Annotated in this window: 52 protein-coding genes, 1 tRNA gene and 1 pseudogene (2 of these 54 cut by a window edge); 22 read left to right on the forward strand and 32 right to left on the reverse strand. The window is 68.2% G+C overall.

Going from position 1 to position 56,613, the window contains the following annotated elements:
• Window positions 1-932, reverse strand: partial view of an extracellular solute-binding protein gene (locus MQE23_RS28085; protein WP_243380588.1) — the 5' portion only. It extends 394 nt beyond the left edge of the window; 932 of the gene's 1,326 nt are visible here — the first part of the coding sequence; it begins with the start codon at window positions 930-932; the stop codon falls past the left edge of the window.
• Window positions 933-1,329: 397 nt separating this feature from the next.
• Between MQE23_RS28085 and MQE23_RS28090 the strand changes: the two genes are divergently transcribed.
• The gene (locus MQE23_RS28090; RefSeq protein ID WP_037673945.1) at window positions 1,330-2,385 is read left to right on the forward strand and encodes a LacI family DNA-binding transcriptional regulator; all 1,056 of its coding nucleotides are present in this window, start codon (window positions 1,330-1,332) and stop codon (window positions 2,383-2,385) included.
• Complete coding sequence (locus MQE23_RS28095) at window positions 2,382-2,708, forward strand: hypothetical protein (RefSeq protein ID WP_020277248.1); 327 nt, start codon at window positions 2,382-2,384, stop codon at window positions 2,706-2,708. Before MQE23_RS28090 ends, MQE23_RS28095 begins: the two co-directional genes overlap by 4 nt.
• Before the next feature lie 69 nt (window positions 2,709-2,777).
• On the opposite strand, the gene MQE23_RS28100 is transcribed toward MQE23_RS28095, so the two are convergent.
• The 3 genes from MQE23_RS28100 to MQE23_RS28110 form a co-directional block, all read right to left on the reverse strand.
• Window positions 2,778-3,968 (reverse strand): MFS transporter, encoded by a 1,191-nt coding sequence (locus MQE23_RS28100; RefSeq protein ID WP_037673942.1) that lies wholly within the window; start codon window positions 3,966-3,968, stop codon window positions 2,778-2,780.
• A 227-nt stretch (window positions 3,969-4,195) separates the two neighbouring features.
• Entirely contained in the window at window positions 4,196-4,408 is a 213-nt protein-coding gene (locus MQE23_RS28105; protein WP_020277246.1) for a hypothetical protein, read from the reverse strand.
• Window positions 4,405-4,815, reverse strand: a complete 411-nt coding sequence (locus tag MQE23_RS28110) for an ATP-binding protein (RefSeq protein WP_037673939.1) — start codon at window positions 4,813-4,815, stop codon at window positions 4,405-4,407. Before MQE23_RS28110 ends, MQE23_RS28105 begins: the two co-directional genes overlap by 4 nt.
• A 550-nt stretch (window positions 4,816-5,365) precedes the next feature.
• Between MQE23_RS28110 and MQE23_RS28115 the strand changes: the two genes are divergently transcribed.
• Entirely contained in the window at window positions 5,366-6,229 is an 864-nt protein-coding gene (locus MQE23_RS28115) for a hypothetical protein (RefSeq protein ID WP_342365007.1), read from the forward strand.
• Window positions 6,214-6,753, forward strand: coding sequence for a GNAT family N-acetyltransferase (locus MQE23_RS28120; RefSeq protein ID WP_020277243.1), 540 nt, complete (start codon window positions 6,214-6,216; stop codon window positions 6,751-6,753). The genes MQE23_RS28115 and MQE23_RS28120 overlap by 16 nt, the downstream gene beginning before the upstream one ends.
• 151 nt (window positions 6,754-6,904) lie before the next feature.
• Here the strand turns inward: MQE23_RS28120 and MQE23_RS28125 are convergent, their stop codons facing one another.
• The 3 genes and pseudogenes from MQE23_RS28125 to MQE23_RS28135 form a co-directional block, all read right to left on the reverse strand.
• Window positions 6,905-7,429 carry an ATP-binding protein gene (locus tag MQE23_RS28125; protein WP_037673938.1) on the reverse strand — a complete coding sequence of 175 codons (525 nt, stop codon included), beginning with the start codon at window positions 7,427-7,429 and terminating at the stop codon, window positions 6,905-6,907.
• A gap of 29 nt (window positions 7,430-7,458) precedes the next feature.
• Window positions 7,459-7,581 (reverse strand): annotated as a pseudogene (locus MQE23_RS28130) (IS5/IS1182 family transposase); the annotation flags it as partial.
• 85 nt (window positions 7,582-7,666) lie between these two features.
• On the reverse strand, window positions 7,667-8,392 hold the full coding sequence (locus MQE23_RS28135; protein ID WP_020277240.1) for a hypothetical protein: 726 nt from the start codon (window positions 8,390-8,392) through the stop codon (window positions 7,667-7,669).
• Between the two features lie 341 nt (window positions 8,393-8,733).
• On the opposite strand from MQE23_RS28135, the gene MQE23_RS28140 reads away from it, so the two are divergent.
• The gene (locus MQE23_RS28140; RefSeq protein WP_243380589.1) at window positions 8,734-9,177 is read left to right on the forward strand and encodes a DUF6221 family protein; all 444 of its coding nucleotides are present in this window, start codon (window positions 8,734-8,736) and stop codon (window positions 9,175-9,177) included.
• Between the two features lie 265 nt (window positions 9,178-9,442).
• Here the strand turns inward: MQE23_RS28140 and MQE23_RS28145 are convergent.
• The 4 genes from MQE23_RS28145 to MQE23_RS28160 all read right to left on the reverse strand — a co-directional run bounded on the left by MQE23_RS28145 (window position 9,443) and on the right by MQE23_RS28160 (window position 12,394).
• Window positions 9,443-9,515: transfer RNA gene (locus MQE23_RS28145), tRNA-His, on the reverse strand.
• Window positions 9,516-9,630: 115 nt separating this feature from the next.
• Window positions 9,631-10,233, reverse strand: a complete 603-nt coding sequence (gene orn, locus MQE23_RS28150) for an oligoribonuclease (protein ID WP_037673934.1) — start codon at window positions 10,231-10,233, stop codon at window positions 9,631-9,633.
• A gap of 161 nt (window positions 10,234-10,394) precedes the next feature.
• Window positions 10,395-11,684 carry a helix-turn-helix domain-containing protein gene (locus MQE23_RS28155; RefSeq protein WP_020277235.1) on the reverse strand — a complete coding sequence of 430 codons (1,290 nt, stop codon included), beginning with the start codon at window positions 11,682-11,684 and terminating at the stop codon, window positions 10,395-10,397.
• A 377-nt stretch (window positions 11,685-12,061) separates the two neighbouring features.
• Window positions 12,062-12,394: a hypothetical protein gene (locus MQE23_RS28160; protein WP_243380590.1), complete on the reverse strand. Its 333-nt coding sequence runs from the start codon at window positions 12,392-12,394 to the stop codon at window positions 12,062-12,064.
• A gap of 306 nt (window positions 12,395-12,700) precedes the next feature.
• On the opposite strand from MQE23_RS28160, the gene MQE23_RS28165 reads away from it, so the two are divergent.
• Together MQE23_RS28165 and MQE23_RS28170 are read left to right on the forward strand one after the other, a co-directional pair.
• Window positions 12,701-13,228 carry a universal stress protein gene (locus MQE23_RS28165; protein ID WP_020277234.1) on the forward strand — a complete coding sequence of 176 codons (528 nt, stop codon included), beginning with the start codon at window positions 12,701-12,703 and terminating at the stop codon, window positions 13,226-13,228.
• A 124-nt stretch (window positions 13,229-13,352) separates the two neighbouring features.
• A complete protein-coding gene (locus MQE23_RS28170; protein WP_128092712.1) occupies window positions 13,353-13,913 on the forward strand; it encodes a GPR1/FUN34/YaaH family transporter in 561 nt (186 codons plus the stop codon).
• Window positions 13,914-14,065: 152 nt separating this feature from the next.
• Here the strand turns inward: MQE23_RS28170 and glmS are convergent, their stop codons facing one another.
• Window positions 14,066-15,883 (reverse strand): glutamine--fructose-6-phosphate transaminase (isomerizing), encoded by a 1,818-nt coding sequence (glmS, locus tag MQE23_RS28175; protein ID WP_243380591.1) that lies wholly within the window; start codon window positions 15,881-15,883, stop codon window positions 14,066-14,068.
• Between the two features lie 12 nt (window positions 15,884-15,895).
• The gene (locus tag MQE23_RS28180) at window positions 15,896-16,153 is read right to left on the reverse strand and encodes a hypothetical protein (protein WP_037673904.1); all 258 of its coding nucleotides are present in this window, start codon (window positions 16,151-16,153) and stop codon (window positions 15,896-15,898) included.
• 186 nt (window positions 16,154-16,339) lie between these two features.
• Between MQE23_RS28180 and MQE23_RS28185 the strand changes: the two genes are divergently transcribed.
• Window positions 16,340-17,899 (forward strand): metallophosphoesterase family protein, encoded by a 1,560-nt coding sequence (locus MQE23_RS28185; protein ID WP_243380592.1) that lies wholly within the window; start codon window positions 16,340-16,342, stop codon window positions 17,897-17,899.
• 57 nt (window positions 17,900-17,956) lie between these two features.
• Here the strand turns inward: MQE23_RS28185 and MQE23_RS28190 are convergent, their stop codons facing one another.
• The 4 genes from MQE23_RS28190 to MQE23_RS28205 all read right to left on the reverse strand — a co-directional run bounded on the left by MQE23_RS28190 (window position 17,957) and on the right by MQE23_RS28205 (window position 22,721).
• Entirely contained in the window at window positions 17,957-18,841 is an 885-nt protein-coding gene (locus MQE23_RS28190) for a DUF4429 domain-containing protein (protein WP_020277228.1), read from the reverse strand.
• Window positions 18,842-18,917: 76 nt separating this feature from the next.
• The gene (locus MQE23_RS28195) at window positions 18,918-20,261 is read right to left on the reverse strand and encodes a phosphomannomutase/phosphoglucomutase (RefSeq protein ID WP_020277227.1); all 1,344 of its coding nucleotides are present in this window, start codon (window positions 20,259-20,261) and stop codon (window positions 18,918-18,920) included.
• Window positions 20,237-21,322 carry a LacI family DNA-binding transcriptional regulator gene (locus MQE23_RS28200; protein WP_243380593.1) on the reverse strand — a complete coding sequence of 362 codons (1,086 nt, stop codon included), beginning with the start codon at window positions 21,320-21,322 and terminating at the stop codon, window positions 20,237-20,239. The genes MQE23_RS28195 and MQE23_RS28200 overlap by 25 nt, the downstream gene beginning before the upstream one ends.
• Before the next feature lie 121 nt (window positions 21,323-21,443).
• The gene (locus tag MQE23_RS28205; RefSeq protein WP_243380594.1) at window positions 21,444-22,721 is read right to left on the reverse strand and encodes an extracellular solute-binding protein; all 1,278 of its coding nucleotides are present in this window, start codon (window positions 22,719-22,721) and stop codon (window positions 21,444-21,446) included.
• Window positions 22,722-23,154: 433 nt separating this feature from the next.
• Here MQE23_RS28205 and MQE23_RS28210 point away from each other — a divergent pair, with 433 nt between their 5' ends.
• From MQE23_RS28210 to MQE23_RS28220, 3 genes are all read left to right on the forward strand, one after another.
• Window positions 23,155-24,162 (forward strand): LLM class flavin-dependent oxidoreductase, encoded by a 1,008-nt coding sequence (locus MQE23_RS28210; protein ID WP_279345161.1) that lies wholly within the window; start codon window positions 23,155-23,157, stop codon window positions 24,160-24,162.
• 1 nt (window position 24,163) lies between these two features.
• Window positions 24,164-24,847, forward strand: coding sequence for a DUF5819 family protein (locus MQE23_RS28215; protein WP_037673895.1), 684 nt, complete (start codon window positions 24,164-24,166; stop codon window positions 24,845-24,847).
• Window positions 24,848-25,005: 158 nt separating this feature from the next.
• On the forward strand, window positions 25,006-26,124 hold the full coding sequence (locus MQE23_RS28220) for an HTTM domain-containing protein (protein ID WP_167338055.1): 1,119 nt from the start codon (window positions 25,006-25,008) through the stop codon (window positions 26,122-26,124).
• Window positions 26,125-26,187: 63 nt separating this feature from the next.
• Here the strand turns inward: MQE23_RS28220 and MQE23_RS28225 are convergent, their stop codons facing one another.
• The 13 genes from MQE23_RS28225 to MQE23_RS28285 are packed head-to-tail and all read right to left on the reverse strand — an operon-like array spanning window position 26,188 to window position 40,464.
• Entirely contained in the window at window positions 26,188-27,954 is a 1,767-nt protein-coding gene (locus MQE23_RS28225; protein WP_347710146.1) for an ABC transporter ATP-binding protein, read from the reverse strand.
• A gap of 7 nt (window positions 27,955-27,961) precedes the next feature.
• On the reverse strand, window positions 27,962-29,146 hold the full coding sequence (gene galT, locus MQE23_RS28230; protein WP_243380596.1) for a galactose-1-phosphate uridylyltransferase: 1,185 nt from the start codon (window positions 29,144-29,146) through the stop codon (window positions 27,962-27,964).
• The gene (locus tag MQE23_RS28235) at window positions 29,143-29,718 is read right to left on the reverse strand and encodes an HAD-IIIA family hydrolase (protein WP_037673892.1); all 576 of its coding nucleotides are present in this window, start codon (window positions 29,716-29,718) and stop codon (window positions 29,143-29,145) included. The genes galT and MQE23_RS28235 overlap by 4 nt, the downstream gene beginning before the upstream one ends.
• Window positions 29,715-30,287 (reverse strand): SIS domain-containing protein, encoded by a 573-nt coding sequence (locus MQE23_RS28240; RefSeq protein WP_020277218.1) that lies wholly within the window; start codon window positions 30,285-30,287, stop codon window positions 29,715-29,717. The genes MQE23_RS28235 and MQE23_RS28240 overlap by 4 nt, the downstream gene beginning before the upstream one ends.
• Window positions 30,284-31,894, reverse strand: coding sequence for a glycogen/starch synthase (locus MQE23_RS28245; protein ID WP_243380597.1), 1,611 nt, complete (start codon window positions 31,892-31,894; stop codon window positions 30,284-30,286). The genes MQE23_RS28240 and MQE23_RS28245 overlap by 4 nt, the downstream gene beginning before the upstream one ends.
• Window positions 31,867-32,436, reverse strand: coding sequence for a hypothetical protein (locus MQE23_RS28250; RefSeq protein WP_243380598.1), 570 nt, complete (start codon window positions 32,434-32,436; stop codon window positions 31,867-31,869). Before MQE23_RS28250 ends, MQE23_RS28245 begins: the two co-directional genes overlap by 28 nt.
• The gene (locus tag MQE23_RS28255; RefSeq protein WP_243380599.1) at window positions 32,427-33,422 is read right to left on the reverse strand and encodes a BtrH N-terminal domain-containing protein; all 996 of its coding nucleotides are present in this window, start codon (window positions 33,420-33,422) and stop codon (window positions 32,427-32,429) included. The genes MQE23_RS28250 and MQE23_RS28255 overlap by 10 nt, the downstream gene beginning before the upstream one ends.
• Window positions 33,423-33,472: 50 nt before the next feature.
• Window positions 33,473-34,564 (reverse strand): serine hydrolase domain-containing protein, encoded by a 1,092-nt coding sequence (locus MQE23_RS28260; protein ID WP_020269225.1) that lies wholly within the window; start codon window positions 34,562-34,564, stop codon window positions 33,473-33,475.
• Entirely contained in the window at window positions 34,561-36,291 is a 1,731-nt protein-coding gene (locus MQE23_RS28265) for an AMP-binding protein (protein WP_243380600.1), read from the reverse strand. Before MQE23_RS28265 ends, MQE23_RS28260 begins: the two co-directional genes overlap by 4 nt.
• On the reverse strand, window positions 36,288-37,574 hold the full coding sequence (locus MQE23_RS28270; RefSeq protein WP_020277215.1) for a YcaO-like family protein: 1,287 nt from the start codon (window positions 37,572-37,574) through the stop codon (window positions 36,288-36,290). Before MQE23_RS28270 ends, MQE23_RS28265 begins: the two co-directional genes overlap by 4 nt.
• A complete protein-coding gene (locus tag MQE23_RS28275; protein ID WP_020273289.1) occupies window positions 37,571-38,269 on the reverse strand; it encodes a hypothetical protein in 699 nt (232 codons plus the stop codon). The genes MQE23_RS28270 and MQE23_RS28275 overlap by 4 nt, the downstream gene beginning before the upstream one ends.
• A gap of 12 nt (window positions 38,270-38,281) precedes the next feature.
• Window positions 38,282-39,883 carry a nitroreductase family protein gene (locus MQE23_RS28280; RefSeq protein WP_243380601.1) on the reverse strand — a complete coding sequence of 534 codons (1,602 nt, stop codon included), beginning with the start codon at window positions 39,881-39,883 and terminating at the stop codon, window positions 38,282-38,284.
• Window positions 39,880-40,464, reverse strand: a complete 585-nt coding sequence (locus MQE23_RS28285) for a TOMM precursor leader peptide-binding protein (RefSeq protein WP_243380602.1) — start codon at window positions 40,462-40,464, stop codon at window positions 39,880-39,882. The genes MQE23_RS28280 and MQE23_RS28285 overlap by 4 nt, the downstream gene beginning before the upstream one ends.
• Before the next feature lie 828 nt (window positions 40,465-41,292).
• Here MQE23_RS28285 and MQE23_RS28290 point away from each other — a divergent pair.
• From MQE23_RS28290 to MQE23_RS28310, 5 genes are read left to right on the forward strand one after another with little or no spacing between them, the layout of a single operon-like run.
• Window positions 41,293-42,531 (forward strand): aminotransferase class III-fold pyridoxal phosphate-dependent enzyme, encoded by a 1,239-nt coding sequence (locus tag MQE23_RS28290; protein WP_243380603.1) that lies wholly within the window; start codon window positions 41,293-41,295, stop codon window positions 42,529-42,531.
• A 5-nt stretch (window positions 42,532-42,536) separates the two neighbouring features.
• Entirely contained in the window at window positions 42,537-43,607 is a 1,071-nt protein-coding gene (locus MQE23_RS28295) for an alcohol dehydrogenase catalytic domain-containing protein (RefSeq protein ID WP_243380604.1), read from the forward strand.
• Window positions 43,604-44,776 (forward strand): glycosyltransferase, encoded by a 1,173-nt coding sequence (locus MQE23_RS28300; protein ID WP_243380605.1) that lies wholly within the window; start codon window positions 43,604-43,606, stop codon window positions 44,774-44,776. The genes MQE23_RS28295 and MQE23_RS28300 overlap by 4 nt, the downstream gene beginning before the upstream one ends.
• Window positions 44,777-44,816: 40 nt before the next feature.
• A complete protein-coding gene (locus MQE23_RS28305; RefSeq protein ID WP_243380606.1) occupies window positions 44,817-45,386 on the forward strand; it encodes a DUF1349 domain-containing protein in 570 nt (189 codons plus the stop codon).
• Window positions 45,379-46,779 carry an MATE family efflux transporter gene (locus MQE23_RS28310; protein ID WP_243380608.1) on the forward strand — a complete coding sequence of 467 codons (1,401 nt, stop codon included), beginning with the start codon at window positions 45,379-45,381 and terminating at the stop codon, window positions 46,777-46,779. The genes MQE23_RS28305 and MQE23_RS28310 overlap by 8 nt, the downstream gene beginning before the upstream one ends.
• 11 nt (window positions 46,780-46,790) lie before the next feature.
• On the opposite strand, the gene MQE23_RS28315 is transcribed toward MQE23_RS28310, so the two are convergent.
• Together MQE23_RS28315 and MQE23_RS28320 are read right to left on the reverse strand one after the other, a co-directional pair.
• Complete coding sequence (locus MQE23_RS28315) at window positions 46,791-47,489, reverse strand: HAD family phosphatase (protein WP_020273301.1); 699 nt, start codon at window positions 47,487-47,489, stop codon at window positions 46,791-46,793.
• The gene (locus MQE23_RS28320; RefSeq protein WP_020273302.1) at window positions 47,489-49,177 is read right to left on the reverse strand and encodes an AfsR/SARP family transcriptional regulator; all 1,689 of its coding nucleotides are present in this window, start codon (window positions 49,175-49,177) and stop codon (window positions 47,489-47,491) included. Before MQE23_RS28320 ends, MQE23_RS28315 begins: the two co-directional genes overlap by 1 nt.
• A 507-nt stretch (window positions 49,178-49,684) precedes the next feature.
• Between MQE23_RS28320 and MQE23_RS28325 the strand changes: the two genes are divergently transcribed.
• From MQE23_RS28325 to glgA, 6 genes are all read left to right on the forward strand, one after another.
• Window positions 49,685-51,058 (forward strand): MFS transporter, encoded by a 1,374-nt coding sequence (locus MQE23_RS28325; RefSeq protein WP_243380609.1) that lies wholly within the window; start codon window positions 49,685-49,687, stop codon window positions 51,056-51,058.
• Between the two features lie 553 nt (window positions 51,059-51,611).
• Window positions 51,612-52,523, forward strand: a complete 912-nt coding sequence (locus MQE23_RS28330) for a helix-turn-helix transcriptional regulator (protein WP_243380610.1) — start codon at window positions 51,612-51,614, stop codon at window positions 52,521-52,523.
• A gap of 448 nt (window positions 52,524-52,971) precedes the next feature.
• Window positions 52,972-54,420, forward strand: a complete 1,449-nt coding sequence (locus MQE23_RS28335) for a glycogen/starch synthase (RefSeq protein ID WP_243380611.1) — start codon at window positions 52,972-52,974, stop codon at window positions 54,418-54,420.
• A gap of 23 nt (window positions 54,421-54,443) precedes the next feature.
• Window positions 54,444-55,262: an HAD family hydrolase gene (locus MQE23_RS28340; RefSeq protein ID WP_347710147.1), complete on the forward strand. Its 819-nt coding sequence runs from the start codon at window positions 54,444-54,446 to the stop codon at window positions 55,260-55,262.
• A 297-nt stretch (window positions 55,263-55,559) separates the two neighbouring features.
• Window positions 55,560-56,513, forward strand: a complete 954-nt coding sequence (locus MQE23_RS28345; protein WP_051185601.1) for a ParB N-terminal domain-containing protein — start codon at window positions 55,560-55,562, stop codon at window positions 56,511-56,513.
• 5 nt (window positions 56,514-56,518) lie between these two features.
• A protein-coding gene (gene glgA, locus MQE23_RS28350; RefSeq protein ID WP_020273308.1) for a glycogen synthase crosses the window boundary here: on the forward strand, window positions 56,519-56,613 show its beginning. The gene runs 1,099 nt beyond the window's last position; 95 of the gene's 1,194 nt are visible here — the first part of the coding sequence; it begins with the start codon at window positions 56,519-56,521; the stop codon falls past the right edge of the window.

The following is a 56,613-nucleotide window of genomic DNA, read 5'->3' on the forward strand; positions in this document are numbered from 1 at the left end:
GTGGCCACGGCCCACTTGCCGGCCGCGTCCGGCTTCGAGTAGCCCTTGATCGTGCCGAGCATCCACGGCGGGCAGGCGATGGCGGCGAACTTGTTGTTGGCGATCGAGGAGTTCCAGCCCGGCTGGAACTGCGTCTCCGACTGGACGAGGCCCTTCTTGGCGGCGTCCGCGGTCAGGTTGAAGGCGGCTTTCACTGCCGGGTTGGTCTTGTAGATGACGTTCCCGGAGGTGTCGTAGAACTTCTTCTCCTCGCTGCCCAGGACCGCCTGGATCAGACCGCCGGGGGAGTCCATGAAGAAGGTGCCCTTGGGGGCCTTCGACTTGTAGCGCTCGCCGACCTGGACGAGCTTGGCCCAGTCGCCGGCCCACAGCTTGCCCACCTCGGCCGGGTCGGTGGGCAGACCGGCCTGCTTGAAGAGGTCCGTGCGGTAGCAGATCGCCATCGGGCCGACGTCGGTGCCGAGGCCGATCGTCCTGCCGTCCTTGGTGGTGGCCTGCTCCCACTTCCAGTCCAGCCACTTGCTCTTGTCCACGCCCGAAACCTTGGACATGTCCTCGAGCTTGTCGGCCTGGGTGGCCGTGACCTCGGCGATGTTGGCCACCTCGACGGCCTGGACGTCCAGCAGACCGCTGTTGGTGGTGAGGTGGTTCAGCAGCGCCGGGTAGTAGTTCTCGTTCCGCTCGACGACGTTCTCGGCGATCTTGATCTTCGGGTTGAGCTTCTCGTACTCGGCGTAGAGGCCGGCTTCCTTGAAGCCCATGGTGCCGAAGAGCCCCACCGAGATCGTCGTCTTGCCCTTGCCGTCACCGTCCGGCGAGCCGGAGTTGTCGTCGCCGCCGTCGTCGGCACAGCCGGCCAGCAGCCCGGCGCCCAGCGACGCGACGGCCGCGAGGACCATCGCCTTGCGGGCGGTTCGGATGCGTGCTCGCATGTCGTCCTCCTGTTGCCCTGACGTGCCGACCCCCCGGCCAACTGCATTGTTGGACCCGTTTTTACTCGCTGCGGCTCGGGCGGGGAACGTGCGGGTTGTGTATGTGTCAGGTACTGTGGGAGCGCTCCCACCAGTGATGTGTTGAAGGTTCTCCGGTCGGGGCGGGGGTGTCAAGGGACCGGACAGGGAGAGATGCGTTCAGTTATCGGGCTGTTAACTGGACCCGGGCCGCAGTCCCTTGCGGCCCAGGACGGCGGTATCAAGCCAGTCGGACCGGCCCGCCGCCCTAAGCGGAAGGCCGAGGACGGCAGGCCTCGGCAGCGGTCACTCCTGCTGACGAGCCTGTTAAATTCCAGGCCAGCCGCAGAGTGCGGGTGTGGACGGGAAGGCGGAGCCCATGGCAAGCCACGGAGCGCGGGGCCGAAGCGGTGGCCGGCCCACCCTCGAAGAGGTGGCGGCGCGCGCCGGTGTCGGCCGCGGCACGGTGTCCCGGGTGATCAACGGCTCGCCCCGGGTCAGCGACGCGACGCGTGCGGCCGTGGAGGCGGCGGTCGCCGAACTCGGCTACGTCCCGAACACCGCGGCCCGTGCCCTGGCCGCCAACCGCACGGACGCGATCGCCCTGGTCGTGCCCGAGCCGGAGACCCGGTTCTTCGCGGAGCCGTACTTCTCGGACATGCTGAAGGGCGTCGGGGCGGAGCTGTCCGAGACGGAGATGCAGCTGCTGTTGATCTTCGCGGGCAGTGACCGCGAACGCCGCCGTCTCGCCCAGTACCTGGCCGCCCACCGGGTGGACGGCGTCCTGCTGGTCTCGGTCCACGCGGACGATCCGCTGCCCGATCTGCTGTCCCAGCTGGACATCCCGGCGGTGATCAGCGGCCCCCGGTCGGCGGGGGAGACACTGCCGTCGGTCGACTCGGACAACTACGGCGGCGCCCGGCAGGCCGTCGAGCACCTGCTGTCCCGCGGCCGCCGCCGGGTGGCCCACATCACCGGCCGCCTCGACGTCTACGGCGCCCAGCGCCGCATCGACGGCTACCGCGACGCGCTGAGCGACGCGGGCCACGGGGTGGACGAGGCGCTGATCGAGCAGGGTGACTTCTCGGAGGAGGGCGGCAGCCGCGCCATGGCGGCACTGCTGGAGCGCCGCCCCGACCTGGACGCGGTCTTCGCCGCCTCCGACGTCACCGCGGCCGGCGCCCGCCAGGCGCTGCGCGAGGCGGGGCGCCGCATCCCCGACGACGTGGCGCTCGTCGGCTACGACGACTCCGCCATCGCCCGCCACCTGGACCCGCCCCTGACCAGTGTCCGCCAGCCCATCGAGGAGATGGGCCGCCGGATGATAGACCTCCTTCTCACGGAGGTCGCCGACCGCCGCCCCCTGGCGTCCCGGGGGCTGGACCGACGGCAGGTGGTCCTGGCCACGGAGCTGGTGCCCCGGTCGTCGTCGTGACGCCGCATCCCCTGCTGGAGGTCACCGAGGTCGCGCGGACCGAGCCGTACCTGCGCACGGTGGGCGAGGTCTTCCGGGTCTTCCGCGACCAGGAGTCGGGCTGCGTGTCGTACGCGGTCAGGCTCGCAGACGGGGAACGCTGGTTCGTGAAGGAGGCGACGACCGACGCCGCCCAGCAGTCGCTGAACCGCGCCCGGGCCTTCCACCGGGCGGTACGGCACCCGGTGATCGTCCCGCAGCTGCACCGGTTCACGCGTGTGGCGGAGCTGACGGCGGCGTGGCGGAGCTCGGCGCACGGGGCCCCGAAAGACGCCGCAGACTGAGGGCCTCGGCGACGACGGCCTCGTGCACGCCGAGCCGGTAGAGGCTGATCGCCTCTCGGCAGAGGGCGGTCACGTCCTCGCAACCGCCGGCCGCCGGACCAGGTAGACGGCCGCCGTGGACACCAGCACCGCCATGCACGCGATGAACACCAGGCCCGCGCCCTCCAGGCCGATCGGGCCCGTCAGCAGGCCGACCCCGATCACCGGGACCGAGATGCCCGCGTAGGCGACGACGAACAGCGTCGAGATCACCGCCGCCCGCCGGTGCTCGGGAGATGCCCCGGCGACCTCGGACAGCGCGCCGCGGAACGCCAGGCCCTGCCCGACGCCGCCGACGAGCGCGCTCAGGACCACCAACGACATCAGGTCCCACCGCAGCGCGCCCGCGAGCAGCGCCAGCCCGGCGAGGAGTCCGGCGCAGCCCAGCGGGAGGGAGCGCCGCACCCCGACCCCGCCGACCGCGAGTTGCCCGGCGGTCGACGCGAAGAAGGCCAGCGCGACGACCAGCCCGCTCACGGCGTGGTTGTCCACGTGCAGGGACTCGGCGAGGAATGCCGGGCTGACCGAGGTGAACACCCCGAAGAGGGCGAAGCCGGCGAACGAGGCGATCGCCGCGGGGGTGAACACCGCCCGCACCTGTGGGGGAAGCGCGGGGCGCTGCGGCCGTACGGTGCGCAGCGGCTTGCGCTCCCGTACGGTCTCCACGAGCCGCAGCAGGACGGCGGCCGACCCGGCCACCAGCACGAGGTGCGTGACGAACGGCAGGTACAGCGGCCAGTCGGCGTACTGCGCGAGCACGCCGGAGAGCAGCGGCCCGCAGCCCAGTCCGCCCATGTTGGCGGCCGTCGCCACGAACGTGGCCCGGGAGGCGCCGCCTTCCGGCGCCAGTTCCATGACGTACGCCGTGGCGGCCCCCGTGAACAGACCGGCCGAGAGTCCCGACAGCAGCCGCCCGGCGTACAGCCAGCCCAGCCCGGTCGCGCACAGGAAACAGACGGCGCTCGCCGCCGCGAGGCCGAGGCCGCACAGCAGCACCGGGCGCCTGCCCACGGCGTCCGAGGCGTTGCCGACCAGCAGCAGGACCCCGATGACCCCGAAGGCGTACACGGCGTACACCACGGTCACCGTCAGCTCGGAGAACCCGAACTTGCCCTGGTAGAGGGGATAGAGGGGAGTCGGCAGTGTGGTGCCGGCCATGCACACGGCGAACACCGCCCCGCTGAGCACACACGCACGCCACCCTCGGCGCTCACCGTCCATGCCGCCGACCGTAAACCCGGTCGCTGCCCGGGCCGGGACCGGCGCGCACAAAGCGTCAACCGGTGGTTTCTGCGCGAAGCCACCGGCTGATTTCCCAGGTTGAGTGACGGGGCTCAGCGTATGGAGGAAGGAGATGGGGTCACGGCCTCGGGGGCCTGGATCACCTCGCCCGTACGCCCGCTCGCCCGTGAGGTCGATCAACCAGCGGAATGCGGTGCTGTGCGCGGTTACGCCCCTCGCTCCTTCTCGACTCTCTCCAGGCGCGACACGGTCACGGTCAGCTTCACGGCACTCGGGGCTTCCCATCGCAAGGCAAACGAGTTGACCTCGCGCAAGATGTACGTACCGTCCCTCTTCACGTCACTGACGATGCCTTCTTTGCCCGCGCTGGCGTCGTACACCTGGTCGCCGACCCACGCCCTGGGCTTCCCCTCGGTCATCGGAACACCTCGGCCCAGACCTGCTTGCCCCATCGGTAGAGGTCGGTGCCCCAGCGCTCGGCCAGAGCATCGACCAGGAGGAGACCCCGGCCGTTGGTGAGAAGGTCGTCACTGGGTTTGGCCAGCTCCGGCAGTATGCGGGCCTTGTCGACCACGCCGATCCGCACGAACCGCTCGTCAGGTCTGGTGACGACGACCCGAATCACGCGGCTGTTGGTGTGCTTGACCGCGTTGGCCACCAGCTCCGAGACGAGAAGTATGGCGGTGTCGGTCAGCTCCTCCATGTGCCAAGCGGCCAGAGCTGTCCGTACGAGCCTCCGAGCGGTCTCGGCGCTCTCCTCCAGAGCCGGGAGTGTCTCGGAGTATCCCGGGTGTCCTGTGTGATGCGGCTTCGCTGACACGATCATCTGAACCTCAGGGGTGTCGGTGTACGACGGCCTCGGTTCAGTCAACGACTGCTTGAGTCTCCCGAGGAGGAAAAGTCGGCCAGGTGTGCATCACGCCCAAGCGGAAATTTCCGGTTCTTGCCGTCACTGACGGAGCACCAGTGACTACCGTGGGTACGTGGAGGGGAACACGAGCCTCGCCGGCGCCATGAAGGAAGCGGGCTTCACGCAGGCCGAGTTAGCCGAGGCCGTCAACGAGTACCTGCGCCTGCACGGCTACGAGGGCACGGTGAGCGACCGGACCGTCCGGAACTGGCTAACCGGAAAAACTCGCTGGCCGCACCCGCGTCAGCGGGAAGCATTAGAGGCAGTATTCGGATGTACGGCCGAAGAGCTGGGCTTCCGCCCACCAGCGGCAAGACGTCCAACCAAACCGGAGTCGCCCGTGAGGCGCAGGAACTTCCTCACCGCCAGCACCGGCACAGCCGCCGCCGTCGTGGTTCCGGACTCCCGACCCACGCGGGTCGGTACGTCTGACGTGATCCGACTCCGGTCCGGCCTGGACACCCTCATGGCCTTGGACGACAACAGAGGAGGCCACGAGGGTCTGGAACGGGCAGCCCAGGCCGGAGCTGACGAGGCCCTCGACAAGGTTAAGTTGGCCGCCTCCCAGCGCATCCGCCAACGCCTGTTCTCCTTGGCCGCCGACTACACCGCTACGGCCGCCTGGTCAGCCCTCGACGCCCGCCGCCTCGCCCGAACTCAGCAGTATCTTGACCGGGCCCTGTACTTGGCCGGGATGGCCAAGGACCCAGTGGCGGAGATGCGAGTCTGGAACTCGTACGCGATGCTCGCCCACCAGCGGGGCCAGCACACACAGGCTGTGGACGCCGGATACGCGGCCCAGGCCACGGCCATCACCCGGCGGGACCCGCTGTTCGCCTCGCTCGCGCACGCCAGAACGGCCGTGGGCCATTCGAATCTCGGTGACCGTACGGGCGCCCTGCGGTCCCTGGGGTACGCCCAGGAAGCCCTGGAGAAGGTGTCCTTCGAGGAGCCCCGGCCGAGTTGGGTGGCCTTCTATGGGGGCGCCGAGCTGACTGCCATCACAGCGATCGTCAGAGACCGGATCGGGGACCCGGCACGGGCTGAGGCCGCCTCTCACCGGGCTCTCGGGGCGATCCCCAAGCAGTTCCGCCGTAACCGTGCTCTGGCCACGACACGGCTCGCCTTGGCCCAGCTCCATCAGCGGGACATCGAGCAGGCGTGCGCCACGGCATCCAAGGTGTTCGACCTGATGGCCGGGCACCCGCTCCCAGGCCGGATGCGCTCTCTCCTCGGCGACTACTACCGGGACTTGATCACCCTTGCACCAGACGCTGGGGTCGCACAAGAGTGGGGAGACCGCTTCCGAGCCGAATGGAGCCGATCTTGAGTGCCGCTGATCTGGTCGTCCGCCGTTACACGCATGCCGACCTGCCGCAGATCCGCCAGACGCTGATCGACATCCATGCGGACGCCTACGCGGATGCGATGGACGACGAGTTCAATCAGCGCTTCCCTTGGTTCGTCGACCACTGGGGCGGCAACCCGGACTTCGACTGCGTGATCGCCTGGGATGGCGACGAGGCAGTGGCCTTCGCGTACGGGGCCCCGGCTACCCCGAAGCGCGAGTGGTGGCGCGAGCACATGAAGGCCGCCCCCAAGAAGACCCGGACCTTCTCCTACTCGGAGCTGGCCGTGCGGACGGACTACCGGAAGATGGGCGTGGCTGAGGTGGTCACCAATGCTCTGCTGGACGAGCGCGACGAGGACCTCGCCGTCCTCTTGGTGGACATCACGCACCCCAAGGTTCAGGAGCTGTACGAGTCCTGGGGCTTCCGGAAGGTCGGCGAGCGCCAGCCCTTCCCGGATTCCCCGGTGTACGCCGTGATGCTGGCCGAGCTGCCGCTGAAGTAACGGAGACACGCCAGGGCAACACGACTGTGGTTGACGTCGTCATCAACCTGGGGGACTGAGTTCTACCGGGGCTGGTTCCGGCGGATCTTTCCGGGCTCGGCGCTCCTGGCACGGCTGCGTTACTGGGCGGCACCCGAGGTCGGCCGGACGGTCACGCGAGCGATGGCCACCGGTCGGCGGCCCACTCCAGCCATCCTGACCACCCAGGAGGCGGACCTCCTACCTCACGTCCATCGAGTTCCGTGGCGTCGGGCTCCTCGAACAGCGTCCTCCAGTGCAAGAGGTCCGTCTCGCTCATCACGAAGGTCTGATCAGGGGTGGCCGACTGGCGATGGGCGATCCGAGCGCGTTGGGTCTCATGGTCCACCGGCACGTACACGACGTGACAGGACGCGCCCACAGACATCACCAACCAGCGGATCGCGGACCTCTCGTCACGAGACCAGCATCCGAAATCCAGGACCACGTTCGTTCCCAGCTTCAGTGCCTCCAGACCCAGCCAGAGCAGCCGTCCTTCCAGCACATCGCGCTTCCCGGCCGGCTGCGGATCGCCGAACAGCGGGAGCATCCACTCATCCGGCGTCAGCCGCAGCGCGTTGTGCTCCTTGGCCAGCTGCCGAGCTCTCGTGGTCTTTCCGGCCCCTGGCAGGCCGACCGTCAGGAACAATGTCGCCACGCCCTGATCTTGTCACGAAGGCCAAGTGATCACGGCTTGAGCCAAAGGCCGATCGAAGCCACGGTGACGGTGCCGTGGAAGACGTAGGCGTGCTTGTCGAATCTCGTGGCCACGGCCCGGGAGCTCTTCAGCGCGTTGATCGTTCGCTCAACTCCGGTGTGCCATCCGCTGACATCCTGCCGGGCGACGAAGCCCGGCGGAGCCGTTGATGTCAACTCCTGCTGATCCGAGTCCAACTCACCAGCGGCCTCGTGGCATGTCGGCGATGGCGCTTTGGATTGCCGCCGCAGCGGTCTCCAGTCGCTGCGCGGTCTTCATCAGAAGCAGGGCCCTGTCCTCCAGGTTCCCGAGACTGTCTGCGGCCGAGGCGAAGAGACCGACGTTGTCCTCGAAGCTGCCCAAAGACCGTGCAGCGTCACTGAACAGCTCGATGGCGTCGGGACTGACGCCGAAGCCGTGGATACGGGGATCCGCCAGCTCATCGAGCAGGGTGTTGAGGAGGCCGGCCAGCTCCGGGGCGGTCTTGGAGAACTCGGCCAGTGCCGGGCGGACCTGATCGAGGAACTCCCCTTGGGCCTCGGCGAGCATCTCGCTGAGACGGGCTTCGGTCAGCCCGGTCAGGCCATCCAGCGCCTCGACGCTTTCGCCTTCCCGGCTGGCCTTCCACTCTTCGAGGAGTTCCACCGGGTAGTCGCCGCTGCTGGCGCCGTCGATGGTGGTGTGGTGGGGGACGCACAGCAGCAGCAAGTTCTTGAAGCTGTTGCGCTCCGGCTCGGACCACTTGGGATCGAACCGCTTCCCGCCTGGGTTGATGGCCCGGATGTGGGCGATCTCCGCGTTCAGTTTGGGTACACCGTTGACCATCGCGATGACGCGGCTCGTGCATCCAGGCCAGTAGCAGTAACCCCTGCACAGGGTCATCAGCCCGGCGAGTGTGGCGTTGTCGTACTTCCTCTGTGCCATGCGCCCCCTCTGCGACAGCTCCTCCGGGACTGTAGGACCTCAGACGAAGCCACGCCACGGTGTCTTCAAGCCGGTCGCCGGCTCATTTGGCGGCCGGCCGCTTCCCACCGATGTCGTCGTAGAGCCGTCGGACGACCTGGTCCGCCGTGGGCTTCCAGGAGGGGCTTGGCAGCCCGCGGGCCGTTTCCACGAGGGAGAACCATCGGCCCGGGTGACGTTCACCGTCGGGGGTATCGGCTCCGCCTTGGCCGGGACCTGCGACGCCTGGGGTCGGCGCGCGGTGGCGGTCAGGTGTAGCACGTGGGCCGCCACCGCGGGGGGACATGCTCAGACTTGCAGGCATGATCAGGGCGAACCGGGATGATGGCCCTTCAGCGCTTGTCGGCAAAGGGGGAAAAGCGATGAAAGACGTTCCGGTCATGGTGGAGTTCCTCAAGGCTCGTCTGCGCGAGGACGAAACTGCTGCTTGCGCACTGAAGCCCGGCAAGGACGACGGCGTGGCCAGGTTGAAGGCCCGAGTCCTGGCCGACGTCGAGGCCAAACGCCGGCTCGTGGCCTGGGTTGAGGACAATCGGTGGACGGCATTGATGGCGGAGGCCAGGGACCTCCCTCTCTGGCAGAGGGTGATCGTGGACGTGGTCGCCGGTGTCCCGCAGAGTTTCCGTAGCCCGGTTGTCTCCAGACTCGTTATGGCGTACGTCGACCACCCCGACTTCCGGCCCGAGTGGAAGCTCGTCGAGGTTGAGGACGAGTACGAGCCCGCCGACCACGAAGAGCGTCGGTGAGCTGAAGCGGACCAGTTTGAACTCCTCCCGATCCAGAAAGGCCATCTCGTCCTCGACCCCGTTGTCCACCCGGGGGCTATGTGCTGTCCATGGGCGTCTGGAGCGCTTTGAACCGAACGGTCTCCGGCTCGGAGGCGAAGATCTTGGACTGTGGCGCTTCCTCGCGGGAGCCGCCCTCACGCCACCGCACGGCTCCGGCATGACCACGGCGGATACGAAAGAGGCCGGTGACCTGATTACTCAGGTCACCGGCCTCTTCGGTGAGGGTGAGTGACGGGACTCGAACCCGCGGCATCCTGGACCACAACCAGGTGCTCTACCAGCTGAGCTACACCCACCATGACCGGCTTGGAGGTCAGTGATTTCCCCGACCGGCCGAGAAAAAGTGTACAGGGTCCGAAGGGGTGCTCGCGCCCGGCTTTCGCGGCGCCCCTCCACGGGCCCCCGGCACGGCTACTGCGCAGGCAGCACGTGCTTCGCGGCGATCTTCTTCGCGGTGTCCGAGTCGGGCCCGGGCTGCGGGACGAAGACGGCCTCGCGGTAGTAGCGCAGCTCCGCGATGGACTCGCGGATGTCGGCGAGCGCCCGGTGGTTGCCGTTCTTCTGCGGGCTGTTGAAGTACGCCCGCGGGTACCAGCGGCGGGCCAGCTCCTTGATCGACGACACGTCGACGATCCGGTAGTGCAGGTAGTCCTCCAGCGTCGGCATGTCACGCAGCAGGAAGCCGCGGTCCGTGCCGACGGAGTTGCCGCACAGCGGGGCCTTGCCCGGCTCCTTGACGTGCTCCCTGACATACGTCAGGACCTGCTCCTCGGCGTCCTTCAGCGTCGTGCCGTCCGGCAGCTCGGCGAGCAGCCCGGACGAGGTGTGCATCTGACGCACCACCTCCGGCATCGTCTCCAGTGCCCGGTCCGGCGGCCGGATGACGATGTCCACGCCCTCGCCGAGCACGTTCAGCTCGGAGTCGGTGACGAGGGCGGCCACCTCGATGAGCGCGTCGTCCGACAGCGAGAGGCCGGTCATCTCGCAGTCGATCCACACCATGCGATCGTTCATGTGTCTAACCTTACGGTGAGCCGCCGCGGGCCGGACCGGCCGTGCGGTGACCTTGTGGCCGCCAGGCGCGCCCGCCTCGCGCCCGAGGGCGCACCCGCCCCCGAAACGGCGCCGGGCCCGCGCGGAGATTTCCTCCACGCGGGCCCGGTCACCGGCTCACATCACGTCGCGCTGCGCTGCCCCGGCAGACTCGCCCGGCTCGGCACGTACGCCTCCCGCCCGTTGTCCGGCGCGGCCGACGCCGACGCGGACAGGGCCGGAGACGATCCGACCGCGCTCGCCGCCGCCGTACGGCGGGACTGGAGCGGGACGGGGTGCTCCGGATGCAGCGAGGCGGGCTGCTGGCCCGGCTGGCCGGGATGCCCCGGGTGCCCGGACATGCCGGGCGCCGGACCGCCCTGGGCGGCCTCGGTGTCCTGCGGCCGCTCGCCCTGCGGGCGCCGGGCGCGGTACGCCGCCCGGTACGCGGCCGGCGACGAGCCCAGCTGGCGGCGGAAGTGCCCGCGCAGGGCGACCGGCGAACGGAAACCGCAGCGCCCCGCCACCTCGTCCACCGAGTAGTCCGACGTCTCCAGCAGGCGCTGCGCCTGGAGCACCCGCTGCGTGATCAGCCACTGCAGCGGCGCGCTCCCGGTCAGCGAGCGGAAGCGGCGGTCGAACGTACGACGGCTCATGTACGCGCGTGCCGCCAGCGTCTCCACGTCGAACTGTTCGTGGAGGTGCTCCAGCGCCCAGGCGACGACCTCGGCGAGCGGGTCGGCGCCGATCTCCTCCGGTAAAGACCTGTCGAGATAGCGCTCCTGGCCGCCGCTTCGGCGCGGGGGCACGACGAGGCGCCGGGCCAGGGCCCCTGCCGCCTCGTTGCCGTGGTCCGTGCGCACGATGTGCAGGCACAGGTCGATGCCCGCGGCGGTGCCTGCCGACGTCAGCACGTCGCCGTCGTCGACGAACAGCTCCCGCGGATCGACGTGCACCGACGGATAGCGTTTCGCCAGCGTCGGCGCGTACATCCAGTGTGTCGTCGCGGGCCGGCCGTCCAGCAGGCCCGCCGCCGCGAGGACGAAGGCTCCGGTGCACAGCCCGACGATGCGGGCGCCCTCCTCGTGTGCCCGGCGCAGCGCGTCGAGCGCTTCGTCCGGTGGCGGAGAAGTGATCGAACGCCAGGCCGGTACGACGACCGTGCCCGCGCGTGAGATCGCTTCCAGGCCATGTGGCGCGGTGAGTTCCAGGCCCCCTGTGGTCCGCAGTGGGCCGTCCTCGCCGCCGCACACCAGCAGTCGGTAGCGCGGCACGCCGGCGTCCTGGCGGTCGATCCCGAACACCGACAAAGGTATGGAACTCTCGAAGATGGGGCCGCCGCTGAACAGCAGCACCGCGACGATCTCCTTGCGACGTCGCCCGGAAAGCTTCCGGGCCGCGGCTTCCGGCGCGGCAGTGGAGTCGTGGCTCATACTGCTAAGCCCCCCTCGGTGGTCGCGGCTCCTCGGTTGTGTCGCTCCTGCACGTTTCCCCTCGGTCCTGCACGAGTCCCCCGCCGTAGACAGTCAAGATCGAATCTACTGTGTCCCGTCGCGCCGCAGTGGCCGGTTCGGCACTCGGCACATTGTCGACTTGGCAACTTGGCGTGAAGCATTCGATCACGAAGCGTTGCACTCGTGGGGCGTGCAGGGAAGTGCGCCTTGTCGCAGTGGCCAATCCGCGTAGGGTGCGCAGCACCCCTGAGGCCCTTTCCGTGCAGGTCGAACGGGGGTTGGGGGGTGGTCGGACAGGGTGATGCACAGGTGTGAGAAGTTGGCTGAAAAGCAGCGTGCGTGTGCGCGGAAACCGGTCAGCCGACCGGTGTATCCCCGCCAGTGTGCCGTCCGCCGCGGTGCGACCCCGTTCCGGTGCGGTGGTGCCGGCCCCGGTGGGGTGCCCGGTCCTCGGCCGCCAGCCGGGCCGCGCCGCGCTCGGACTGCCGCAGCAGGACCCGGCACGCGCCCGTGACGGCCGCCAGCCCGAGGGCCGTGCCGGCGGCACCGGACAGGGAGGCGCCGTATCCGAGGAGCACGGCCGGGACGAGCAGGCAGCTGAAGGCCGCCCAGCGGACCACGTCCGTCGCGGTGTCCCGCGGCGGCGGGGCCGCGCGGTCCGCCTCGGAGGCGGGGCGGGGTCCGGGCATGCGTGCTCCCTGTGGCGTGACTCACGGGGTTCAACGCGTGGCCGGTGAGCAGGTCACTGTCTGACCGGACCACCTCCACGGGCAAGTGAATCCTGCGCAAACCGCCTGTACAGCGCAGCAACCATTGCGTTACGGGCGTCGCCTCGTGCATGCTCCCTGGAACCCGCACGCACGGCGGGCGGGATCTGGGCTAAGGAGGCGTGCCGCCGTACCCTTGGGGGTATGGGGTTGGGAAGACCATTCCCGGACACAGCTCCGCCGCACACTGTTGTCCCTCCCATAAAGGATCACAACGCCGAGACAGCCATGGCCGGTCACGAATTCTTCGAACCCGCGGACCGCAAGCGGCCCGTCGCCGATCCCACGGCGGCCGAGCCCCTGGCGGCGGAAGAGCCTCGCCACTCCTGCGATCCCGCCTTCAAGCACGGGGTCGTCGTCGGCTTCGACGGCTCCACATCCAGTGAGCGCGCCCTGGCGTACGCGATCGGCATGGCCCATCGCTCCGGGTCGGGCCTGATCATCGTCCACGTCGCCAACCGGCTGCCGACCACGGTGTGGGCCGGCTGCGAGCCGCCCGTGTTCGTGGACGTGCCGGACCACCGGACCGAGGTGCTCGGTCTTGAGCTGGCCTGTGCGGACTACCTCGCCGAGGTGCCCTGGATCCTGGTCGAGCGCGGCGGCGACATCTGCCACGAACTCGAAGAGGTCGGCCGGGAGTACGAGGCCGACGCGATCGTCGTCGGGTCGACCCACGGCATCGTCGGGCGGATCTTCGGCTCCGTCGCCGGGCGGCTCGCCAAGCGGGCGAAGCGGCCCGTCGTCGTCATTCCCTGAGGCGTCAACTCCCTTGCTCCCCTGGTGCAGTGCGTAAATCTACTCGTGCGTAGAGGTGTTTGTGCCCTTGTGAAGGGCATATACGGGACACCGCACAACTGCACATGCACGAAGGGAGCCCGCCGTGGACAAAGACGTCTCCGCGGGAAGCGGAATCATGACCGTTGCCGGTCGACTCGCCCTCGGAATCACCCTGTTGGCCTTCGGGCTGGGGCATACCGCCCTGATCGACGGGGTGTCAGCCGCTGACGCCGTGTCAGTCGCCCGCTACGTGGGCGGCATCGCCCTCTTCGCCGCCGGATTGCTGGCCCTGCGTGGCGGGGACTCCTCCGGTGGGACGGCGTTCTCGGTGCTCGGGGCGCTGTGGTTCACCTGGGCCGTGTCGGCGGGTGCCTCCGGCAATGAGGCAGGGTTCTTCCTGCTGTTGTTCGCCCTCGTGGTGCTGTCTCTGACGCTTGCGGGCGGGGAGCAGCTCGGCCAGATGGTCCACGGGCTGTTCTTCGTCGCCCTGTTGCTCGTGGCGATTGCCGAGTTCGCCGGGAACGACGGGTTCGCCAAGGTGGGTGGCTGGTTCGCCGTGGCCGCGGGGGCCGTTGCCTGGTACGCGGCCACGGCGGTGCTCGCGCACTGGCCCACGGCGGTTCCGCGACGCGCTGCCGGCCGGGGAGTGACGGCTACCGGTTAGCTGCGCAGGCCGGGGAGTTGGGCGGCTTCCCGGCGATGAAAACGGACCCCCTGTGCTTGGTGGCAGCACGTGGGGGTCCGTGTTCTTTGAGTGCCTGTGCGGGTGTGTGGGGGCTTGGCGCGCAGTTCCCCGCGCCCCTGAAAAGAAGGCCTCTACTCAACCGTCACTGACTTGGCGAGGTTGCGGGGCTTGTCGATGTCCCTGCCGAGGGCCAGGGCCGTGTGGTACGCGAGGAGTTGGAGGGGGATGCCCATCAGGATGGGGTCGAGTTCGTCCTCGTTCTTCGGGACGATGATGGTTTCGTCGGCCTTCTCCTGGTGCTGGTGGGCCACCGCGAGGATCTTGCCGCTGCGCGCCTTGATCTCCTCCATGGCGGCGCGGTTCTTCTCCAGGAGGTCGTCGTCGGGGACGATCGCGACCGTCGGGAGAGCCGGCTCGATCAGGGCCAGGGGGCCGTGCTTGAGCTCGGAAGCGGGGTAGGCCTCGGCGTGGATGTAGGAGACCTCCTTGAGCTTCAGGGAGGCCTCGCGGGCCACCGGGTAGCCCCGCACCCGGCCGATGAAGAGCATCGAGCGGGCCTCGGCGAACTGCAGGGCCAGCTTCTTGACGTCCTCCTCGTGCTCCATGATCTCGGCGATCTGGGCGGGCAGCTTGCGCAGGCCCTCGATGATCCGCTTGCCGTCGCGGACCGACAGGTCACGGGTGCGGCCCAGGTGGAGGGCGAGGAGCGCGAAGGCGACCGTGGTGTTGGTGAAGCACTTCGTGGAGACGACGCAGACCTCCGGGCCCGCGTGGACGTAGATGCCGCCGTCGGCCTCGCGGGCGATCGCGGAGCCGACCACGTTCACCACGCCCAGGACCCGCGCGCCCTTGCGCTTGAGCTCCTGCACGGCGGCGAGGACGTCATAGGTCTCGCCGGACTGGGAGACGGCGATGTAGAGGGTGTCGGGGTCGACGACCGCGTTGCGGTAGCGGAACTCCGAGGCCGGTTCGGCGTCGGCGGGGATGCGCGAAAGCTCCTCGATCATCTGGGCGCCGATCATGCCCGCGTGGTACGAGGTGCCGCAGCCGAGGATCTTCACGCGGCGGATGCGGCGGGCCTCGCGGGCGTCGAGGTTGAGGCCGCCCAGGTGCACGGTGGAGAAGCGGTCGTCGATGCGGCCGCGCAGCACGCGGTCCACGGCCTCGGCCTGCTCGTGGATCTCCTTGTGCATGTAGGTGTCGTGGCCGCCCATGTCGTAGGAGGCCGCCTCCCACTCCACGGTGGTGGGCTCCGCGGTGGTGCGGGTGCCCTCCGTCGTGTACGTGCGGAAGTCGTCGGCCTTCAGGGTGGCCATCTCGCCGTCGTCCAGCGTGACGATCTGGCGGGTGTGGGCGACCAGCGCGGCGATGTCCGAGGCGACGAACATCTCCTTCTCGCCGATGCCGAGGACGACCGGGGAGCCGTTGCGGGCGACGACGATCCGGTCGGGGAAGTCGGCGTGCAGCACGGCGATGCCGTAGGTGCCCTCGATCAGCCGGAGGGTTTCGCGGACCTTGTCCTCCAGCTTCGTCGCCTGCGAGCGGGCGATGAGGTGGGTGAGGACCTCGGTGTCGGTCTCGGAGAGGAACTCGACGCCGTCCGCCTCCAGCTTGCGGCGCAGGTCGGCGGCGTTGTCGATGATGCCGTTGTGGACGACGGCGACCTTGCCCTCGGCGTCGAGGTGCGGGTGGGCGTTGACGTCGGAGGGGGCGCCGTGGGTGGCCCAGCGGGTGTGGGCGATGCCGGTCGTGCCCTTGAAGCGGGCCGGTACCTTGGCCTCCAGATCGCGGACGCGGCCCTTGGCCTTGACCATCTTCAGGCCGGAGGCCTTCGGGGACGTGATGACGACGCCCGCGGAGTCGTACCCGCGGTACTCCAGGCGCTGGAGGCCCTCCAGGAGGAGGGGAGCGACGTCACGCTTCCCGATGTAACCGACAATGCCGCACATATATACGCATTCCTAGCCGTAGACGATGCGCCGCAGCTGCCGGAGCGAGAGCTCCGGCGGTGCCACCGCGCGATATTTGAGATCCGCCTCGATCCGCTCGAAGATCGCCGCGTTCACCAGGCCCTGGGCCTGGAGCTCGCGGTGGCGGCGACGGACGTACTCCTCGGTCGTCTCGTCGAAGTAGGCGAGCACGTCCTGGATCACGCGCAGCGCCTCGCCCCGGTTGAGGGGCGTGGACCGCGTCAGATGATCAACGAGTTCGTCGTGCACCCGGTAGATCCTGGGGCACCGGCGGCGCTTACGCAAGATTTCTGCCCGTTTTCGGGCAGAGGGCTGTGGGAATTCCTTGGGGGAACGTTGAACCTGTCATGAGCGCCTGTTCGTGAAGCGTCCACCGGGCGGCCGGTGTCCCGTTGCCCGAGGCGTCGATTTTTGGACGCCATGGACACTCCTCGTATGGGCGTACCCGAGCGGCTCGCCGAGCGCATGAGCATGGCCGAGCAGCACGAGTACCTGCGCGCCAGGTTCTCCCGGCGCACGATGATCAGAGGCGGTGCCGTCACGCTCGGCGCCGTCACCGGTGGCGCGTTCGTGCCGGGCGCCACCGCCCAGGCCGCCGTTCCGAGCGGGCGGCCGAGCACCGAGACCGTCGACGGCGCCCACGTGGCACCCTTCGGCCGCCACCTCGCCTACGGCACCGACCCGCGCACGGAGATGACCGTCTCCTGGCAGGTCCCGGTCGCCGTCAAGAAGCCGTTCATCCGCATCGGCGCCCACCCCTGGGACCTCTCCCGGAAGATCGACGCCGAGGTCCGCAGCCTCTTCACGCCCGCCGGGGTCGGCGCGAGCGGCAACCACACCCAGTACTACGTCCACGCCAAGCTGACCCACCTGCGCCCGGGCCGGACGTACTACTACGGCGTCGGCCACCAGGGCTTCGACCCGGCCGAGCCGCACCTGCTGGGCACCCTCGGCACCTTCACCACCGCCCCCGCGCGCAAGACGCCGTTCACCTTCACGGCCTTCGGCGACGAGGGCGTCAGCTACCACGCGCTCGCCAACAACAGCCTCCTCCTCGGCCAGAACCCGGCCTTCCACCTGCACGCCGGCGACATCGCATACGGCGACCCCACCGGCCAGGGCAGGACCGACGACACCGGCTTCGACTCGCGCGTGTGGGACCAGTTCCTCGCCCAGACCGAGTCCGTCGCCAAGTCCGTGCCCTGGATGCCCGCCTACGGCAACCACGACATGGAGGCCTGGTACTCGCCCAACGGCTACGGCGGCGAGGAGGCGCGCTGGACCCTCCCGGACAACGGCCCCGACAAGAAGAACCTCCCCGGCGTCTACTCCTTCACCTACGGCAACACGGCGGTCATCTCGCTCGACGCCAACGACATCTCCTTCGAGATCCCGGCCAACCTCGGCATCTCGGGCGGCACCCAGACCACGTGGCTCGAAGCCCAGCTGAAGAAGTACCGGGCCGCGCCCGACATCGACTTCATCGTCGTGTTCTTCCACCACTGCGCCTACTGCACCTCCACCTCCCACGCCTCCGAGGGCGGGGTCCGGCAGGAGTGGGTGCCGCTGTTCGAGAAGTACACCGTGGACCTGGTCATCAACGGCCACAACCACCAGTACGAGCGCACCGACGTCATCAAGGGCGACAAGGTCACCAGGAAGCTCCCGATCGGCGGCACGGCCTACCCCGAGACCGACGGCGTGGTGTACGTGACGGCCGGTGCGGCGGGCCGCAGCCTCTACGCGTTCAGCGCCCCGCTGTCGTACGAGGGCAACGAGCACGACGTGGACTCCGTGTCCTCGTTCGTCAACGTCAAGGGCGGCAAGCAGAACGAGACCGTCACCTGGTCCCGGGTGCGCTACCTCGACTACTCCTTCCTGCGCGTGGACGTCACCCCCGCGCCGAAGGGGCACCTCGCCACGCTGACGGTGCGCGGCATCGCCGAGACCGGTGACCAGGTGGACCACTTCACGGTGGCGCGCCGGGCGAAGTAGCGCCCGTGGGCAGCGTCCCGGGGGCTTCCCCGGGTGTTCCCAGGGTGCCCTGTGGCGCTACATCCGCTTGAGGATCGCCTGTTTGGCCAGCGCGAACTCGTCGTCCGTCAGTACGCCCGTGCGGTGCAGTTCGCCGAGCTCGCGCAGGCGGCGCAACAGGGCGTCGTGATCGTCCTCGGCGGACGCGACCGGGGGAGAAGGCAGTTCCGGTCGCGCGTCCCGCACCTCGGTGGCGGCGGCCCGGGCCGGGTGCGGAAGCCTGGCCTGGACCGCCGCCGCGACCAGCGCCATCAGCGGGTCCTTCTTGAAGCCCCACAGCTCCACGGCGTTGGGGTCGTACTTGGGCGGGGCCTTGGTGGGCGCGTTCCGCACGGTGAAGCGGAGGTAGCCGTTCTCCAGGCCGGCGGCCGGCTGCCACTCCACGCCCGTGATGTCGGTGAGCGTGAGCGTGCGGGCACCGGCGGCGGCCTTGGCGTCCTCCGTCTTCCAGTTCCACTCCAGGCGTATGCGCTCGCCGTCGAAGCCGGCGGTGCCGTCTCCGGCGGAGACCGACAGGGGGACGGAGGGGCCCGGCAGCAGGTACTCGTCCACCGGTTCGCTCGGCACCTGGTCCAGGAGCAGGGCGTTACGGACCTCGTCCGTGAAGTACTCGGCGACGCCGTAGCGGTCGGACTCGACGATCAGCTGGTACGGGTCGTGGGGTTCGGTGAGCCGGCCGCCCGTGGCGTGCAGCAGCGGGTCGGCGCCGTCGCGCAGGCGGAGCCTGAGCCGCCCGGCCTTCTTGCCCTGCTCGAAGGAGATCCCGGCCAACGCCCCCAGCGGGACGACCAGTTCACCCAGCTCCCTGCGCAGCAGACTGACGTTCCTGTCCCGCCCGGGGGTCAGCCGCAGGGCGTCGCCGTCGAAGGCCCATGTGCCGTCCTTCTGGATGATTTCCGCCATGGGGTGGATTGTTCCACCGGTCTCACGAGAGAGTGGTCCAGACCTCTTGGGGCTCAACGGCACGGAGCCGTTCCCCTCAGCGGAGCAGAGCGAGGACTTCGTCCCGCAGGGTCGTCATGGACTGCTCGTCGAAGGCTTCGACGTTGAGCCGCAGCAGCGGTTCGGTGTTGGAGGGGCGGAGGTTGAACCACCGGCCGTCGCCGAGGTTCACGGTGAGACCGTCCAGTCGATCAGCCTCGACGTGCCGGAAGGCGGCCTCGACCTCGTCGAGGGCGCCGGTCACATCGGCGACCTCGAGGCTGATCTCCCCTGAGGCGACGTAGCGCGAGTACTCGGCGACCAGCTCGGACAGAGTGCACTCGTCCTGCTCGCCCAGGGCGGCCAGGACATGCAGTGCGGCGAGCATGCCCGTGTCGGCCCGCCAGAAGTCACGGAAGTAGTAGTGCCCGGAGTGCTCACCGCCGAACACCGCGTCATGGTCAGCCATCAGGGCCTTCATGAACGAATGGCCGACACGGGAGCGGACGGGAGTACCGCCGTGCTCGCGAATGATCTCCACGGCGGCGGCGGAGGTGATGACGTTGTGGACGATCGCCGATCCGGGGTTCCTGATCAGCTCGCGGGCGCCGACCAGACCGACGATCGCGGACGGAGAGACGGCCTGGCCTTTCTCATCTATGAAGAAGCACCGGTCGGCGTCACCGTCGAAGGCCAGGCCGATGTCCGCGCCGCACTGCGTGACCAGTTGCTGAAGGTCGGTCAGATTCTTCGGATCCAACGGGTTGGCCTCATGGTTCGGGAAGGTGCCGTCCAGCGTGAAGTAGAGCGGGACCAGTTCGATCGGCAGTCCGGCCAGGACTGCCGGGGCCGTGTGGCCGGCCATGCCGTTCCCCGCGTCGGCAACGACTTTCAGGCGGCGGTTCCCCGACAGATCCACCAGCGAGTTGAGATGGGCCGCGTAGTCGGCGAGCATCTCACGCCGGGTGAGGGAGCCGGTCGTGGCCGCCGGGGCGGGGATGTCATCGGTCTCGAGCCAGGTGCGGATCTGGGCCAGGCCGGTGTCCTCGCCGATCGGAGCGGCCCCGGCTCGGCAAAGCTTGACCCCGTTGTCCCGGGCCGGGTTGTGGCTGGCGGTGATCATGGCCCCGGGCAGGCCGAGGCTGCCCGAGCAGTAGTACAGGTAGTCGGTGGAGCCGAGCCCGGCGTCGATGACATCGGCCCCGGCGCCGATGGCCCCGGCCGCGAAAGCCTCGGCCAGTTCGGGAGAGGTGGAGCGCATGTCGCGGGCTATGACGATGTGCTCCGCTCGGGTGAGGCGAATGAACAGGGCACCGACCCTGCCGAGGATGTCGGCGTTCAGCTGTGAGGGAACCTCGCCGCGGATGTCGTACGCCTTCACCAGGCGGGAGTAGTCGGGCATGACCTGCCTTCCGGACCTGCGGACAGCCGGCACGTCGTGGTGGAGCCGCGCACAACGAGTTCGGGCTGGAAGACGAACTCGTTCAGCTGGACTGAGCCACCCGTCACCTCCTCCACCAGCGCATCGACCGCGGCGGTGGCCATGGCCTCGACGGGCTGGCGGATGGTGGTGAGCGGTGGATCGGTGAGGGCGATCAAAGGCGAGTCATCGAAGCCGATCACCGAGATGTCCCGGGGGACCGAGAGCCCCCGCCGGCGCACCGCGCGAATCGCGCCCAGAGCCATCTGATCACTCCCGCAGACGATCGCCGTGCATCCCATGTCCAGCAGGGAGTCGGCGCCTGCGTGTCCGCCCTCGACCGTGAACAGCGTTTGGCGGATCCATTCGTCGGCCTGTTCTTCCGTGCGACCGAGCAGATCGAGGAGGGCTGCGGCGAAGCCCTCGATCTTGCGCTGCACCGGCACGTCACAGCGCTGGCCGACCGCCAGGCCGATCCGCTCGTGGCCCATCTCGGTCAAGTGCCGGACCGCCATCCCCATCCCGGCCCGGTCGTCGGTCGAGATGAACGGCGCCGGGATGCGCTCGCCGTAGCCGTTGATCGACACGAACGGCACCTTGCGGCTCAGCAGTTTGGCGTACCGGTCGTGGTCGGCGCTGGTGTCGGCGTGCGCTCCGGAGACGAAGATGACGCCGACCACTCCGCGATTGACGAGCACATCCACCAGCTCGTCGTCGGCGCGCCCGCCCTGCGTCTGGGCGCAGAGCACTGACGCGTAGCCACGTCGCCTCAGGCTCTGCCCGATGACCTGGGCGAAGACGGGGAAACCCGGATTGCTGAGCTCCGGGGTGATCACTGCGACCAGGCGTGCCGTCCGCGCTTTGAGCCGCGAAGTCGCCAGGCCCAGGGCATCGACTGCAGCCAGGACGCTCCGGCGGGTGGCCGCGGATACACCCGCCTTGCCGTTGAGGGCGCGGCTGACGGTGGCCTCGCTGACTCCCGCCTGGGCCGCGATATCCGAGAGGCGTGTCCTCGCCGCGACCGGCGGGCCTATCGCACCCATGTCGGACCACCCACCAGCTTGTACTGATCGGAAGGAGCACCCCGCTCGTCACCGGCGTCGAGGTCGGCGGCGGCCGGCCCAGAGCGGTTCGTGTGCACAGCAGCCATGGCGCGCGCGTCCCCTACTTCCAGCCCAAGTTCTTGCGGTAGGCGTCGCCGGTGTTCCTGGCCGCCGACTGCGGACTCTCCTTGCCGGAGAGCAAGGCGGCGTACTCGGTCGCCAGCGGAGCGAACAGAGAGTCGCCCTCGGGGATCCAAGGGCGCTGGTGGACCTTGTCGATGGCCTTCTTGAAGGACTTCACCGAGTCGATCGAGGCGATGTCGGGCCGGGCCCAGACCGACTTGCGGGTGGGCAGCACCCCAAGCGCCTTGGTGATCTTGGCCTGTACCTCGCTGGAGGACATGTACTGCACGAACAGCTCGGATGCGGCGATGTTCTTGCTGTTCGCGTACACGGCGTAGGACTGGCCACCCTGTGGCGCGCCCTGCCCGGCGCTGCCGGCCGGAACGACGGCGATGCCGAGGTTGGAGGGAGCGGCGAAGGCGCCGCCGCCCTTGCGGACGGTGGACAGGGCCCACGGCCCGTTGATCATCATCGCCACGTCGCCGGCCTGGAAGTCCGACATCATCTTCGTCCAGCCGTCGGTGAGTGAGGTCTTGGCCGCGCCCGAGTCGACCAAGCCCTTGATGACCTTGAAAGCCCTGATGCCGGCCGCGTTGTCCACGGTGACGGTCTTGGTGTCGGCATCGACCAGGTCGCCGCCCTCGCCGTAGATGAAGGGCAGGGTCCAGTAGGCGTCGTCACCCCTCAGGTAGAAGCCGGTCTTCCCGAGCTTCTTTTTGATCAGGGCGCTGTCCGTCTCGAGTTCGTCGACGGTGACCGGAGGGTGGTCGATCCCGGCGGCGGCGAACATCCTCTTGTTGTAGAAGAGCGCCATCGTGTCGGTGACCTGCGGGACGGCGTAGGTCTTGCCCTCGTACCTGGTGGCCGCAGCGGGATTCGGCAGGAAGTCCTTGGCGCCGACCAGTGCCGGGGTGCCGTCAAGCGGTCGCAGGTAGTGCTGGGCCGCCAGCTCAGGGGTCCACCCCACCTCGGAACGGATCACGTCGGGGGCGTCGCTGCCGGTGGAGAACGCGGTGCTGATCCTGTTCTGGGCGTCCGCGAACGGGACGTTGACGTAGTTGACCTTGATCTTCGGGTACTTCGCCTCGAAGTCCGCGACGATCGCCCGGTACGTCGGAGCCTCCGCCTTGGCGTCAGAAGTGTCCCACCAGGTGACTGTGCCGCCGTCCTTGGCCGGGTTGCCGGAGGAGCCGCTGGCCTGGTCGCTGCCGCCGCAGGCGGTGAGGGAGCACGCCAGGATCAGAGCGAGGGCGGAGGCCGCGATGCCGCGCCGCATGAGAACTCCTAGATATGGGTGGGTGGGTGTCGAGCGGAGGGGCGGGAGGATCCTGGTGAAAATGCCGGCCCTCGCCTGGTCGCTCGAGGGCCGAAGCTAACAGGATGCACCAGACACAGAAAGCATTACTGCAATTTTCTGCAACTTTTGCTTGGGCGTGACGACCAATTCATGCACTGAGCGGCAAATGATTCCTCGCCGGTCCTCGCGCGTCGCGCACGGCTGCAACTTCCAGCAACTGGCGAAAGTGCTCTTGTGACGGCGCCGACGTCACCCCTACAGTCCTCACGCCTGACTCACAGCGCTGAGGCCGGCGGGCGCACTCACCTGACAACTCCGCTTGGACAACGAGTTCGGGACCCCCTATGGGCGCGGCGCGGCAGTCGCCAGGCCAGGCAGCATCGCCCCACTCAATGCGCTCCAGGGAGCTCTCATGCCCTCACGCCTCAGACTGTATGCCACGGCTCCGCGGACTCGGCCTTCCCCTGGCACGCGTGGGCAAGTGGCGGACTTCTCGCGGACAGCCGAGGAGTTCGGATATGACGGAATTCTTGTTTTCCACAATCATCACGACCTCGACCCGTGGATTCTCGCCGGCGCTATTGTTCAGAGCACTCGGCGTATCGTTCCGCTGGTGGCGGCCCAGCCGTACGCGTACTCCCCGGTCGCGCTGGCCAAGATGATCAGAACGCTGGTGGCGCTCTACCAGCGGCGAATCGATCTGAATCTGATCACCGGAGCGGCCCCGAGCGAACTCTCTCGCGTCGGGGACGAGCTGTCCCATGATGAGCGCTACGAACGTGCAACCGAGTACATGCAGATCGTCCAGGCCCTGCTCTCCTCCGACGATCGACTGACCTACTCGGGAAAGCACTATGAACTGCGCGGAGTTCAGGCGTTCTCCCGAATCGACGAGGAAGACCTCCGCCCCGAGGTGTTCGTCGCCGGATCATCGCCCGCGTGCAGGACTGCCGCCCAGAAGGTCGGTGACACACTGGTGACGCACCCAGGGCCGGCCGATCAGTACCGCGCGGAAACATCACACCTCAGCGGGCCGTCCCGGGCGATACGAGTCGAACTGATCGCGCGAGAAACCGGCGAACAGGCCTGGCAAGCAGCGATTTCCCGTTATCCGAGCACACGGACCGGTGCGGTTCAGACGAAATTCAAGCAGCGGTCGGAGTCGGACTGGATACGCCGTCTGGCAACGGCTCCGGAAGAGTTGGCCACCCCCGGCGGCGTGTACTGGACCGGGCCCTTCCTCGTCGGCGCCGCCACCTGCCCCACTCTGGTGGGCAGCCACGAACAGGTGGCCGGCTATCTGGACGCCTACCTCGCGTCGGGTGTCCGCACCATTATCGTCGCCGGAGCGTTCGAACGTGCGGAGTTCGAGCACCTGGCTCCGGTGACGCGACTCCTGAGAAGCCGTCAGGAGGTATGAGATGACGCGACGCCACATTGATTTCGAACCCCCGGTCGCAGCGGTACCGGCCGAGCCCGAGGCCTCCCGGACGGCGCGATTCGTCATCGTTGTTCTGGCTGTTCTCATCGTTCTGACTTCTGTATGGCACTTGGCCGCGGTCGTCCTCTACGTCACTCCGGACAACTCGATGACACGCACGTACAAAAAGCAAGTGGACAGTCATATCCGTCCTGAATTCGAGCAGAACTGGGAGTTGTTCGCCCCTGATCCGATCCAGAACAACATATCGGTTCAGGCCCGCGTGCAGACGGCCCCGGAATCGCCGGACGCCCGCTCCGCTTCACGCTGGGTGGAGCTGACGGGGACGGACGTCAGAAACATCCTGCACAGTCTGGCCCCGAGCCACGAGGACCAGTTGATGGTGCAGCGGGCATGGGAGTTCTACGCCCGGACGCACCAACCGCTGAGAGAGACGCCGACCAGCCCCGATGCGGATGTCGCGGCGGAATATCTGAAGCGCGTCGCGCTGCAACGTCTCGGCCGTGACTGGAAGGGGCAGCCCATAGCCCGCGTGGAACTCCAGGAGACGGTGGCGCCCGTGCCGGTGCCGGACTGGGGAGCGGCTGTGGGGCGGGACCTCACGCGACCCAGAACACTTCCCTGGTGGAGCGTGACCGACGCGGACTACAGGGGGATCGAGTGAGCGTCACTCCGGTTCTTGAGGAGGCGGACGGGGGTCCGCGCTCTACCGGACCAGCGGTGGCCGGAACACGGTCAGGTCGCTGGTCCCGGTATGCGGCGGTCGCCAGGCGCACCTGGTTCTCTTTCAGCCGGACGGCCCTGGCGACTCATCAGGCCGCAGTGGCACGCATGGGCTTCTCGCTGGTCTTCGGGGCTTACCTGATCCGGGAGTGGACCCATCGCCGGGTGCTGTACGGAGACCGCAGTCCCCTGAGCATCGAGCTCGCGCAGCAGTTCCTGTCCCAGCGGCACGGGTTCACGATGTTCACCTGGTCGACCAGCAGGTGGTGGTTCGAAAGCCTCTACATGGCGGCCATCGTCGTCAGTGTGCTGCTCTTCCTCGGATGGCACACCCGCACGATGTCCGTCCTGTTCATGCTGATGGTGCTGTCGGTCGAGAACCGCAACATGTTCGTCGCGGACGGTGGCGACGGTGTGCTGCATCTGATGGCGATCTACCTGGTCCTCACCCGCTGTGGAGAGGTGTGGTCACTGGACGCACGCCGCAGGAGGCGCATGCCCGGGGGCTCTGCCGACACTCGACTGCCACGATCCGTACCGGGCCGCTCGGGGCCAGTTCTGTGGGTGTTGTCGGGTGGCCTCCTGGCTTGTGCGCAGCTGTCCGGCCTCTCCGGGGGAATGCTCGCCTGGGGCGCCCCGACCGGCTGGCTGTCGCTGCACGGATGGGCAGCCGTGCTCTGGACGTTCTGGGCGTGCGCAGGACTCACCTATGGGTTCGAGCGACTGAACCGCAACCGTGATCTCCAGGCCGTCCTCGATGGCGTGGGCGTGATGGTGCACAACTGCGCGATGGCGGTGATCGCCGTGGAAGTGTGCCTGATCTACTCCGTAGCCGGCTGGTACAAGATCCAAGGACCGCTGTGGGAGGACGGCACGGCCGTCTACTACCCGCTCCACCTTGCCTACTACAGCCCCTGGCCGGCGCTCTCCCACGCCCTGACCGCCGACTCGCATGTGGTGTTCCTCATCACCTACGGAACGGTGCTGCTTCAGGTCGCCTTCCCGTTCCTGGTGTTCAACAGCCGCTGCAAGAAGGCACTGCTCGCCGCGCTGATGGTCGAGCACACGTGCATGGGTGTACTGCTCGGCCTTCCGTTCTTCTCACTCGCCATGATCGCGGCCGATGCCGTGTTCCTGCCGACCCGGTCCCTGCTCCGCGCGGCCGAGGCGCTGTCCCGGCTCCGGAAGAGGCTGATCCGCCAGAAGACACAGCGGTAACCGCAAAGGCCTGGCTCCCGCGTGACGCGGAAGCCAGGCCGTCCGTCCCTTCGGCGCCGTCCGTCAGACCATCTGCGCGGCCTGCAGGCTGGCATACGCACCGTCCTGCTCGATCAGGCCCTCGTGGGTGCCGACCTCCACGATGCGCCCCTCCTTCAGGACCACGATCCGATCCGCGTTGCGCACCGTGGAGAGCCGGTGGGCGACCACGAAAACCGTGCGGCCGGAGACCAAGCGGGACAAGGCCTCCTGCACCAGCGCCTCGGACTGGGCGTCCAGTGCCGAGGTGGCCTCGTCCAGCAGCAGCACCCGGGGGTCACGCACCAGTGCGCGGGCGATCGCCAGCCGCTGCTTCTGACCGCCCGACAGACGGGTACCGCGTTCACCGATCACGGTGTCGAGACCGCCTGGCAACCGCTCCGTGAACTCCAGCGCGTTGGCGTCCCGCAGAGCGTTCCGCAGGGTGCTGTCCGACACCCCGTCGAGGCCGTACAGCACGTTGTCGCGGACCGTGCCGTCGAAAAGGACCACGTCCTGGGGCACCGTGGCGATGAACCGGCGGAAACTCCTCAGATCCAGCTCTGCCATGTCGGTGCCGTCCACCATGATCCGGCCGCTGGTCGGCTGGATGAACCCGATGAGCAGATTGAGCGCGGTGGACTTCCCGGCCCCGGAGGGCCCGACGACGGCCACGGTCTCCCCGGGCCGAACCGACAGACTGAAGTCGACAAGGGCCGGCTCACTCGACTCCGGGTACACGAACGAGACGCTGCGGAACTCCACGTGCCCCTCGACGGACGTGACGCCGGCCTTGCCGGCGTTCGGCTCGAGTTCCGAGGTTCTGAACACCTCGCCGACCGACCGGACCGACTCAAGTCCTCGTCCGATGATCGGGGCGAGGCCCAGCAGCGTACCCACCGAGTGGGTGAGCGAGGCGAAATACACGCTGATCAGGACCAGTGTCCCAGGAGTCACATCAGTCCAGGCGTAGTACGCGCAGGCGGCGGCCGCGGACAGGCAGCCTGCACTGATGAGGTTGTAAACGGTCCACGTCGTGGCCGCGAAACGGGCGTTGAGCGCATCCAGGCGCCGCCCCGCCATCAGCGTGTCCTGGAGCGAACCTTCGACACGGCTGATCGCGGTCGCCTCCACGCCGTGCGCCCGCGTGATCGGGATCAGCGTCGTCGTTTCGGACACCCGGGCCGCGAGCTGCTCGGTCGCCATGCGGAACGCCTTGTTGTGCCGACGCATCCGCTCCCTGCTCCACACGACGAGCATCGCAGTGGCGGGGACGACGAGCACGGCGGCAGGCAGGAAGACCGGCGCCCGTACCGATACGACGACCAGTCCGCCGATCAACGTGGTGACGGCTCCGAGCCCCTGGTCCCCGACCTGGCGCAAACTCTGCTCGATGCCCTCCACATCTCGCATGACCTTGGTCTGCAATACGCCCGCGCTGGTTTTGGTGTAGTAGCCCAGAGACAGCTCCTGCAGGCGACGGCTCAGCGCGGACCGGATGGCCAGGCTCAGCCGCCGGGTGCTTCCGTAGAGCAGACGGACGTAGAGGACATGCAGCGGGACATTGAGCAGCAGCATGGCCAGGATCAGGAGAAGGTTGAGGCCCAGTTCCGAAGCGGGCCGGTGCTCGACGACGACATCGATCAGATTGGCCGTGACCAGAGGGAAGAGCCAGGCGGGACTGTTCTTGGCGAAGAAGACCAGGACGGCCAGCAGCACGCGGACGCGGTCCCCGCGCAGAAGGCGCACGAGCATGCGGGCCGGGCCGACATTCCAGCCGTCGGCGAGTCGGGAGTTCTCAAGGGAGGGCATGATCGTCCTAAGGAATCTGGGGCGGCTGTCCGGGCTGGCACGGGGAAATCGACAGAGCGGCATTCCGCCCGTGGACCACGTCCGACGCACTGCTGTCGTGCCCGTGGGCCGACGGCGCGCCCCGCAAGCGCTCGGCCATGGCTTCGGGGCACACCTCTGTGACCCAGGCGCCAGCGCCCAGCTCACCGGCCGCAAGACGCTTGACACCCGTGGCCGAGCGGTCCGAGAAGACCTGGGCGTGCAGATGGGTGAGGTCCCTGGACTCGCCTGCGGCTGCCTGGACCCAGAGCGCCATGTAGGGAAGTGGCGCAGTGGCAACGGTCTCGAAACGTCGAAGCAGCGACCGGTAGGCCTCGGCGAGGTCGTCCAGCTCGTCCGCGTCCAGGGCCGCGAGGTCCGGGACATGCCTTCGCGCGTAGAGGCGAGCCTCGTAGGGCCACCGGGCTGCGGGCGGGACGAAAGCGATCCAGTGCCGCGTGACCCCGATCACCCTCTCCGCGGATTGCAGTTCACTTTCCACCAGTTGGCAGTGGACACAGCGGTCACCACGATCACGGGCACCGCGCGCGACGAGCAGCATGCGTTCGAACCTGGCTGGAATGAACGGATACGCATATATTTGACCGTGAGGGTGGGTGAGTGTCGCTCCGATCTGAGTGCCGCGGTTCTCGAAACACACCACCTGCTCCACCCCGGCAACTGCGTTGAGACACTTCGTCCGGTCGACCCACGCATCGATGACGGTGCGCACCCGTCTCGTGCTCAGCCGGGCCAGAGACAGGTCGTGCGCGCTGCTGAAGACCACGACCTCGCACCGGCCGGCCGCCGGACGGGTCGGCTGCGCCGCCTCGGCCGCGCCCGCACTGAACCGCCCCGACAGGGCCGGAAACCGGTTCTCGAACACCACGACGTCGTAATCGGCGCAGGGGATCTCCGAAGGCACCGTGGGGGTGCTCGGGCACAGCGGGCAGCCCGTGTGGTCGGACGTCTTGGGTCGAACCGCTCGATGAGGGGCCACCACCACCCACTCCGCCAGTGTCGGGTCCCAGCGCAACTCCGCTCTCCGATCACCGGGGGACAGGCACCGGGCGTCGGGTGAGACGGGGAGCGGCTGAGCCCGCTCGTCATAGAGATAGACGGACCTGCCGTCCGCGAGCGACGCATGCCGTCGCCGGACAGCGGCTGTGGTCATGACGGTTCCTCATCGAAATGGTCACTGATCCGCTGGAGCGCCTCCGCGGTCGAGACGGTCCGCAGGTCCGGTGCGGGCCCGGACGGCGGGACGTCCTGAGCGCCGAGCGGTCCGACGAGGGCCGTCCGGCATCCGGCGCGGTGCCCGGCCCCTACGTCGCTGAGGAAGTCTCCGACCATCCAGGACCGTTGGAGATGAATCCCCAAGTCCACCGCGGCGCGCAGGAGCAGACCCGGTTCGGGTTTGCGGCAGCGGCAGCTGATCGCCAGCGCCTCGACCCTGCCGTCCCGATGGTGCGGGCAGAAGTAGATCCCGTCCAGCGTCACGCCGTGGTCGGCGAGCAGATCACGCAGCCGTTCGTGCATCAGCAGGAGCTGGGCCTCGGTGAACAGTCCACGGGCCACTCCGGACTGATTGGTGACCACGACGAGCGCGGCACCTTGCTGCTGGAGCCGACGCAGCGATGGGCCGACGCCCGCCTCGAGCACCAGGTCATCCGGCCGGCTCGGGTAGTGCCGGGGCTCGGTCACGGTGCCGTCGCGGTCGAGGAACACCGCGGGTCTTCCGCTCATCCGTCCGCCCCCTGGACCTGTCCGGCGAGAGCGGGGAGCTGACCGTGCACGACAGTGCGCATACTGCGGGTCAACAGGTGCGCGAGCATCATGTGAATGTCTTCCTGCTCCTCGATCGAAGGAGCGGGAGCTTCCACCCAGACGTCGCACAACCGGCGGGCAAGGCCGCCTCCTTGTCCCAGTAGCCCGAGCGTCGTGGCCCCGATGTCCCTGGCGTACTGCAGCGCCGCAAGCACGTTCGGGGAGTTGCCGCTCGCGCTGATGCCGATGACCACGTCGCCCGCCTGGGCCAGTCCGGCCAGCTGTCCGCTGAAGACGGAGTCGTAGCCGACGTCGTTGGCCCACGCCGTGAGGGCGGCCACATGGTCGACCAGGGACACCACGCGGATGGGTCGCGCTCCGGGTGCACGCGTGCTCTTGGCGAGGTCGACGGCCAGGTGTGACGCGGTGGCCGCGCTGCCACCGTTGCCGCAGATGTAGATCGTCCGTCCGGCGGCGTATGCGCTCTCGAGTTCCTTCGCCACGCGGGCGAGGTCTGCGAGCGAGACGCGTGCGAGCGCGTCGGTCAAGCTTGAAAGGTAAGCCTGCATGGCGAGTCGAGGGTCGAAGCTCTGGGTCGACAAGAGGGTGCCTCTTCGTGAGATGGGCTGTACTCCGAAAGCCGTGGGCTGCCGGATTCCCGGCGGTGCGTAGGTAACCGCCGGTTGATCGTGCGGTGGTAGAGCCGTGCGGTCTCCTGTGCCGTCCGGGACCAGGACCAGTCGAGCTGCATCAACCGCTCTCGCACCGCCCGTACCTCGGCCGGCTGCCGGTGCAACCACTGCGATGCGGTCACGACCGTCTCCTGAACGGCCTCAGCGGTGGCGTGAGCGATGTGGAAACCGGTACCCCGCACCGGATCCGTGACCAGGTCGACGACCGTGTCACCGAGCCCTCCCACGTCGGTGACGACGGGGATGGTGCCGTAACGCATCGCGATCAGCTGGTTCAGCCCGCACGGCTCGAACCGGGACGGCATCAGGGTGAAATCGGATCCCGCATAGACCTGCCAGGCAAGGCCCTGGTCGAACCGCGGACTGAGGTGGACCCTGCCGGGGTATCGGGAACCGATCTCGACCAGCGCGTCACGGAAGCGGACCTCACCGGGGCCGATGACGACGAGCTGGGCCGAGTCAGCACCCAGCAGGGGCGTCATCGCGTCGATGACCAGGTCGATTCCCTTGTCCTCGACGAGTCGCGCGCAGAGTCCGAAGAGCGGGATTCCGGGATGCTCCACCAGGCCCAGGCGGGACTGCAGGGCACGTTTGTTGCGCTTCTTCCCCTCGTCCACGGTGTCCTTGGCATAGGGATGCGTGGTCCGCCCCAGGGCTTGCGGATCCCAGACGCTCGTGTCCACACCCGCGATGATCCCCTTGGGTGACAGCGCCTCGAGGGCGGCGCCCAGCGGTGTACCGGCGAACTCGTCCGCCATCTCGGCCGCGTAGCTCATGCTGCCCGTGGTGGCCGCGTCGGCGGCGAGCAGACCCAGCAGGAGCAGGCTCGGCGCTCCCCGCGACACCCGCGGCAAGGAGTCCTGCCACTCCTGGGGCAGCGCGAGGGTGGCGACGCTGTCGCTGCTCAGGGCCCCTTGATAAGCGCCATTGTGAACGTTCATCAGCAGAGCGGGTGAACGATCCGTGCCGCGCATCGATCTCAGGTGTGCCATGGCGGCACCGGACTGCCAGTCGTTGCCGTGCACGAGGTCGTACGCGCGAGCGCCGAGTTCGACCCACCGGGCCACGCACCAGCCGAAGAACGCCGCCCGGTGCGCGGCGTCGGCGAACTCCACGTAGTCGGCGTCACGGTAGATGCCGGCCCGACCGAACCAGGCGTCGGCCCGTACCAGATACACGTCGTTGGCGCCTCCGTGATCGAGCAGCCGTTCCACCGACGGACGCACCGTCTTCCCGGCGACGGTCACCTGCGGCAGGTCGGTGACCTGTTCTGTGCGCAGCCCTGCTTCGGAGACCAGCCACGGGTAACAGGGAAGGATGATGTCGTGTGTGGCCGCGTGGTCTCGCTGCAACAGTTCCGGCAGCGTCCGGGACGCCTGGCCCAGGCCCCCCTCGGAGAAGAAGGGAGCCCTTTCCTGAGTGATGTAGAGGCACTTCATCGACGGCCCGCCGGTATCGTCCACGCACCGAAGAGATGGACCGAGGGATTCACCGGCAGCCGCAGAGCCGCGATCTCGACCGCGTCCGGGAACTCGGCCGACGACGTCCACAGCCGAGGCCGTGGCCCGGGCACATCCCGGCCGTGCTCGCGGAGAGTCGAACACATCACTTCGAGACGTTCGCCGTTGGCCGGCCGGACCGCGAGGAAGTCGGAGAGCGCGAACGTGAAGCGATCGCCGTGATCCGACCCGCCGCTGCCCACGAGCTGGATCTCGTCACGGAAGGAGCCACCGCAGCAGGCGCCGAGGACTCCCATCCCCACGGCCAGGACGGGGTCGGCAAGCACGATCTCCTGTCCGTCGCACTCCAGGTTGTCATCCGCGCCCCGCCCCCAGTCCTCCGGCAGCCCGCCCATCAGCTCCGCCAGACCGCCCAACTCCTCAGCCGGGTAGGACCGGCCGAAGCCGTCCAGTCCGCCGAAGAGGTCCACTGCCGGAAAGGCGCAGGCGGCGTTGTTCCGATGAACCGACAAGTCGATCACATCGCCCATACCGGTCACGGGCATTCTTCCTCTCCGCCATGGGCGCGGATGGCCAGTGCGGCCGCCGCCGCCCGCAGATCCGAATCCAGCCGGTCCAGCCGACGCCCCACCTCGTCCCGGTAGCGGATCGTCCGGTCCGGGTCACGGGTCTCCCCGTGCCGAAGCAGCGCACGGACCACGAGGACGTCCTGGGAGGCCCGCTCAGCCGCCGCCGCAGCCCGCGTCAGTACCGGACCGCCGGTCGCGTCCGTTGCTGCGCCGATCCTCAGATAGCGGGTGAACCAGCGCAGGGAGTGGTGGTAGTTCCAGAGCCCGAGTTGCAGGTGCGGGATCCACCACGGATGGGCGGCCGCCGCCCGAAGCGCTCGCCCGGTGAGGAGGAACAGATCATCCAGCCGGGCCTCGAGGAAGGCCACCAGCTCCGTTCCGCTGAACTCGTCCGCCCCTGTACCGGAGAGCGACTCCACGTGATCGAAAAGGTCCGCCGGGCGCGCCGTAACGTCCGTGACGGGAACGCCCCAGGCATCCACGGACAACCACTCCTGCCGGATGTGCGAGCCGAAGAGGGCTGCCTCCACAGCTGCCAGTGACACGCGCTCGTCCAGGAAGACGACATCGACGGGATCCGTCAGCCTGACTGTCCGATCGGCCGGATCGTACTCACGCACCACCAGGGAGTGAAGCGCATGGGTCTTCCCGTGGTTCATCCAGAAGTGCTCCAGGTGGAACGTGTCCGCGACGACCACGACAGGACGCTGCCGGCGCAACGCCTCGACCAGACCCTCCTTGGCTCCCGCCTCTGCGCAGGAGACCCTGCCCACGCGGTGGCCCTGCCGCGCCATCGCCGCGACCAGCCCCGACAGTACATCCCTGAACAGCAGGAACCCCTTTTCCCGCCGTGCGCGGGTTCCGACTGCCGAGCCGAGGACCGAGGCTGGATCCGACTCGGGCTGCCGGTCCAGAAGCAGAGTTCCGAGCGCCGCGTGCGAACAACCCGGGTCGGTGAACACATCCCTCGCCTTGCCGGCCGCCGGGTCGGGCAGGGCCCCCGCTGCCGCCCTCATGAGAGGGCACCGGCGTACACGGAGCTCATCAGCGCCTCCAGATCCTTCTGGCCGTGTGCCAGGGCACCGAACGAGGCCGCGATGACGATGCCGGTGGCCGGATCCCCACCGCCGCAGACGTGCCCGACCAGGCCGACCATGCCGAACGAACTCGCCGACCAGCCCGAACCGAAGCCCCAGTGCTTGCTGACGTCACGGGAGAAACCACGCGCGTACTCGCACTCGTGCTTCCAGGTGCGATCGAAGGTGGGGCCGCGGCCACGGCCCGTCATGAGAGCGAGAGTTCCACGCGACACCGGGGAGGATCCCCGCCCGTCGAGGCCCAGGAGCACCTGCTCGTACAACCGGCCGAGATCGGCCATCGTGCCGTAGCAGCCGTAGGACGGGATCCTGGTTCGGCAGCCCGGTGCACTGATCAGGTAAGGCACTCGGCGTACGCCCCGGCGGTTGATGTAGGACGGCACCGCGAGCCGGGGCCGGACGGAGTCGTGCACCTCGGCGGACATCGTCACCCAGGTCGACTCCAGACCCATCGGCCGGCAGATCCGCTGCACCACGTCTTCGGGGTAGCCGTGTGCGCGCTTGGCCTCGATGAGCGCCGCCAGGACGTACCAGCCGGTCTCCTGGTGGTACCCCTGGTCCCGGCCCGGCACCCAGCCCGGTTCGAGCGGCGCGGCGTTGACACGTTCGATGAACGTGTCGTACCGCTCGTAGTAGGGCCCGGGTCCGGACAGGTAGCGGAACCCTCCCGAGTGCGTCAAGACGTCCCCGATCGTGATCCCGGCTTTGCCGCCGGCGCCGAACTCGGGCAGGTGCCGGCTGACCGGATCATCGAAGTCCAACGCGCCCTCGTCGACCAGGAGAGCGACGGCCAGCGCGAGCAGCGGCTTGCCCGCACAGCTCCAGTACAGGACGGAGTCACGGCTCATGGGATGTCCGGGCTGCGCTTCTCCGATCGCCGCGTCGAGCAGGGGGATTCCGTGACGCGAGACGAACAGCTGCGCTCCGAGGAGTGGCTGAGCGGCCAGGCGCTCTGCCAGGACGCGCCGCACCTGCTCGAAGGCACTCGGCCACCGCTCCCGGGTCACGGCGTCCTCACCAGTCGATCCAGCTCCGCGGCCAGCTCGGCGAGGTTCGAGGCCGCGAACATCACGTCAACCGGTATCTCGACGCCGTATTCGGATTCAAGACAGACCATCACCTCGACGGCCGCCATCGAATCCCCTCCGAGTTCGAAGAAGTCGTCGTCAGGTCCGACACGGCGGCCTGGTCGCAAGACGCGCTCCCACACCGTGGCCAGCATGGACTGGGTACCGGGCAGGCAGTCCCGGGGCTCCGCGTCGAGGTGTGCCCGGACCAGTGCCCTGATCGCCTCGGGGTTCGGCTTGCCGGTACGCAGGCGAGGGATGGCCACGGTCGGCACGGTGACCGCGGGGACGGCGTGCTCGGGCAGCCACTCACGCAGGAACCGCCGCATCTTCAGCGCCTCGGCGCTCTCCGAGCTCTCCACGACCGCCGCGAGCACCTGCCCCAGCGTGGGGTGTTCGACGGCGAGCACAGCGGCACTCGTCACCGCCGGGTGCCGCTCCAGCAGGCTCTGCACCTGTGGCAGCGAGACGGTCCTGCCGCCCACACGCGCCAGCGACTCGTTCCTGCCCGTGAAGTGGATCCGGCCGTCCGCGGCCATCACCCCCCGGTCCGCGGTGACGGTCCAGCCGTCCCGCCAGGTTGCCGTGGCCTGATCGGTGTGGGTCAGATAGCTCAACGGTGCCTGTGCGTCCCGCAGGCAGATGTATCCCTCGGCGCCGGAACTCAGCCACTGACCCTCCTCCGAGAGGATCCGCGCTTCGGTGCCCGGTGCGGGATAGCCGCCGGGCCCGAGGTGACAGTCGTCCTGAGTCACCACCAGGTGAGCGTCACCGCCTTCGGTGAGCCCGTAGGAGTTGATGATCCGGCAGTTCTGCAGGCGGTCGGCGAGCCCGCGATGGACTTCGGGGCTCAGCGCGTCCGAGATGAATCGGAGCCGCCGCAGCCGTGGCGGTCGGGGAGCGGCGCCGCTGTCCAGGGAGCGCAGCAGCGATGTTCCGACGGCAGCGGGGAGCACCGCCGTCTCGATGCCCTCTTCGGCCGCCATCTCAAGGAAGCGATGGGGTTCGAAGGGCGTGCAGGTGACGATCGTCGCTCCGCGTGCCACTGCGCTGACCAGTATCTGCCGGGTCCCCACCGCAGTGGCGTGGGAGAGGCCGTGGCCGAGCACCCGCGCCCCTCCGGGACGCGCGGCATAGCGCCGGGCCAGGTCCAGCATGGCTCCACGGCTCGCCGCGACACCCTTGGGAATGCCGGAGGAGCCCGACGTGAAGATCACATCACCGAGCATGCTGAGGTCGAAGCCCTCGAAGCGGCTGGACGGCCGGTCGTCAGGCAGCTCGTCGAGTCGGACCATCGGTACGGCACCGGTCAGTTCCCCGGATTTCTCCGAGGAGAGCACAACGGTGATGGCCGTCTCCTCGCAGATGCGTCGCAGCGCCTCCTGGCCGGTGTCGGTCGGCAGCACGATCGCGGCACAGCCGGCGAGCAGCGTGCCGAAATAGCCGGCCGCGTACTCGGCCCACTGTCCTTCAGGGAACAGGAGACCCACCGCGGCGCCGCGGTCGATGTCCGGGCCGCTCAGGAAGGCGGCCACCGAGCGTGCCCGATCGGCGAGTTCCGCGTACGTCGCCCGCAACCCGTCACGCAGCACCAGGGCAGTTCGCCTCGGTGACCGTTGTGCCTGGGACAGGAGCAGGTCGGCAGTGGAGGTGATGGGCGCGCTCATGCGAACGGCTGCGGGTCGGAATTGAGCCCGCCCTCCGTCAGGGACCGGTGACCGAGCAGACCGGGAAGCTCGTAGACCCGCGGATGACCGAGGTATCGCGCATGGGGGGAGAAACTCAGTGGCTGGAGCGAGGGGATGACCACCCGGGCCACGTGCAGACCGATGGTACGCAGGTCGGGAGTGGCGAGATCGAACGCGTAGACCTTGTGCCCGGCGCGCGTGCAGGCGTCGACGAGCCTGTGCATGCGCGTCTTGTCGTCCTCGCTTCCCGAAGGGGGCGCGGCAAGTGGTGGCATGCGTCTGGTCCTGCTGTGGTCCGGTGTCCGCAGCAGAAAGTCCATCGCCCTGCTCATCCGCGGGGACCCGATGGCCAGAGCGCCCTTGAGCACCGAGACGACCCGCCGTTCGTCAGCCGCCGCCTGATGGAGTGTGGGACGCAACGCCAGCCCTTCGACCAGCGCGTGCTCCGCAGCCTGTGCCGGGTCGGGATCGGTCGCGGCGGAGACCACCAGGCGCGAGACCGTGTCGTACGGGGCTTCCTGCACGCAATACACCGTTGGCACTCCGATTTCCGTTGTGGCGTCGAAGAAGTGGACCTCGATGTACTTCCGCTGACACCAAAGGAGCAGGTCGCGAGTGGAGTCCCACAGCTCCGCCGGTGCGAGTCGGGGGAGCGGGAGTTTCTGCAACCACGTCACGGCCACGATGTCGCGTTCGATCGCTTCGCAGATGGCCGAGGTGACGGCGGCCTCCCAGGTCGGACCGGCCGCCACACCCGTACTGATCTGCCGCCAGAACCGCTCCCCTTCGCCCGCCGGCAGGTCGAGGTACACCATGACCGCCGGCACGCGGGCAGGGGAGCAGTCCGCGAGATCGATACCGGTCGCCCATCTGATCGATGCCTTGTTGTCGGGACGCTCCAAGGTGCAGGAGGGGTGGGCGAGTTCGGTCTCGGAGCACCGGGGGATGTCCTCCAGATCGATGGCGCCCGGCACCGAGAGGGCATCACCCTGAACGAACTCGGTGGAGACGGACGCGGTCGCGATGCGTTCGAGTGACTCGATGACGGCGATGCGCCAGGCCGTCTCCCGGTCGTACGAGACGCCGCTTCCCGATGCCCGTCCGGTGACCCTCGGGTAGGGGCGGCTGTAGGTGACCGGAGCTGTACCGGCGAGATAGTTGTGCAGCGATCGTGGGCGGTAGGAGCCTGAGGAGGGCTGCGGAGGCCAGGTGATCCCGGAGAAGGGACCGACCAGCCGGTGGACTTCGCTGATGGCGCTCACCGATGGCCTCCATCCACGTCGCGCGGCGTGCCCATCGCCAGTGCGAGGAAGGACCAGGAACGGGATGGACCGCCACCGAGCCGGGCACTCAGGAAGGAGGGCTCGACGCCCCGGAACAGACAGGCGACCAGGTTCCTCGAGAGCGCGGTGAGCCATCCGGCGTACAGCCCGGCGCCGGTTGCCACCAGCAGGTTGAGGTAGCCGTCCACGGCGTCTCCGCTCGGCGGGTCGGAGACGTTCCACAGCGGGAAGAGGATGCACGGCGCCGAGACGAGCTCGGGTTGCACGGCCCACTGCAGATCCGCCGCCCCGGACAACGGGGCCAGCCATGTCAGACCGTCCGGCTCACAGCTGTAGATGCCTGGGCTCACACCTTCGACAGCCTGGGCAATGATCAGCCACCGTCCCACCGGATCCCTGCTGGAGTCCTCGAGAAACGATGAGTACCAACCTTGTGCGCTTCGGCACGTCTCCACGACATCCGTGACGGCAATCGGAGTGGGCCCGAACCGGCGCGTCGAGCGCCGCCCGGAGACCAGGTCGTCGAGTTCCTCGAACGACAACTCGGCCAGTTTTCCCGCTCCTTGTGGAGTCAGGAACCCGGCTCCCGGCGCGAGCTGCCGTGATGCCGCGCTCCGCAGGATCTCACCGGCCGCGTGCCCGAAACGCTCGAGCACCACATTGTCCCCGTGCATGATGACATCACCTCAGACAACCATGATTCCGGTGACCAGTTCCATCTCGGGTTCGAGATCGAGTGCGGTCGAGATCGAGTCGGCATTCCAATGCCGCAGCAGCCGGGGTTGAATTCCCAGCGCACGGCCGAGCAGAAGCGCATGTGTGAACACGACTCCCGCATCGAGATGGGCCAGTCGTAGGGCCAGATCTCCGTACTTGCGGGTCAGCGAATGGAGGTTCGCCACCCATGCGATCACGTGATCGATATCCGGCGGTACGCCCAGGGACTGGAAGACGGCCCGGAGCTCCGCGCGCGAAACACGGCCGGCGGCCACGAACCGGTCGTCGTCGGGCTGGAACCAGGCGGCGTGGCTGTGGATGCCGGGAATCTCCTCCCGCGACAGGACACAGGCCTGAGCCGACTCGAGGTTCCCGGCCGACGGTGCACGCCGACGTGCGGTGCCGTCCCCGGCCGCCGGCCGAAGTCCGACGACCCGGTCCAGCAGTGTGCCCATGGTCCGGAGCCCGTCGGCACCGGCCAGGTCCGCCCGACTGACCGACGCACAGGTGGGAAGGCTCCGCTTCACCTTCTTGGGCCCTCCCAGAGCCGTCAGGCGGGATACGGCCGGCCTGGGGATGCCGCGCGGAGGAAGCGCGATGTCCTGTTCGTAGGCCCAGGGCCGCTGCTGGTCCGCGCCTGATTCAGGGGCGCCGCACGTAGCGCAGGTCCAGCGGCGGTACATACGTGTGGTGCCCGACGACAGCCCGCCGGCCGCTGGATCCCAGACCAGGTCGACGGTCTGGTTGACCGAACGGTTCCTGCCCACGCCGGTCATGAGATGGACCGCCTCGCCGGCCGCGAGGCCGGCCACCAGGCCGAGCGGGATCGCTGTCTCGGCCGACGGCTCCGCCGCAGCTCGATCGGTCCGCGCCGACTGGAGACAGGCAGAGCATGAGAAGTCCCGGTGCGAGATCGGCCCGACGAACCCGCGGTTTCCCGACGAGCCGCCGCCCAGCCAGAAGGCCCCGTACCGGTGGGACAGGACGAGCGACTCGGACGGGGTGAAGCCCCCGGCCTCGAACGCCTCGATCACCAGCACTTTGCGATGTGGAGCATCCGTCGCGCCGAACAGCTTCGCGAGCCTCTCGGCGGAGTACGCCTCCGTGGAGACCCATGAGCTCTCGAGAGTCTCACGGATGTTGTCCGCAAGTTTTTTCGCACCGCCCACCAGGACCCGCCAGTGGCCCATGTCACGGACAGCTTCGGCAGCGGAACCGAAACGCCCGGTGAATCCGACCGACCTCGAGACGAAAGTCCGCATGCTGTCGGGTAGATCATCCGGCAATGGGTCGGCGGGCAGTTGCTGAAGAAGTCCCGCCTTCCGCAGCACGGAAAGAGTGCCGACGACATCCCCGACGGGGATTTTCAGGAGGCCGGAGAGCTCCCTCACCGTGCGGCCGCTTTCGAGGAGGTCACAGAACTCAGGAAGGACCTCGACTGCGCCGGTGCCTTGGAGGGCTATCCCGACCGGCCCGCCTTCAATGACATAGGCGTTCCCGCTGCGATATCGCATCAGCCCGTCGCGGATGCGATACGTTGCCACTTCGGCGAAGCCATCAGCAGTCGTCATCGGACCGCTCCTGCCATTGTCGAAGTCTTCGGCCAGCGTTCGCAATTGGGCAACGGAACGAAGGTGTGCCGGTCAAGGGTGCCGTGGAGAACGTCGTACACCTGGACTTCTCGCAGCGCTTCCGGGGCGGACCGGCACAGCGCCGATGTCAGGGAGGCTGCGATGACAGCATGGTGCTCAAGGTAGCCATGGATTCCGAGTGCGGCATCATGGTCGTACATGTCCCACATGTCCCGCTTCAGTGCGGGATTCTCGGCCGCGGACAGCATGCGACCGGCCAGGCAGTCATAGCAGCCGGGCAGGTTCCGGCCCAGCACAGGCCCTACTCGAATCATCGGGTGGTCATAGACAACGGGTATCCACCACGGGATCCGCGGAAGTCGGTCAAGGCTCCTCGCGAGGGCCGGCACTTCGCGCCATGTGGCGAGAACGAGCGGTGATGAGGTATCCGCAGAGCAAGCGGTCGGGTGATCCACGACCGTCGCCGATGGCATCTCGGCGATCAGTTGGCGTGACATGGCCCTGCCGAAGTCACCGACTGGAATCACCAGCGGCGGATCGCTCTTCGTTGCTGATGTCACCGAACTCACCTAACTCCGTTACCCCCGGCCGATCCTCAGCCGCCGAGACAGTGCGGACGCACCTGAACCCTCACGGCCACCCCGCACCCAGTGCCGGACCCGAGTCGCACCGCAGGTGAAACGGGTCCGGCACCGGAAGTCCACCAGTCCCGGAGGCTCTTCCCGGCCATGGTGGGGTCGGCCGCCTTTCGCAAGCACGTCAGAATCGCGGGCCCATGAAGCCGGCCGTCCGGCACGCGTCGAACGTGACGGCTTACGGCCAGGGGTAAGTCCCCTCGCTCTCGACGCATTCCATGCCGCAGCTCATCGCCGCGGGCTCGACCATCTCGGTGATTACCGAGCTGATCTCGAGGCGACGCGTCTGCTCGTTATCGGCCACGAAAGTGCTTGTCATTTTGCACACCCCCTTCCCCTGGAGAACCCTTCATGAATGAGGGCTGAAAGGCCTTGCTGAAGTTTTTCCCAGCCCGTGAAAGGTGATCCTAGGGGCCCGGCGTCGACGAGTGTCAACCCTGCGGTGTCGGGCCGTGCACTCCTCCACCAGCAGGCTGAATTGCCCCAATATCGCCATCGTCAGGAGGTATCAAAAAGCCTTGAAAAGGTACAGATCGCATGTCGGGTTGTCAGGGGCGTCGACGGCCCCCGGGTAACTTCCTGCAACATTCCTGGGAGCTGTTCCCGCGGTTTTCGGGTCAATGACGGACTTGCTGCAAGTTCATGCATGATCGTTGACGGGTTCGCAATCCGCCTTTTAGCCTCGCTGCCGATCGGCATCGGCGACCTATGCGTCCCCATGCGCACGGGCTCGGCCCAGGGGGAAGGAGTCTTGTGAAGTCAGCTACGGGGGCGACAACTGCCCCGTTTGAGTCCGTCATTGGGCGGGGCGCCCACCTCTACATTCAGGGGAAGAAACACATCGACTGTGCCTCGGGGACGTTCAACGTCTCCCTTGGCTACACACTGCCCGAAGTCACCGATGCGGTGCACGCCCAGCTGGACAGGTGCGCGCACTTGTCCTCCGATCTGACCAAGGCCAAGTCGCGCGAGATCTTCGAGTTGCTGCGTGCTTTCCTGCCCGACCACATCGACAGCTACTGGTTCCGGGACATCATCGGCTCGACGGCCAACGAATGCGCTGTGCGCATGGCCCAGAAGGCCACCGGACGAACCGACGTCGTCTCCCTGTTCCTCTCGCATCACGGGCAGAGCATCGCGGCGACCGGCATGTCCGGCAACGCGTTTCGGCAGCGCAGCTTCCATCTGCCGATAGCGGGTTCCCTGAAGATACCGGCCCCGGACTGCGCTCGGTGCTTCTACCGCCAGGTCCCGGAGAGCTGCGGAATGCTGTGCGCGCAACGCCTCGAAGACTTTGTCGAGTTCGCATCGAGCGGGCAGGTCGCCGCGCTCATCATCGAGCCCGTACTCGGCAACGGCGGCAACATCACACCGCCTGTGGAGTACTACTCCGTGCTGCGGGACATCTGTGACCGGCATGGAATTCTCATCATCGCCGACGAGGTGCAGACCGGTTTCGGCAGGACCGGGACCTTTTTCGCCTCGAATGGGTACGCCAAGGAGCTGAAGCCGGACATCATCACCTTCGCCAAGGGAGCCGGAGGCATCGGTATCCCGGTCGCCGGCGTTCTCATGCGCAAGGAACTGGACGTCCTCGAATCCTGGGAGCATTCGACTACCTCCGGGGCGAACCCGCTGGCCCTGGTCGCGCTCGAGGCGACGGTGAAGTACATCAGGGACCACGAGATCCTGGAGAACGTCGCCATCGTCTCCAAGATTCTCAGAGACGGCCTGACCGAGCTCTCGGCGTTCTTCCCACGCGTCAGCAACGTCAAGGGCATCGGGCTGATGCTCGCTTTCGACCTCCCCTCGGCCGCCGACGTGGCCCGGTTCATCGCGATTTCGCGGGAGAACGGCGTGATCGTCCGCGGAAGCCGGTACGGATTCGGCAACACGGTGAAGGTCCGGCCTCCGTTGACGACCACCGAGTCCGATGTGCACGACATCCTGACCTCTCTGCGAACGTCCCTACAGCAACTGGAAAGTGAGTAATCGGCATGCGGGCTCTGAAGTACCACGGCGCCTGGAACGTGGCTCTCGAGGAGGTGCCCGACCTCCGTGCCACCGGTCCCGACGACGTGGTGGTCGACATCAGGTTCTGCGGGATATGCGGAACGGATCTCGGCATCGTGTCGGGTTCGTACCCCATTGCCGTCCCTGGCGTGACGCTGGGACACGAAGCGACGGGTGTCGTGGCCGAGTGCGGGCCGGCTGTCACGAACGTCAAGGTCGGTGACCGGGTGGTCATCAATCCCACTCCGTACTGCGGCCAGTGCCGGATGTGCCGGACTCAGCGGATCAACCACTGTGTCAACAAGATGGGCACCGAGAGCGGCGTCAGCTACGACGGTGCGTTCGCCGACCGGTTCCTCACCACGTCCCGGTTCGTTCACGTGCTCCCCGACCATGTGTCGCTGCAGGCAGCGGCCCTGACCGAACCCCTGAGCTGCGTGCTGAGCGGGGTCCGCAAGATCCAGCCGCCGTCCATGGCCGCGTACACGTACGTCTTCGGGGCCGGCCCGCTCGGGTTGCTGTACGCCTGGGCCCTGAGCCTGAAGGGGCTCGCCCCCGCCGTGATCGAGACGTCGCCCGAACGACTGTCGTTCGCGCAGGACCGGTTGCCGGACGGGGCCCGCGCCTACGCTTCCCTCGACGACGCCCGCAGCAGCCATTTCGGCAGTACGGACGCGCCCCTCGACGTCGTGGTCGACACCACCTCGGGGCTGCTCGAAGAGCTCTATCCACTGATGGCATGCGGTGGCACCTTCATGTCGATCGGTCTGAAGGAGAGGCGGTTCACGATCGACGGCATGCACCTCGCGGACCGCAGCCTGTCGGTGATCGGCTCCATCGACTCCCTCCACGGCTCCTTCCTGGAGGCATTCCACCTCATCACCAGCGGTCGGATTCCTGCGGAGCGCCTGGTCAGCCATGTGATACCGCTGGCGGACTTCCAGGACGGCTTCGCCACGCTCGGGTGCGACATGAGCAGCAAGTCGATGACGCCGACCCGATCGTCGAGCTGCAAGGTCCTGTTCGACATCGAATCCGCGGGGAGCGCTGCGTGAGCGGGCCCAAGTTCAGCATCGTCATCCCCTACAAACAACGGCTGGACAACATTCGGCTGTGCTTCGAGTCGCTGGCCGAACAGTCGCTGGAAAAGGGCGAGTTCGAGGTGCTCGTAGGGGTCATGGAGTACTCACCGGAGTACGTGGCGCTGTGCCAGGAGTTCACGGACCGCCTCACCGTCGTCTCCGTGCTGTCCGGCGACGAGTGGCAGATCACCCGGGCCAGGAACATGGCCATGCGGCAGGCTTCCGGACAAGTGATGGTCCAGCTGGACGCGGACATGGCCCTCCCCCCGCGGTTTCTGGAGAACCTCTACCGCAAGCACTTCGCCTACGGTCAGAACGTCTGCGTGATCGGCCAGATGATCGGTTACGACAACAACAACAGCGACGTCGACGATGTCGACGTCAGGCCGTTCGGCCACTACCGGGAGAAGCTGGCCGAACTCGACGCGGCGGACGAGGTCCGGATGGACATGCGGCTGCAGGTCGACCACGTCGTTCCCTGGGCGTTCGCCTGGACCGCGCTCATTGCCCTGCCGACTGCGCTGGTGGTGGAGAACGACCTCTATTTCGACGAGGACTTCCGTGGGTACGGCGTGGAGGATCTCGAGTGGGCGCACCGCATCTGCGCCACCGGCACACCGATCGTCATGGGCCGGGACGTCTACGGCATCCATCTGCCGCACAAGCGCAGTGTCGCGGGTAACCGGGCGACGGAACGCCTCAACTACCGGAGGTTCGTCCGGAAGTGGCCCGGGCCGGATGTGGAACTCGCCGCTGCTTTCGGCGACTTCGAGGCGAACGGCCTGGCGCTCGACTTCCGGCGCGAGCTGTCCGCCGTCGCCGGCGACGGCCGGGGCCTCGCTGTGATCAGGGGCGAAGTGAACGGGGAGAGCGTCCTGGTGATCGGGGCGGTCCTCGACTCGGGACAGCCCCTGGACGGAGCAGTGTGCGGCGTCCGGTTCGATGCCCGTCCCGATCCCGAAGTGCTCCCTGTCGCGGGGCTGGCCCTGCCCTTCGCCGACCAGAGCATCGACGTATGCCGAGTGCTGCCCGCCGTGACCCGGCTCTCCGACAGGTACTTGAAGCTCGTCCTCGCAGAGGCCGATCGAGTGGCAAGGACAGTGACCGGCGCGGCTGGGCCCGAGCCGGATCCGGCAGTCTGAGCCATGGAAGCATCCTCCTCGACGCCGCACTGGAGAGCACATGTTCGACAACATGCAGTGGCTGAACGAACCCCCGCGCTGGTCCGTGGACGAAGACGCTCTGGTCATCACCACCGGCGACAGAACGGACTTCTGGAGGGAGACGTTCTACGGCTTCGTCCGCGACGACGGGCACTTCCTAGGGCGTGAGGTGACGGGAGACTTCACCGCACAGGTGACTCTCTCCGGAGAGTACGAGGCGCTCTACGACCAGACGGGGCTGATGCTCAGGGCGGACGAGAACAACTGGGTCAAGACCGGCGTCGAGTTCACCGACGGCCTGACCCACCTCAGCTGTGTCATCACCCGGGACTTCTCCGACTGGTCGGTGATCACGGCCCCCGAGGCCGCCGACTCCGTCACCATCCGGATGACCCGGCACGGCACCGCGGTCCGCGTCCAGTACCTGACCACGGCCGGTGACTGGCAGCTGCTGCGACTGGGGTACCTGCCGCTGCCCGCGACGTGCCAAGTCGGCGTCATGGCCTGCTCTCCGCAACGAGCGGGTTTCACCGGGCGGTTCACCGGGTTCAGCACCACGGAGCCCATCGCCCGGGACCTTCATGACTGAGACGGTAAGTGCCGCCGTGCCCAGCGAGCCGACCGGTCTTCGGCTGGCTCGCGACCGGGCGTTCGTCTCGGCGCTGGTGACGACAGCGGTGCCGGTGACTCTGCAGGCCTTGATGTCGACCTCACGCACCATGGTCGACGCAGTGCTCGTGGCCCGGCTCGGCACCGACGAGATCGCCGCCATCGGCTACGGAAGCCGTGTCGTCTTCGTCGTCATGCTGGCCACCATGGGCATGGCCGACGGCGGCGCCGTGATCATCGCGCAGTTCCGGGGCAGTGGTGACGCGGCCAGGGCCCGGCGCGCGACCGCGGTGACCACAGCGGTCACAGTCGGTATCGCTCTCGTCGCCTTGGTCGTCTGCCTGCTGTGGGCCAGACCTCTGGTTGCCGTGGCCACGGAGGACCCCCGGGTCATCGACTTGGGCGCGCAGTACGTCAGGGCCGTCATAGGGATGATCCTGCCTTTCGCGGTCATCTCCTCCCTGGCGGCCGCCCTGCGGTGCATGGCCAGGGCCCGGGTCTCGGCGTCCTGCGCCCTGGTGGGGATCATCCTGCATCTGACCCTGGCGTACGGGCTCGTCTTCGGCCACTGGGGGCTGCCCTCGTACGGCGTCAGAGGCGCCGGCTGGGCCACACTGGGCAGTACCTGCGTCGAGGCGCTGCTGCTGGTGGGTTATGTGTACCTGTCCCGGAACGATATGGCCTTTCGAGTGCGGGACTGCGTGGACGGCTTCAGAGACGGGGTTTCAGCGAAGGTCCGACGCGTCGGTGTGCCGGTCTCCGTCAGTTCCGCCTCGTGGGCGCTGGGCATCCTGGCGTACAGCATCCTGGTGGGCAGGACGGGCACAGTGGAACTCGCTGTGCTGTCCATGGTCAGCCCTCTCGAGTCGTTCGCCATCGCCGTTTTCATAGGCGTCTCGACAGCCGCCAGTGTCATGGTCGGCGGCAGTCTGGGCGAACGGAGACAGGAGCGGACCTGGAGCCTGAGCAAGGCGTTGCTGATCTGGACGGCAGGTATCGCACTGGGCACCTGTCTCGTGCTGACAACGGCGTACTTCTGGCTTCCGGTGCTCTACGACGGAGTGGGGGCAGCGACACTGAGCGTCGCCCGCGACACCGTGCTGGTGTTGGGTGCCGTCTTCTTCTTCCGGGCGATGAACATCACCATGCAGAACGGTCTGCTGCGAGCCGGCGGCGACACCATGTTCGTGCTCAGGGTGGACCTCTTCACGCAGTGGGCGGTGGCGGTGCCGCTCACGGCCCTGATGACGCTCGTCTGGGACGTTCCGTTCCCGCTGGTGTTCCTTGCGATCAACGCCGAGGAAATCGCTCGGTTCCTCATCAGCGGAAGCCGGGTGCTGCGTCGCCGGTGGATGCGTGTCCTGATCGACTGACATCGCCGGGTTCACAGGCCACCATGCGGCACAACGCCCGGACAGGGAGCGACCACCTCCGCCAGTGAGCCGACGATCCGACAGGCGGCCGGGTAGGACGCCGTGGCCGAATCGGGCGGCGGTACGACGGTGACGGCGAGCCCCGCCGCAACGGCGGCCCGGGCACCCGTGACCGAGTCCTCGAAGGCGACACAGCGGTCAGCCGCCACGTCCAGGAGCCGACAGGCCACCAGATAGGGATCGGGGCGGGGCTTGGGCGGGCACGTCCGGTGGGCTCCGACCACCACGGAAACCGAGTCCGTCAGCGCCAGGTGCTCGAGGACGGGAAGGACAACGTCCCGGGGGCTGTTGCTGACCACGGCGACCGGCAAGGCGGCGGCCGCCCGGCGCACCAGCGCGACGGCTCCGGGCATCGCGGGCACGCCCCGCTCCGCCACGATCTCGGCGTAGGCCAGCAGTAGCGAGTGCTCGATCGCATCGCGGGACGAGTCCGGCAGTCCCGATACCTCGGTGAGGCGCTCCACGGTGCGGTTGATGGACGCACCGGTCAACTCCAGGGTGAGCTGGTCCACGTCGTCGGTCTGGCGGCCGTGCGCGCGCAGCACAGCCCCCATGGCCATGCCCCACAGCGGCTCGGTGTCGGCCAGCAGACCGTCGCAGTCGAACAGCACGGCGGAGGCGGGACGGCCCGCGGTGTCCAGGAATGTCATCAACGGTTCCCTCCTATGACGTGCAGGTGTCGAGAGGCGTACGGGTCGTCCGGCCGGCCCTCGGTCGGCCGCCCCGCACCAGCCGCCCCGGACTCGGTCCCCGCCGTCTCGGTCACCGCCCGCTCCCTCGCGTAGGCGGCGGCGAGACCGCGAAGCTGGAACAGGGGCCGGCCCTGCCCAGGGCGCCCGTGCACGACACTCAGCAGCCGGGCCTCCGCGAGCCGTTCCAGGGCCTCCGTGGCGTCCGTCCGGGAACGGCTCAGCATGGCCGCCACGGACGCGCCGGTGAAGAGGCCGGGTTCGTAGGCGCCGAGTGCGCGGAACAGTCGGCGGTCCTCCTCGGCGAGCCAGTTGTAGGCCGGTTCGAAGCAGCAACGCACGCTCTGCGATCCGTGAGTCAGTTCGTCCAGGATCTTGTGGCCGCTCAGTCGGCGGACGAGATCGGCCACGGTCCAGTGCGGCCGGGCGGCGAGTCTGGCTCCGGCGATGCGCAGCGCCGACGGGAGGTAGTCACACAGTCGTGCCACCTCCTGGGACGCGGCCGGCTCCGGTCCGGTCCGGTCCGCGCCGGCGGTTCGGTGGAAGAGCAGGACGGCCTGATGCGGGCTCATGCGGTCGTGCTCCACCCGGAGGGTGAAGGGGAGGCTCGTCAGCCAGGACCGGCTCGTGACGATGACGGCGCTCTCCGGGTTGCCCGGCAGGAGGTGGCGCACGTGCGCTTCGTCGGTGGCGTCGTCGAGAACCGTCAGGACGCGGCGGCCCTTGAGACGGTCCCGGAAACAGGCGGCCCGCGCTTCGACTCCGTCCGGCAGCGCCGATGGTGGGTGGCCGAGGGCGAGCAGCATCTGGGCGAGTGCATCAGCGGAATCGGTGGGGTCCGGGCGGCTTCCCCTCAGGTCCACGAAGAGCTGCCCGTCGGGGAAGGACGGACGAAGGCGGTGCGCGAGGTGGACTGCGGCCGTCGTCTTGCCCGTACCGCCGTGACCGGTGATCGCCGTGAGCGCCGTGGTGGTGCGGGCGTCATCCGTCAGGGCCCGGAGCAGTGGATTCATGGACCCGCTCGGCACGAGGTCGGGTGTGTCATGGGGGAGTTGGGACGGCCCGGCCCACTCGGCGGACGGGACCGCCTGGACCCGTGGCCACACCGTCGTCCGACCGGTGTCCAGCGGCCTGCGCTCCAGCAGGGCCCGGTGGAGGGTGCGCAGCTGAGGACTTGGCTCCGTGCCGAGTTCCTCGGCGAGGGTGGATCTCAGCCCGGCGTACACCGCAAGGGCCTCAGCCGTCCGGCCGGACGAGTGGAGAGCGGCCATGAGGTGGCCGTGCAAGGTCTCCCGGAGCGGGTGGTGCTCGACGAGCGGCTTGAGCGCGGTCACCACATCCGTGTGCGCTCCGAGGGCCAGCATCACCTCCGCCTGCCGTTCCTGGGCGACCAGGCGTAGCTCCGTGAGCCTGCGGGCCTCCGCGGCGACGCACTCCCCTGCGGCGACATCAGTGAACGCCTCGCCCTCCCACAGGTTCAGCGCCTGGTCGAGCTGGGAGGCGGCCGCGTCGAGGAACCCCTTTTCGTAATCCCGGGACCCGGCGGCCAGCAGCTGCTCGAACTGGCCGGCGTCGACTTGTTCCGGAGCGAGGCGGTAGGCGCCCGGCTGGGTGGAGATCACCCCGTCGTCACCGGTCGGTCCGGTCATGGACCGAAACAGCGATCTGAGGCGCGACACCCTGACGTGTACCGCGTTGGCCCAGTTGACCGGCGGGCGACCCGGCCACGTCGCCTCCGCGATGTGGTCGATGGACACCACCTGGCCGGCGTGTACGAGCAGTTCTCCCAAGAAGGCCCTGTCTCGTGTTCCCGCCGGTGTTATCGGTACAGCGTCCCCTTCGGAAAACCTCAATGAGCCCAGAACGTAGAACTTCACGGCCGGATCGTGGCACGGACCTCCGGCACTCGTCATCAACCGTCTACCGAACGCCTTTGCGGCGCAAAGCGTTGGGGATGTTCAACTGCGTACCGAAGCAGTTGAACACCGGCTCTCTCCCGTTTTGCACACGCAGTTGAACAACACCTTGCCCGGCCCGCCCGCGAACCCTCCAATGAGGGCTTGCTCGTTTTCCGTCCCGGTCTGTGAAGGGCTCCCGTGTCGCTGATAGGAAGAGGAGCCGGCGGCGCTCCCACCGTGTCACCCACCCCATGGGCAATGAACAGGACCGCCGCCTTGGCGCTTCTGGTGACCAGTCACTTCATGCTCAACCTGGACTCCGCGATCATCGAGGTGGCGCTGCCCGCGATCAAGAACGGACTGCACTTCTCCTTCTCCGGTCTCTCCTGGGTTGCCAACAGCTACATCCTCGCCTTCGGCGGCTTCTTGCTGCTCGGCGGCCGGCTGGGCGACGTGTTCGGCGGGCGCAGGGTCTTCACCTGGGGGCTTTTGGCATTCGGATGTGCCTCGCTGCTCGGAGGAGTCGCCTCTTCTCCCGGGGCTGTCGTCATCGCCCGTGCCGCGCAGGGGCTGGCCGCCGCCGCCATCTCGCCGACCGCGCTGTCCCTGCTGGTGAGCCTCTATCCCGACGGCACCCCCCAGGAACGAGCAAAACGGCACAAGGCTTTGGGGACACTGGGCGCCATCGCGGCGGCCGGCGGCACGGCCGGCTACTTCCTCGGCGGACTCCTCACCGAGTTCATCGGCTGGAAGGCGACCTTCCTGATCAACGTTCCGGCCGCCGCCGTGGCCGCTTACTTCGCGTGCCGGGTGTTGCCACCCGATCGTGCCCTGGCGGGGCGCAAGCGGATCGGAGTGTTCAGCGCCGCCACGGCCAGCATCGGCATGACGCTCCTCGTCTATGCCTTCGTGGGCGCCGAGCCTTCGCACCTGTTCACCGCGCGGACCTGCGCGGTGCTCGTGCTGTCCCTGCTGCTGCTGTTCCTCGTCGTCATCCGTCAACGGCGCAGCGCCGACCCCCTGTTCCCCCTGCACATCCTGCGCATACCGCAGATTCGGGGGGCGAACATGGTCGCGGCGCTCATCAACATGTCCATGGGCCCCGTCATCTTCTTCCTCAGCCTTTACATCCAACAGGTGCTGGATTACTCGCCGTTGGCCGCAGGCCTGGCCATCTTGCCGATCGTGGCCATGGTCTCCCTCTCCTCGCGCCTGACGGGGACTCTGCTGACGAGGTTCGGCGTGCGCACGGTCACGGTGGGCGGGCTGACGCTCTTCGGCGCCGGGCTGGTCTGGCTCGGAGGAATCTCCGGGCAGGCGTACTGGGCCGAAGTCCTGGGCCCGGAGGCCCTCATCGGGTTCGGCGGGGGCTTCGTGTTCGTGACGTTCACGGTGTCCGGGACCGTGGGCCTCGACCCGCACGACACGGGCGCGGCCTCGGGTCTTCTCACCACCGCGCAGAAGGTGGGCAGCGCGCTCGGGCTCGCCCTCCTGAGCACCGTCACCGCCCGCGTCGGTGACGAGCACACGCTCACGGCCGGTTACGGTGCGGCGATGCTCGCGGCCGCGGTACCCGTGGCCCTCGCGGTCGTGGTCAGCCTGCGGTGGCTACCGGGCGGCACACGGCGCTGACCGCCCTCCGGGGCCCCGCACGCAGGCGTGCCCGCGCCAGGACAACCAAGAGGGTCCGCCGGAAGAGCCAACGAACCGTCATGTACTGCCGATGGTAGGTAATGATCGTTTCAAGAACAAAATCCGTCATTGACGTGCTCATGGGGCGCGTATCACGATGCGTTTAGGTCAGGCAGGCGAGCCGCTCTCGCCGGGCAACGGGCACGGCAATCCGGCGGCCGCTCGAACGCCAAGCCTGCTGAGTAGTTGACGCGGCGGACATCACGCAGCGCGAAAGGGCGATTGGGGAAGCGGCGCGATCGGCGAACCGGCGGACGACCCCATTGGGTGAACTGTCCGCCGCATGGTCAGCGATTCTAGGCAACGGTAAACGGGGAAATGGCCGCGGTCAAGCCCGATATCTGGCGGACCGGGGCTGGAAGGGTTGGGTATGTGTAATGGCCATGGGACTGGCGCGGCAGGCGTTCCAGCTATTTGCGATGACGGGCTGAGCGTTTACCGGAAAGCCGTTCTCGAAGGGACGATCCGAGCGACCGAAACGGTGCCTGCCTGTTTGCGGGCCCTCGGGTTGCTCGTGCCGACGGGAGAAGGAAGCGAGCTCTGGGTCGCCGTGCCACCGGATGTGGCGTCGGCAGTCGCCAGCGGGCCCATCGAAGCCAGCATCGCAGCCCAGCAGTTGGCGCTCTCGACCTTGCGGACCGCGATCGGGAGCGCCACGGAAACCTACCGCAGCCATGTGCGGGAGACCGAGGTGCCGGTCCGGCTCATCCGAGGACACGACGTCATCGCCGGGCTCATCAGCGATGCCGCCACCTCCTGCCAGCAGGAACTGATCGTTGCCCTTCCCAGCGGCTCCCGGCAGGCGGACGGCATGGTCGACCTCGCGCCTTTGTACGCAGAGGTGTCGCAGCGCCGTGTCCGCAGGCGTGTCCTTCACCAGCACACGGTGCGCGCGCACGGCCCCACCATGCAGTTCATCAAGGCACATGTCGCGCCGGAGGCGGAATTCCGCACCGTCGACAAGGTGTTCAACCACCTCGTTGTGTTCGACCGCTCGATCGCCTTCGTCCCGGACCAGCGCTTCGAATCGACGAGTACGGCTCTGCTGGTCGAGCATCCCGGGCTCATCCACTACCTGGTTTCGGTGTTCGACGACGTCTGGATGCGCGCCCAGCGGATGGACGTGATCCTCACCCACAGGCGCCCCGCGACCACCACCGTCCGCCGCTCCGTCCTGCGCCTCCTGGTCGACGGCCACACCGACCAGGTCATCGCCAGACGCCTGGGGCTCAGCCCCCGTACAGTCGCGAATCACATCAAGGCCGTCGCAGACGAGTTCGGCAGCCGCAGCCGCGCACAGCTGGGCTACCGGCTCGCCGCTGCGGACGTCCTGACAGCTGCCGAGAGCTTCGACTCCGGCCACTTGGGTTCCCTGCAGCGGTCGCCGGCGGGATCCCAGCGGTGAGGATCCCGCGCGACGAAAGGCAGTCGTAAGGGGACTGAAAGCAGCACAGCCAAGAGTGAGGACTCCCCTCAGAGCATGAGGCCGACTGTCGCATGAGCGGGCGGGTCGGGTGGTTCCGGCCCGCCCCATGGCCGAAGGGATGTCCTCCCCATGTACACAGGCACGACTTTCCGGTGCGAGATCGTCTCCTCCACCGCGGCCCTGCGCGGCTCCCTCGACAAGAGATGCTCTGCCGACGTGCGCCGGCCGGTAGCCCGGTCACCACGGACAAGTGGGTGCCAGTGAACCGGAGCCCCCGGTAAGCCCGCCCGACGACGATTCACGCGTCGACCCGCCCGCCTCACCTACCCGGGCACCTTGTGCGGATCAGCGGTCGACTGCGGATCCGCGCCCCTTTCTGGCTCTCCGACCGTCGCCTCCCTTTCTTCAGCCCTTCCGGAGCTCACCGATGAAGTGCCTCTACGTCACACAGGAGTACGCGCCGTTCTTCGCGGAGGGCGGACTCGGCCTGACGAGCGCGGCGCTGCCGGCCGCTCTCGACACTCTGCACGGCACGCACCACGACCTCGTCCTCCCCTACTACACGCGTCTCGTCGACGGGGCGGGACTGCGGACCGAGCAGGTCTTCGCCCTCCCCGAACGGCAGATCGCGGGCCACCGGTCCGCGGCCACCGTGCATCGGCTCCTCGACCACCCGCACAGCGGAGACGTTTTCCTCCTCAGAGCCGACTCCTGGTACGACAGGGCGGGCCTCTACCGTGATGAGCAGTACCGTCCCTTCGCGGACGAGGCCGCACGTGCCGCGTTCTTCGGCTGGTGCGTGGCGGAGTGGCTGGCCGTCGGCGGACGGTCCTACTCCCTCGTCCACGGCAACGACTGGCAGTCCGGGGCGGCCCTGGCCCACCTTCGCGACCGATTCCCCTCCTTGCCGCTGCTCCTCACCATCCACAACGGTCTCTACTCAGGAGCGCTCGACGCCGACGACCTGCTCACCCTAGGTCTTCCCGCCCGCCAGGCCGGCCTCCTCCGGCGGCACGCGCCCGAACGGCCGAGCCTGCTGCTGGCGGGGGTCCTCGCCGCCGATGCCGTGGTGACGTGCAGTCGGGGCTACGCCCGCGAGCTGCTCGACGAGACCCGCGGCACCCCGCTCGGAACCGCACTGGACCGGGCGCGGCCGACAGGCATCGTGTTCGGCGTCGACGAAGAGCTGTGGCATCCCGGGGCGCTCGGTCGGCCGACCTATCCCTTCGACGCCGCGACCGTCGACGCCGGCAAGCGGGTGAACAAGCAGGCTGTGCAGAAGCGTCTGTGTCTGACCGAGGACGACTCCGTTCCGTTGATCGGCATCTGCTCCCGCGTCGTTCCCGAAAAGGGGAGCGACCTACTGCTGGAGGCGCTGGCCCCGTTGCTCGTCCGGGGCAGCGTCCAGCTCGTTCTCATGGGACCGGCCGAACGTGGGCTCCAGACGGCCATCCACCGGTTGGCCGAGCAGGCTCCCACCCAACTGGTCTACGTTCCCCACTTCGACCAGGACCTCGCCTGGCTCACGTACGCGGCCGCGGACCTCACGGTGATGCCCTCCCGCGTCGAGCCGTGCGGTCTCAACCAGTTGATCGCCTATCGCTACGGGACCCTCCCGGTCGTCACCCCGGTCGGCGGCCTGCGGGACACCGTGACCGACGTGCGCACCGACCCGGCCACAGGAGGTGGCTTCCTGATCCCGGAGCACACCGCTCAGTCCGTGCGCGCCACGGTCCTCGACGCACTGGTCTGGATGAAGTGCCCGGGCGAGCTGACGAAGGCCCGCCGCCGGGTGATGGTCCAGGACTGGTCGTGGGCCATGACGGCCGGCGAGTACGCCGGGGTCCACGCCCGTCTCACCGAGCGGGCCGCGTGATGCCGCCAGGCCGCATCCGGCTGGTGGCGACGGATCTGGACGGCACGCTCCTCAGGAGTGACACCACTGTCTCTGTCCGCACCCGCGGAGCGCTCCAGGCCCTGGCCGACAGGGGAATCCGCCACGTGATCGTGACCGGGCGTCCCGCGGCGGGCTGCGTCCCCCTCTTCCGGTCCCTCGGCTACCGGGGACTCGCCGTGTGCGGGCAAGGCGCTCAGATCTACGACGCCGACCGAGAAGCGCTGTTGTCCTGGGCCGAGCTGGACCGGGACGCCGCACGGGTGTGCGTCACCCGGCTGGCCGCCAGGATCGGCCCGGTGAGCATGGCCGTGGTCACGTCCGGGGCGGAGGCCGAGTTCGTGATGTCGGCGGACTTCGGCCGCGGGGACGAGAAGGCGCTCGCGCCCTACCGTCTGGTGCCGGCCGAGGAATTGTGGGACCGCCCCGTCGACAAGGTGCTGCTTCGTCACGGTGGGTTGTCCGACGCCGACCTGGTCGCCGAGGCCGCCGCGTGCTGCGATCCCGGCCTGGTCGTCACCCATGCCGGTCCCGGCATGGTCGAGTTGCTGCCCTCCGGATTCGACAAGGCCACCGGCCTCGCACGAGTCGCCGAAGCCTACGGCGTCACGCCCGCAGAAGTGGTCGCCTTCGGCGACATGCCCAACGACATCCCGATGCTCATCTGGGCGGGTCGCGCGGTCGCCATGGCCGACGGGCATCCGGAACTCAAGGCCGTGGCCGACGAGATCGCGCCGGGACACGACGCCGACGGGGTGGCCGTCGTACTGGACCGTCTTCTGGACGGAACCGGTGCCACTGCGAAGGGCGGCGCGACTCGCTGAAGTCACGGTGCCGTCTGTTCGAATTCGTCGTCCATTGGCAGGAAGTCATCCGGGACAGCGCTTTCATATTCTTGCACAGGGACAACCTGTAGCCTGTACGGCTCTTTGGCATCGCCTCATCCCAGTAGCCTGGCCAGCACGTCAGCGCGCCGGGGAAAACCCTTGCCATCGGGGGCGTGTCGTGCGTCGAATCGAGGAACCGTGGTGAGTCCTGCCGGAGAGACAGAGAAAGCGGCGAACAACGCTCTGGAGCACGTGGCACGGTGGGAACGTGAAGTGAATCGATCACCTGTGGTGATGGTGGCCACGGACCGACTCGTCGTCACCGGCTCCCCGCGCACGGAAGGAGCGGATCACGATCATGTGCGGACGCTGGCGGAAGCGGAGGCCGTTCTCCCGCCGATCACGGTGCACAGGAGAACGCTGCGGGTGATCGACGGTCTTCACCGGCTCAGAGCCGCCATCCTGCGCGGGCAGCCGGAGATCGCGGTCAGATTCTTCGACGGCGAACCGGAAGACGCCTTCATCCTGTCGGTTGCCGCGAACACCACGCACGGCCTGCCGCTTTCCTGGGCGGACCGGCTCGCGGCCGCGCGCCGCATCGTCGGTTCCCATCCCGAGTGGTCCGACCGGGCCATCGCCCGCCTGTCCGGCGTATCCGCCAAGAAGGTGGCCGAGGTGCGGGAGGAGTGTGCGGGTACCGAGGGACCGAACGCGGTACGCGTGGGAAGCGACGGTCGGGCCCGGCCGGTCAACAGCGCGCGCGGACGCGAGCTGGCGAGCCGTCTGATCCGGGACAACCCCGCAGCCTCACTGCGGCAGATAGCCAGGCTGGCAGGCATCTCCCCGGCGACGGTCGCCGACGTGCGCGATCGGCTGCGACAGGGCACCGATCCGGTGCCGATGAAGCTGCGAAGCGGAGACGTGGAACCGAAGGCGGGCGAGCGGCGTTCTTCTCCCCGTGAGTCGGCTCCGCTACGGCGGAGCCGCCCAGTGAGTCAACTCCACCCTGTCTTCGAGACGTTGTGCAAAGACCCCTCGCTCCGCTTCAGTGACACCGGTCGGCTCGTACTGCGCTTGTTCGACTCCTGCTCCGCCGCTGCCCGCGAGTGGCAGCGGATCGTGGACAACGTACCGACCCACTGTCGCGGCCCGGTCGCCGAACTCCTCTCGAGTTACGGGGAGATGTGCCACGACCTGGCCCTCGAACTGGGGACGGAGCGGGACCTGGCTTCCCGCCGGGCGGTGTGAGCCACATGGGGACGCCGATGCGCGTGGACCTGCTCACCCGGGAGTTCCCCCCGGACGTCTACGGCGGGGCGGGCGTGCACGCTGGAGCGCTCGCCGAGCA

This window comes from Streptomyces sp. HP-A2021 (assembly GCF_022807935.1).
Lineage (GTDB): Bacteria > Actinomycetota > Actinomycetes > Streptomycetales > Streptomycetaceae > Streptomyces > Streptomyces afghaniensis.

What these genes read in the sequence shown, in the direction of transcription:
- MQE23_RS28090 (WP_037673945.1), top strand. Translation starts at nt 1,330, where the DNA reads ATGGCAAGCCACGGAGCGCGGGGCCGAAGCGGTGGCCGGCCCACCCTC.
- MQE23_RS28100 (WP_037673942.1), bottom strand. Translation starts at nt 3,968, where the DNA reads ATGGACGGTGAGCGCCGAGGGTGGCGTGCGTGTGTGCTCAGCGGGGCG.
- MQE23_RS28105 (WP_020277246.1), bottom strand. Translation starts at nt 4,408, where the DNA reads ATGACCGAGGGGAAGCCCAGGGCGTGGGTCGGCGACCAGGTGTACGAC.
- MQE23_RS28110 (WP_037673939.1), bottom strand. Translation starts at nt 4,815, where the DNA reads ATGATCGTGTCAGCGAAGCCGCATCACACAGGACACCCGGGATACTCC.
- MQE23_RS28115 (WP_342365007.1), top strand. Translation starts at nt 5,366, where the DNA reads ATGGCCTTGGACGACAACAGAGGAGGCCACGAGGGTCTGGAACGGGCA.
- MQE23_RS28120 (WP_020277243.1), top strand. Translation starts at nt 6,214, where the DNA reads ATGGAGCCGATCTTGAGTGCCGCTGATCTGGTCGTCCGCCGTTACACG.
- MQE23_RS28135 (WP_020277240.1), bottom strand. Translation starts at nt 8,392, where the DNA reads ATGGCACAGAGGAAGTACGACAACGCCACACTCGCCGGGCTGATGACC.
- MQE23_RS28140 (WP_243380589.1), top strand. Translation starts at nt 8,734, where the DNA reads ATGATCAGGGCGAACCGGGATGATGGCCCTTCAGCGCTTGTCGGCAAA.
- orn (WP_037673934.1), bottom strand. Translation starts at nt 10,233, where the DNA reads ATGAACGATCGCATGGTGTGGATCGACTGCGAGATGACCGGCCTCTCG.
- MQE23_RS28155 (WP_020277235.1), bottom strand. Translation starts at nt 11,684, where the DNA reads ATGAGCCACGACTCCACTGCCGCGCCGGAAGCCGCGGCCCGGAAGCTT.
- MQE23_RS28160 (WP_243380590.1), bottom strand. Translation starts at nt 12,394, where the DNA reads ATGCCCGGACCCCGCCCCGCCTCCGAGGCGGACCGCGCGGCCCCGCCG.
- MQE23_RS28165 (WP_020277234.1), top strand. Translation starts at nt 12,701, where the DNA reads ATGGCCGGTCACGAATTCTTCGAACCCGCGGACCGCAAGCGGCCCGTC.
- glmS (WP_243380591.1), bottom strand. Translation starts at nt 15,883, where the DNA reads ATGTGCGGCATTGTCGGTTACATCGGGAAGCGTGACGTCGCTCCCCTC.
- MQE23_RS28185 (WP_243380592.1), top strand. Translation starts at nt 16,340, where the DNA reads ATGGGCGTACCCGAGCGGCTCGCCGAGCGCATGAGCATGGCCGAGCAG.
- MQE23_RS28190 (WP_020277228.1), bottom strand. Translation starts at nt 18,841, where the DNA reads ATGGCGGAAATCATCCAGAAGGACGGCACATGGGCCTTCGACGGCGAC.
- MQE23_RS28195 (WP_020277227.1), bottom strand. Translation starts at nt 20,261, where the DNA reads ATGCCCGACTACTCCCGCCTGGTGAAGGCGTACGACATCCGCGGCGAG.
- MQE23_RS28200 (WP_243380593.1), bottom strand. Translation starts at nt 21,322, where the DNA reads ATGGGTGCGATAGGCCCGCCGGTCGCGGCGAGGACACGCCTCTCGGAT.
- MQE23_RS28205 (WP_243380594.1), bottom strand. Translation starts at nt 22,721, where the DNA reads ATGCGGCGCGGCATCGCGGCCTCCGCCCTCGCTCTGATCCTGGCGTGC.
- MQE23_RS28210 (WP_279345161.1), top strand. Translation starts at nt 23,155, where the DNA reads ATGCCCTCACGCCTCAGACTGTATGCCACGGCTCCGCGGACTCGGCCT.
- MQE23_RS28215 (WP_037673895.1), top strand. Translation starts at nt 24,164, where the DNA reads ATGACGCGACGCCACATTGATTTCGAACCCCCGGTCGCAGCGGTACCG.
- MQE23_RS28225 (WP_347710146.1), bottom strand. Translation starts at nt 27,954, where the DNA reads ATGCCCTCCCTTGAGAACTCCCGACTCGCCGACGGCTGGAATGTCGGC.
- galT (WP_243380596.1), bottom strand. Translation starts at nt 29,146, where the DNA reads ATGACCACAGCCGCTGTCCGGCGACGGCATGCGTCGCTCGCGGACGGC.
- MQE23_RS28235 (WP_037673892.1), bottom strand. Translation starts at nt 29,718, where the DNA reads ATGAGCGGAAGACCCGCGGTGTTCCTCGACCGCGACGGCACCGTGACC.
- MQE23_RS28250 (WP_243380598.1), bottom strand. Translation starts at nt 32,436, where the DNA reads ATGCCCGTGACCGGTATGGGCGATGTGATCGACTTGTCGGTTCATCGG.
- MQE23_RS28265 (WP_243380600.1), bottom strand. Translation starts at nt 36,291, where the DNA reads ATGAGCGCGCCCATCACCTCCACTGCCGACCTGCTCCTGTCCCAGGCA.
- MQE23_RS28275 (WP_020273289.1), bottom strand. Translation starts at nt 38,269, where the DNA reads ATGCACGGGGACAATGTGGTGCTCGAGCGTTTCGGGCACGCGGCCGGT.
- MQE23_RS28280 (WP_243380601.1), bottom strand. Translation starts at nt 39,883, where the DNA reads ATGACGACTGCTGATGGCTTCGCCGAAGTGGCAACGTATCGCATCCGC.
- MQE23_RS28295 (WP_243380604.1), top strand. Translation starts at nt 42,537, where the DNA reads ATGCGGGCTCTGAAGTACCACGGCGCCTGGAACGTGGCTCTCGAGGAG.
- MQE23_RS28305 (WP_243380606.1), top strand. Translation starts at nt 44,817, where the DNA reads ATGTTCGACAACATGCAGTGGCTGAACGAACCCCCGCGCTGGTCCGTG.
- MQE23_RS28310 (WP_243380608.1), top strand. Translation starts at nt 45,379, where the DNA reads ATGACTGAGACGGTAAGTGCCGCCGTGCCCAGCGAGCCGACCGGTCTT.
- MQE23_RS28315 (WP_020273301.1), bottom strand. Translation starts at nt 47,489, where the DNA reads ATGACATTCCTGGACACCGCGGGCCGTCCCGCCTCCGCCGTGCTGTTC.
- MQE23_RS28320 (WP_020273302.1), bottom strand. Translation starts at nt 49,177, where the DNA reads ATGACCGGACCGACCGGTGACGACGGGGTGATCTCCACCCAGCCGGGC.
- MQE23_RS28325 (WP_243380609.1), top strand. Translation starts at nt 49,685, where the DNA reads ATGAACAGGACCGCCGCCTTGGCGCTTCTGGTGACCAGTCACTTCATG.
- MQE23_RS28335 (WP_243380611.1), top strand. Translation starts at nt 52,972, where the DNA reads ATGAAGTGCCTCTACGTCACACAGGAGTACGCGCCGTTCTTCGCGGAG.
- MQE23_RS28345 (WP_051185601.1), top strand. Translation starts at nt 55,560, where the DNA reads ATGGTGGCCACGGACCGACTCGTCGTCACCGGCTCCCCGCGCACGGAA.